Below are 57,170 nucleotides of genomic sequence, written 5' to 3'. Positions count from 1 at the left end.
CCGTCCGGTCTGTCGGCGCGCTGTCGACGGTGCCGTGAGTCCGGCGCCGACCGTGCGCGCGGTCAAGGGCCCGCCGCCGCAGAGGAGATGTCCCGTTCGCGGGTGTCAGCGGTCACTGGCTTCCTCCGGTTGCCGGTAGCGGGCCGCGAGTGCCGGACGGAAGCCGCCGTTGAGGACGGCCGTCTCCGCCGCCGCGAAGGCTTCCAGGACGGCGGCCTGGTCCTCCAGGCCCGGGATGCAGACGGTCTCCCCGAGACTCAGGCCGGTGAGACCGGCCTGGGCGACGTCCTCCGCCGTCATGGCGATGGGCGCGTCGAACCCGGCACCGTGGTTGAACTCGGTCGCGACCACACTCGGACAGAGGACCTGGGTGCGGATGTTCGTCCCGGCCAGTTCGACGGCGAGGGTCCTGGTGAAGGCCACGAGGGACGCCTTCGCCGCCGCGTACAGGGTGCGGTGCGGGATGCCTTCGTTGGTCTGGGCCGCGCTGAACGCCAGCAGGGACGCGACGGTGACGATCGTCCCCGCGTCGGCGGCGAGCATCCCGGGGAGCGCGGCGTGCACCAGCTGGATGTGTGCCACCCCGTTGAGGGTGAGCACGGGTGCGACGTCCTCCGGGGCGACATCCGCCAGCCTGGCGTAGCCGCCCGCGCCGGCGTTGCTGATGAGCAGTCTGACGTCTCCCTTGGCCAGACGGCCGGTCACCTTCGCGATGCCGTCCTGCGTGGAGAGGTCGGCTGCCAGTGACTCCACGGCGGCACCGGCTTGCCGCAGCTCGTCGGCGACGTCGGCCAGCGGTTCCGCGCGCAGGTCCACCAGGACGAAGTCGTGTGCGGAGGCCAGGCGTCGAGCGTATGCGCGGCCGATACCGGACGCGGCGCCTGTGATCAGGGCGAGGGCTCGTGTCATGCGCCGACTGTGTGCCCATGGGTTACCTGCTGTCAATAGCTTGACGTGAGTAAAGCCTGTTACTAGGAGAGGGTGTTCGACCAGACGGCCCTGGCGCCGGCGTCGCCGATCCGGTAGACGTCCACGACGGCCCCGGCCCCGACGATCACCGACAGGGTGACGGCGGCCGACACCAGGAACAGGCCCAGGGCCCACGGAGAGAGGCCCTGGCCCAGTTCCGCGTGGCGCCGCAGGAGCGGGGTGCTCGGTACGCGCCGCTCCAGCCACTCCCCGGCGTTGGTGGCCAGCGGAACGCTTCCGAAGGTCACCAGCCCCAGGGCGGGCAGCAGCAGGCCGAGCCGCCGGGCCGCTCTCGGCCAGAGGGCGCAGACCACCAGTGCCAGGGCGGTGAGCGGAACGAGGACGACGACGACATGCACGTACAGCACATGGGCCGGCAGGCCGTTGACGACGAAGGGATTCATCGGTGATCGACTCTCCTTGACGTGGGTGCGGGTGCGGGCGGCGACGGGGCATCGCCGGGGTCCCGGCTGGATGTGTCTCGATGTGCGGTGATCGCGGGGGGGGGCATGGCCCACGCGCAGGCGAGGACGGGGCGCCGGTGCGCCGGGCGGGCCCGAGCTGGGCGCCGACGGTGTCCGGGGCGCGCTCCGGGGGACCCCGGTTCGGCCGGACGGTATGGACGCCGGTCGGGCCGGACAATACCTTCGACGAAATTGCCAACAATCCGTGGGTGTGCCTGGGGGGGTGTGCCCGCGGGGTGGACGCCGCTCTCGGCGGGGCGTTATCGTCGGCCCCGCAGCTTGTGAAATGTACTTTCATTGAGCGAAAGTTGAGGCTGGGTATGGGATGGCTCGGCTTGGAAGGGAGTCGCGCCCTCGTCCTGGGCGCGGGAGGCCTGGGCGCCGCCTGTGCCGGAGGGCTGGCCGAGGCCGGCGCCCGGGTGGCGGTCGCCGACGTCGACGGCGCTCGGCTCGAAGCGCTGAAGGGCGATCCGGGCCTAGCGGAAGCGGATGTCCGGCTGCTGGTGGCCGATCTGACGAGGCCGCAGGCGTGTGAGGACACCGTCGCCGGCGCCGTGGACGAACTCGGCGGCCTCGACGTGCTGGTGCACGCGGTGGGGATGAACGACCGGCGCCCGGTGGTGGACACCCCCGACGAACTGTGGGAGCGCATTCTCACGCTCAACCTGTCGAGCGCGTTCTGGACCGGGCGCGCCGCCGGGCGCCGGATGCGGGCGGCCGGCCGGGGCCGCATGGTCTTCTTCTCGTCGGTCTCCTCGCTGCTGGCCCACCGCCATCACGGCCCCTATGCGGCGTCCAAGGGCGGACTCGACCAACTGGTGAAGGTGATGGCCCGGGAGTGGGCGGCCGACGGTGTGAACGTCAACGCCGTGGCCCCGGGCTACACGGAGACCGAGCTGACCCGCGAGTACCTGGCGAGGCCGGGCATGCGCGAGGAGATGACGGGCCTGGTCCCGGCCGGGCGGCTCGGCTTGCCGGACGACGTCGTCGGTGCCGTGCTGTTCCTGGCCTCGCGGCGGGCCGCCTACGTCACCGGACAGATCCTCTACGTGGACGGCGGTCGCACGCTCGTATGAGCCGGGGTGATCATTCGCCGCCGAGCAGGCGCGAGATCTCCTGGCAGGTCTCCCGCAGCGGCGGCAGCAGTTCGTCCACCAGCCGGGAAGGGGTGAACTCCATGGACGGTACGGCCACGTTGGCGGCGGCCACCATCGTCCCCCGGGCGTCGCGGACCGGGACGGCCACCGAGCGCAGCCCGTGCGAGAGTTCCTCGTCCTGCGCGGCCCAGCCCTGCTTGCGGATCCGGGCGAGCACGGGCCGCAGCCTGGCGAGCGAGGGAATGGCGTTGGGTCCCTGCGCGCCGCTGAACGAGGCCTTCGTCAGGCGCTGTTCGAGGGCCTCGCCGTCGAGGTCGCTCAACAGCATCTTGCCGATGGAGGTGTTCACCGCGGGCAGCCGGGAACCGACCTGGATGTTGGCGGTCACCAGGTCGTTGTTGCGCAGCCGCACCAGATAGGTCACCCGGTCCTCGGACAGCGTGCCCAGGTTGACCGTCTCGCCTGTCTTCTCCGCGAGCCTGCGCAGCGGGCCCTCGGCGAGCTGTACGAGGTCGAGTGAGCGCAGGGCGGCGAACCCGAGGGTGAGGACCTTGGACGCCGGCCGGTAGGTGCCGTCCGGGAGTTGCTCCAGGAATCCCTCGCCGACCAGGGTGGCGGCCATCCGGAACGCGGTGGGCAGCGGCACCCCCGTCTCGGCGGCCATGTCGGTGAGTTTCATCGACGTCCGCCGCTCGGAGAACAGGCCGAGCAGGCGCAGCCCCTTGGCCAGCGCCTCCACCTGGTATCCGCGCTTGGCGGGTTCCGGCTGCCGGTCGTCACCGGCGGCGTTGTGCGGCACTGGTCTCATCACTCTCTCGACGTATCGGCGGATGACCCGGCAGGGGCGGGCGTCCTCGGGACTTTCATTCTATGGAAGCAGGTGTCACATGCATACCGGAGGAGACGGGCCGGTGGCGACCCGACTGGCCGGGCTCAGGCCCGGTAAACTCACCGACGAGCAGGCCGAGGTCTACCGGGCCGTCACCGGCGGCCCGAGAGGCACCGGCCCGCGCCCGTTCCCGCTGGTGGACGAGGACGGCTGTCTGCGCGGGCCGTTCAACGCCATGCTGCTCAGTCCTCCGCTCGGTCTCGCCGTCCAGGCCGTCGGAGCGGCGGTGCGCTACGGCTCCGTGCTGGACGACCGGGTCCGTGAGGCGGCCGTCCTCGCGGTGGCCGCCCGCTGGGGGAGCGACTTCGAGCGGGAGGCCCACGAGGCCGTGGGGCGCGGCTGCGGCCTGAGCGAGCGCGACCTGGCCGCCCTTCGTGAAGGCGGCCTGCCCGAGCCGGTCGACGACGAGGAGGCGGCGGCCCTGCGGGTCGTGCACGCGCTCGTGCACGAGGCCGCGCTGAGTGGCCAGGAGTACGGCCGGGCCGTCGAGGCCCTCTCGGAGCGCGGCCTGTTCGAGCTCACGACGCTGGTCGGCTACTACGGCATGCTCGCCCTCCAGCTTCGAGTCTTCGCAGGTGAGAGGCCATCCACCAAGAGCGCGGACCGATCGACAACTCCTTGACGAAACGTTCGGGGCGGTCGATACTCGCCTACGATTCTCGTTTCGCGAAGTGTGCTTTCATCTGACGAAAATCCAGCAGGGAGGCATCCCATGAAACTGGTCACTTTCGACGACGGACGCGTCGGCAGACTGATCCTGGAGGAAGGCCTCGTCCTTCCCCTGGAAGTCGCCTCCACGCGGGAGTACTTCGAGCGGGACGGCCGGGTCGCGGAGACCGGCGAGCGACTGCGGCTCGACAACGTGCGGCAGCGCGCGCCGATCGTGCCGAAGAAGTTCTTCCACACCTCCGGCAACTTCCGGGAGCACGAGGACGAGTCGAAGAACGTCGACTGGTCGCACCCCATCCACAAGGGCATCGTCTTCTTCCAGAACGTCGACGCGATCGTCGGCCCCGACGAGCCGGTCGTCTACCCCGAACACCTCACCTCCGAGCTGGACTACGAGCTGGAGATCGCCGTCGTCATCGGCAGGCCCGGCAAGTTCTTCGGCGTGGACGACGCGCACGACCACATCGCCGGATACGTCGTCTTCAACGACATCACCGCCCGCGACATCCAGCGCCGCGAGATGGAGTCCGGGGTCTTCTCCTTCTGCAAGGCCATCGACACCTTCTGTCCGCTGGGCCCGTACATCGTCACCGCCGACGAGATCCCCGACGCCCAGAACCTCGACATGGAACTGCGGGTCAACGGCGTGGTCCGGCAGAAGTCGAACACCAACCGGATGTCCGTCTCCATCCCGCACCTGGTGGCGTACCACTCCCCGCAGGGCTACAGCGCCGGCGACCTGATCAGCACCGGCACGGTGCAGGGCGTGGCCGGCTTCAGCGGTGACCCCGACATGTACCTCAAGCCGGGCGATGTCATCGAGGCCGAGGTCGAACGCCTCGGCGTCCTGCGCACCCCGGTCATCGGCTGGGAAGAGGGTCACGGCACCCCCGTACCGCAGAAGGTGGACTGGTGAGGCTCGGCGTCCTGGACGGCCGGGCCGTCGTCGTCGGCGGCGACCGCGCCGCCGACGTGACCGTCGCCTCGCGGGGCCGGCTGCCGTCCGACCCGATGGCCCTGCTGGCGGACTGGCCGCGGGTGCGCGACTGGGCGGCCGAACTGCCGGGCGACGCCTACGACCTGACGGTCGACGTGTCCCTGCTCGGTGCTCCCGTCCCACGCCCCCGCCAGGTGTTCGCCGTCGCGCTCAACTACCCGCCGCACGCGGCGGAGGCGGGCTTCACCCCGCCCGCCGAGCCGCTGGTGTTCACCAAGTTCCCGTCCTGTGTCACCGGCCCGCACACCGAGGTGCGCCTGCCCGAGGGCAAGGTGGACTGGGAGGTCGAACTCGTCGCGGTCGTCGGACGCGAGACGTACCGGGTGAGCGAGGACCGTGCCTGGGAGGCGGTGGCCGGTCTGACCGTGGGCCAGGACCTCTCCGAACGCGTCATCCAACTCCGGGGCAAGCCCGCCCAGTTCAGCCTCGGCAAGTCCTTCCCCGGCTTCGGCCCGACCGGTCCGGTCCTGGTCACACCCGACGAACTCGACGACCCGGACGACCTGGAGATCAGCGGACTGCTCAACGGCGAGACCGTCCAGCACGACCGCACCAAGTCCATGATCTTCGCCGTACCCGAACTGATCGCCCGTCTCTCCGCCGTGCTCCCCCTGTTCCCGGGCGACCTGGTCTTCACCGGCACCCCGGCCGGGGTCGGCAACCGGATGGACCCGCCCCGCTACCTCACCGCCGCCGACGAACTCGTCAGCCGTATCCAGGGCATCGGCGAGATCAGCCAGCGGTTCACGGGCCCCACAGACATCTGACCCACGCAGACAAGGACCGCCATGTCCGAGAAGAACACGTCCGTACCCCGCCGCTTCGAGGGCCGTACCGTGCTGGTGACCGGGGCGGGCACCGGCTACGGCGCGGAGATCGCCGTACGTGCCGCACAGGAGGGCGCCCGGGTCGCCGTCCACTACCGCTCGTCCGCCGCCGGCGCCGACCGGACCGTCGCCCGCATCAAGGACGTCGGCGGCGAGGCGTTCACCGTGCGGGCCGACATCACCGTCCACCAGGACATCGTCCGCATGGCCGACGAGGTCTTCGCCCGTTCCGGCGGCCTGGACGTGCTGGTGAACAACGTCGGGGACATGGCGGGCGAGCAGACGTCGTGGCGTGACCTGACCGAGGAGGCCGTCGACCATGTCCTCGCCGTGGACATCAAGGGCACCCTGCTGTGCGTGCACGAGTTCGGCTCCCGGATGCTCGACCAGGGCCACGGCGCCATCGTCAACATCGGCTCCACCGTGATCGTCCGCGGCAGCGCCCGGGCTCCGCAGTACGCCGCCGCCAAGTACGGCATCCTCGGGATCACCAAGTCCTACGCCCAGGCGTTCGCCCCCACCGTGCGGGTCAACACCTTCGCGCCCGGCTTCATCGAGACCGAGACGCTGCTGGGCCGCGCGGACTGGAAGTCCGGCCGCCGCGAGGACATGATCTCCAAGACGCCGATGCGCCGCATCCCCGGTCCGGCCGAACTCGCGGGCACCGCCCTGTTCCTGGCCACCGACGACGCCTCCCACATGACCGGCGTCTACCTCAACGCGGACGGCGGCTTCAACATGCTCGGCGCCTGACGGGCCGTGCCGCCCGGGCCGCCGAGGAGACCGCGGGCCGGGCGGCACGGTACAGACCACATGGATCGGACCACACGGATCAGGCCACCCGATTCAGACCAGAACCGTCTCCAGCGCCTCCGGCGCGAACAGCTCGGCCGCCAGGAACGGCCGCCGGGCCAGGCCCTGTTCATGGGAGTAGCGGGTCAGTGTCTCGACGGCGGTGGTGTTGGCGTCGTCCAGGCCGTAGGTCCAGTAGTCCTCGCCCATCAACTCCCGGGTGTGCCGCACCTCCTCGGTGAGCCACGGCAGCATGTGCCGCAGCGCGGCGGTGTCGTCGATGTCGTGCAGAGCGTCCAGGCGGGCCTCCTCGAACGCCTTCCGCAGCGACATGGCGACCCAGGGGTGGGCCTCGTACACCTCGCGGCGCAGCACGACGGTGTGCATCACGGGGAAGACGCCCGTGCGACGGAAGTACTCCGCCTCGACCTCTCGGGGAGTCTCGAAGAGCCGGCGTACCGTCGGCGCGCCGTCCCGGAAGCAGCGCGGGACGCGTGGGGTGTACAGCGCGTCGATCTCGCCGCGTTCGAGCATGTCGGAGAGCGTGCGGTCCGGGGGGATCGACGTGATGTCGACGGACTCGGGCAGGTCGAGCCGTATCTTCTCCACGCGGCCGGGCTGGTGCAGTCCGCCGGTGCGGTAGCGCACCGAGTCGACCGGCACGCCGTGGTGTTCCGCCAGGATGCCCCGGATCCACACCGCGGCCGTGAGCTGGTATTCCGCGACGCCGACCGTACGGCCCACGAGATCCCCGGGCTTGTCGATCCCGGAGCCGGCATGCAGGTAGATGCCGTTGTGCCGGAACGACCGGGAGGGGAACACCGGAATCGCGACGAACCGACCTCGTGCCTCGGCATCCAGGGTGAGCAGGTAGCTCGACAGGGAGAGTTCGGCGGCGTCGAACTCCGCGAACCGCGCCATGCGGAAGAAGATCTCCTCCACCGGCAGGCGCAGACAGGTCAGCGAGACGCCCTCCGGGCGGACGGAGCCCTCGTGCAGGGCGCGGGTGCGGTCGTAGTCGCCGCAGGCGAGTGTCAGGGGGATGTCGGGCATCGTGTCTCCGGTTCAGGTGTGCTGTCCGCCCTGGGCCGGTGGCCGCGCGGGGCCGACTGCAAGGTCAGGCGGTGAGGGGATCGACGGGGGAGGAGGCCGACGGCGGCCGGGCGCCGTAGCGTCCGGCGACCTGCCCGGCCACCCGTACGGCGAGGCGGGCGAAAGCGGCCACGGGGCCGGGCCCGTGACCGCTGCCGCGCAGCAGGTACACCGTCATGTCGGGGATGTCGCGGACGGGTACGTAGGCCAGCTCGGGGCGCGCGTGGCTGAGCGCGGTGGTGGTCCCGGCGATACCCACGCCCAGTCCGGCCGAGCACATGTCCAGCACCTCCTCGACGCCACGGCGGACGGTCCTGATCCGTGGTTCCCGTCCGCTGGTCCGCGGCACCGCGAACCAGCGGCTGCGATGCGACACGTCGCTCTCGACGCCGAAGAACGTCTCGTCGTCGGTCTCGGCGATGTCGACCGCGGTGCGGCCGGCCAGGCGGTGGGTGGCGGCGACGGTCAGTACGCGGCCCTCGGACCACAGGGCCTCGATGCGGATGCCGTGCGGGGACGGCGGTTCCAGCTCCGGGACCAGGGCGGCGTCGACGGCCCCGGAGCGGACGGCGGCCAGGGCCTCGGCCAACGTCAGATGACGGATGTCCCAGCGGATGCGGGGGAGTTCACGGGAGGCCTCGGCGAGGATGGCCGAACAGACGGGGCTGCTGACCACGAGCCCGAGCCGCAGGGTCACCGCGCCCTCCCGCCGCTGCTCGCCCCAGGCGCGCACCGCGGCCATGGACGCGGTCACCTGGCGGGCCAGTGGCAGGAGTTCGGCCCCGGCATTCGTCAACTCGACGTGCCGGGAGGTGCGGTGGAAGAGCGGCGTGTCCAACCGGCGTTCCAAAGCAGTGATCTGCTGGCTCACCGACGGGACGGCGACATGCAGTCGCTCGGCGGCCCGGGCGAAGCGCAGCTCCTCGGCCACGGCGATGAAGCAGCGGAGCTGCTGGAGGGTCAGGTCCACAGCGTTCCTCACGGATTTTCGCTGTATGAAAGTTACTTCCGCAGTGTACAGGGCGGGTTCCGGTCCGGCCAGGTCTTCGGGCGTCACAGCAGGGGACAGCAAGGGCGTCAGAGCAGGAACGACACAAAGCGACCGTCCGGGTCCCAGTGGCCGCGGAGGACGTCGAGCCGGGACAGCGCGGCGGCGGAGAAGAACGCCTCCGGTCCGAACCCGCGGCTCGCCATGGACTCGCCGCTCAGCTGGCTGCCCATGGCGACCGGGTCCAGCCGCCGGGCGTGGCCGGTCACCCAGGCCTGCATCTCCGCGTCCCGTGCGGGGTCCTCCCATACCGAGTACAGCTCGATCAGGGTCTCGCCGAGCAGGGAGAACGCCATGTCCGGCAGCTCCGGGGTACCCGCCAGGTTCATCAAGTTGAGGTGCGACCTCGGCGTCGGAAGCGAGAGCAGGGCCCCGTCGAGGGCCGGTACCAGTTCGGCTGCCGGCGAGCTGGACATGATGTTGTCCTGCGCGTACCGATGTCCCTCCGGGTACAGGTCGTTCGGCAGGTCCCGCACGTTCTGGACGGCGACGCCGTCACGGCGCCAGATCGCCTCCGCGCCCACGGGACAGTCGGCGAAGGGCGCCAGTGCCTCGTCGGCCGCACGCTCCGAGTCGGCGAAGACGATCGCCAGCGACAGTGCCGTCGGCGCGTCCGGGGAGTGGTTCGCCTCCTGGGTGACGTAGCAGGCCTGGTCGGTGACGGGGGCGATCTCATGGCGGATCCCGTGCAGCCAGTGCAGCAACTCCCCGCGCACCGCGAGCGGGTAGGCGTGCAGGGTGGCCTTGATGACGGCGGGTCGCGGCTGAACCCGCAGGTGGAAGGCGGTGACGACACCGAAGAAACCTGGTCCCGCCCCACGGGCCGCCCAGTAGAGATCACGGTTGTGCGACGCGTCGGCACGGACGAGCCGCCCGTCCGCCGTCACCACGTCGACGGCCTGGACCAGGACGCAACCCGGACCGTAGGACCGCCAGTTCCAGCCCAGTCCGCCGCCGAGCAGAAAGCCGCCCACGGCCACCGTCGGGCAGTGACCGGTGGGAAAGAACAGCCCGTGCGGCTCCAGCGCCCGGTCCAGGTCGCCGCCGTGGACGCCGGGGCCGACGACCGCGGTCCGGGTCCGGGTGTCGATGCCGATGTCCCGCAGCCTTGAGACATCGACGAGGAGCGCGCCCTCACGCACACCGGCGGCCGAGTAACTGTGCCCGCCCGCGCGGACGGAGACCCGCAGTCCGCGCTCCTCGGCCAGCCGTACGGCCGCCGCCACGTCGGCCGCGTCCTCGGCCAGCACGATGCCGGCCGGGCGCCGGTCGGGTTTGCGGCCGTTCCAGACGGCGGCGCGGCGTGCCCGCTCGTAGCCCTCGTCATGGGACCACAGGAGTTTGCGTTCCAGCGTTGCGTCGAGTGACATCGGGGGATCCCTACTTCTCGATGGGCCGGTCGCCCCCGCCGCTGGTCCACACGATCGTGAGCCGGATACGGCTGAGCCGCCAGCCGTCCGCCTCGCGCCGGTACTCGCAGTCGTACCAGCCGCCTCCGTCGCCGTGTTCGTGCGGGGCCTTGGCGTCGTCGAGATGGATCCCGGTGTGGTACGAGCGGGACACCGCGGTGTCCCCGTCGACATCAATGGCGGGGTGAGCGGGGCAGTGCCAGGTGGCGGCGTAGCGGCCCATGGCGCCGAGGGCGGACCCGACGAAGGCCTCGCGTCCGGTCGCCAGGACCTGGTCCCCGAACGCGAAGACCACGTCCTCGGTCACCAGGGTCGGCAGCGCCTGCTCGTCACGGGCGTCCAGCGACCGGGAGAACGCCGTGATCAGGTCGCCGACCGCGGCCCGGTCGACGAGCCACCGCACCTGCTCTTCGAGTGAGGTGGGAACCTTCGGGACGGTGTTCGGCATCAGCATGAGGATCCTCGAGTGCGGATGAGATGGAAGGAGGGGGAGGGGGAGGGGGAGAAGGACGGGCGGAGTTCTGACCCGGGGTCAGACGGCGGTCGCGCCGCCGTCGACGAGGTACTCCGCGCCGGTGACCCAGGAGGCCTCGTCGCTGGCGAGGAACACGATGCAGGCGGCGACGTCCTCGGGCCTGCCGTACCTCTTGATCAGCAGGTGGCGCAGTACGTCGTCCTCGACGACGGTCGGGTCCCCGCTCTGCGGGGTGGCGACGAGCCCGGGGGAGACGGTGTTGACCCGGATGGCGTGCGCCGCCCCCTCGGCGGCGAGCTGCCGGGTCATGGCCACGACGCCGCCCTTGGCGGTGATGTGCGGCAGGGCCGGCATCTCGGGGAAGCCCATGTGCGCCACCGCCGAACCGATGTTGACCACCGAGCCGCCGCCGCGTTCGACCAGGTGCGGCCAGGCCGCCCGGGTCAGCAGGAAGACCAGGTCGAGTTCGCCGACGAGGGTGCGGTGCCACTGGCCGTCGAAGTCGGTGACCGCGAAGGGCGCGAACGGAGCGGGGCTGCCGGCGACGTTCGCCACGATGTCCAGGCCGCCGTGGCGTGCGACCGTCTCGCGCACGGCACGGTTCGCCTCGTCGGGCAGGGTGAGGTCGCAGGGGTGCACGCTGTCCAGGACCAGCCCCTGCGAGGCCGCGGTCTTGACCGTGTTCTCGGCGGCATCGGCGTCGAGGTCGCAGCCGACCACCGTCGCGCCCTGCCGTGCCATCGCGAGGGCCGTCGCCCGACCGATCCCCGACCCGGTGCCGGTGACCAGCGCCACCTTCCCGGTGAGATCCGCGAACCCGCTCACCGCGTCACCGTCGCTTGCTCGGCTTGCTCGGCTTGCTCGGCTTGCTCGGCGAACAGGCGGCTGAACGCGGCGAGCCGGGGCTGCTCCTCCAGTGGACCGGCGAACGGCGTGGGGGAGAGGTGCATGGCCGCGCCCTCCGGCCCGGTGAACCGCGGCCAGGACGGCAGCCCCTCGTGGCCGGGGTCGCCGGTGCGGGCGAACGTCAGCAGTGTGGTGGCGCACAGGTCGGCGACGGCGCGGTCCTCTTCGGTCCAGGGCCAGTCGGGCCGGGTGTCGAGGGTGTCGAAGAGGTAGAAGAGCTCGCTGCCGTGGAAGGCGCCGTAGCCGCCCGGGGGTGGCGGCTGGTGGAAGCGGGCGTCGGCAGGCAGCGCGAGCGGCTGTTCGTAGCGGGCCAGCCAGGTGGGCGCGGCGGCGGTCCTGGCGTGGCTGACCGCCCACTGCCAGGCCTGCCAGGCGAAGCCGCCCTCGGTGCGCAGCCGGTAGGCGGTCCGCTTGGCGTCCGCGTCGTCGGCCATGGGGTAGAGGCTGAGCAGTTCCGCCGCTCCGTCCGGGCCGAACTGGCGCCGCAGGTCCTCCGCCAGGGCCTGCCTGCTCCACAGGTGCGGCGCCGGGTAAGGGCCGGCCTCGTCGGCGTTGAATCCCGCGAGGAACGGGACGTCCGCCTGGTGCCCTGCCTCGAAGGCGGCCTGCGAGGTCTCGGGCAGGAAGTGCCCGTCGGCGATGATCTCCCAGAAGTTGCGCGGCCCGTAGAGCTGGTCGACCGGATGGTTGCGCATCCCCGCCAGGCCCTGGACACCGGCCTTCTCCAGTACCGCGCGGCTCTTGTCCTCCGCCTGCGCGAGCGTCTCCATCCCGTAGCCGTAGGCCTCGGCGGCGAAGCGGCCACCGCTGGAGCCGACCGCGCGGTGGAACAGTCCGCGCGCCTGCGGCGAGGCCATCAGCGACTGGACGTGGCCGGCGCCCGCGGACTGGCCCACGAGGGTGACGCAGTCGGGATCGCCGCCGAAGCGGGCGATGTTGCGCCGCACCCAGCCCAGTGCGGCGAGGAGATCCTGGCCGGCGTAGTTGCCCGAGGTGCCCTGCTCCGCGGTGAGGGCGGGGTGGGCCAGGAAGCCGAGCGGTCCGAGCCGGTAGTTCACCGTGACGACCACCGCACCGCGCCGGGCGAGGTTGTGTCCCCGGCTGACCGGATGGGATCCCGCGCCCACCCGGTTCCCGCCGCCGAAGACGTAGAAGATCACCGGCCTTCGCTCGTCCGGGTCCTCGGCGCACGTCCAGACATTGAGGTACAGACAGTCCTCGCTCACCCCGCACTCGGGCGGGTCGGCGAAGGAGAAGAGCGCCATGAGCCCGTCGCGCGGGACCATCGGCTGCATGCAGGCGGGTCCGAAGCGGTCGCACAGCAGCTCGCCCGTCCACTCGCGCACGGGTGCCGGTGGCCGCCACCGGAGTTCGCCGGTCGGCGGCGCGGCGAACGGGATCCCGCGGAAGACCGTACCCGCGCCGTTCTCGTCCGGCACTCCGCGCACCAGACCGCCGTCGACTCGGATCGCGTGCTCAAGCATCCTGGTACTCCTCGCTCAGACGGCGACGGGGACGGTGGAACCGGCCTTGACGAGACGGCCGTCCTGCATGATCACGGCGATCTTCTCCTTGTCCTGGAAGAGCCGGATGTCGCCGGTCGGATCGCCGTCGACGAGCAGCAGGTCGGCGAGGTAGCCCTCCCTGACCAGGCCGAGTTCATGGCCCATGCCCATCAGCCGGGCGCCCTGCATCGTCGCGGCGCTCAGCACCTCGGCCGGGGTGTAGCCGAGCAGGTCCACGAAGTGCTGGAGGTCGCGGGCCTCGGTGCCGTGCGGGTTGTGCGGGAAGCCGTAGTCCCCGCCGGGCAGCACCGGGATGCCGCGCGTGCGGATCTCCTGGTAGGTCTCGCAGATCGCGTCCAAGGCCTCCTGGGAGCCGCGGTCCCGGACCTGTTCGGGCGTGAATCCGCCTTCGTAGCAGTCCGCGTACAGAATTCCGACGGCCGGGGCGAGGAAAAGCCGGTCCTTCTTCTCCTCCAGCATGTCGATGGCTTCGGCGTCGGCGAAATTCGCGTGGTAGATGGCGTCGAAGTCGTTGCGGACGGCCTGTTTCACGGTTTCGGCGGTCATCGCGTGGCAGGCCAGTTTCAGCCCTTTCGCCTTGGCGGTGCGTGCGGCGGCTGCCACGGAATCGTCGCCGTAGTTGACGAGGTCCCAGTACTGCGGCTCCAGCGCGCTGCGGCCCGACAGGACCAGCTTGATGTTGTCGCAGCCCAACTCGGCCATCTCGCCGATCCATTCACTGAGCGCCGCCGGCCTGGTGTCATCGTCGTCGAACTCGATGAGCGTGCCGGGCTCCGTGGTCGCGGCCTTTTCGAAGGAGGCGGCCCGCAGCCGTGGGCCGGGCAGCCGGCCGGCGTCGATCTCGTGCTTGAGGTGCACTTCCACCTCGGCGTTCACCGACCCGCCGGAGAAGGCGCTGGTGAAGCCGGATTCCAGCAGCAGCCGTGCGTTGTTGGCCGCGGCGAAGGCGAGTTCACCGGGGGGCAGCATGAATCCGGAGGCCGGGCGTCCCACCCCGAACGGGAACGTCAGATGCGCGTGGGCGTCCACCATCCCCGGCATGAGCGTCCCGCCCCGGCCGTCCACCACCACGGCACCGGCCCGGGGCACGCTCTGCCCGCCCTGCGCCACCACCGCGATGCGCGTCCCGTCGACGCGCACCTCACCGGGCACCGGAGTACGGCCGGTGCCGTCGAACACGGAGACATTCACAAAGACGACGGAAGACACAGCAGAACCTCTTCACGTGCGGATGGGTTCGGGAAGTCGTGGCGCCGTTCGATGCCGCGCCCGCCACGCCAGGTAATTCAGCCCCTGCGTATGTCTCATCGTCAAGATGATGTGCCGCAGGCCATTGTTGGGAGTTCGGGCACGATTGTTAGGAGAAACCGAACGATGAATTCGTCGCCCGGTACCGGGCATCCGCCGTAGGAACTTTCACCGTCCGGTGGATTCCGGCGTCCGAAGGGCGGGCCCAGGATTCAGCGTCGGGCCTGGTCGGAGGGGGGTGACTCCAGGCTGTCCAGCAGGTCCCGCAGGGTTGTGCGCAGCGACTCCAGGGAGTCCGGGCCGATGAGTTCGGCCCAGCGGCGCTCGACCGCCTTGGAGGCGGCCTCGGCCACGGGGCGCACGGCCCGGCCGCGGTCGGTGAGGAAGAGCAGCCGGGCCCGCCGGTCCCCGGGGTCGGGCCGGCGCTCCACGTATCCGAGGCGCTCCAGTTCCTCGACGACCTGGCCGATCGCCTGCTTGCTGAGGTCCAGTCGCGCCGCCAGCGTGCTGACGGTGATGCCCTCCTCCGGCACGAACGGGATCACGTTGCCGTGCACCGGGCGGAAGTCGTCGAGCCCCGCGGTGTTGACCGCCGCCTGGATCTCCGTGGTGAGGCGGTTGTAGACCGCGCGGAGCATCAGGGCGATCGACGTCCGTGGCGGTTCCACCAGGGGCTCGGGCATGGCGGCACGCTATCGCATTCCTCCCGCGCCGAGAAGATAGACAAGTACTTGTCTAGTTCGTATGCTCCGCCTCACCCTGCAAAGGAGTAGAGCCGTGTCATACGACGTCGCTGTTGACATTGGCGGGACCTTCACCGACTGCGTCGTGGTCGACGGCGCGGGCACCCGGACCACCGCGAAGGCCCTCACGAGCTACGGAGCCCTGGCCGACGGGGTGCTCTCGGCACTCGACACCGCCGCGGCACACATCGGGATCCCCCGCGCGGAACTGCTGGCCGACACCGCGCGCTTCGTCCACGGAACCACCCAGGCCACCAATGCCATGGTCACCCGGCGCGGAGCGCGCACCGGGTTCATCACCACCAAGGGACACGAGGACACGCTGGTCATCGGGCGCGCCTACATCAAGGTGGCCGGCCTGTCCGAGCGCGAGGTGATCCATGCCAGCGCGCTGCACAAACCCGTACCACTCGTCCCCAGATCGCTGACCCGGGGCGTCACCGAACGCGTGGACCGCGAGGGCGAGGCCGTCGTGGCCCTGGACGAGACCGAGGCGCGCCGCGCGGTCGAGGAACTCGTCGACGCCGGCGTCGAGTCGATCGCCGTCTCGCTGCTGTGGTCGTTCCTGGACGCCACCCACGAGAAGCGGATCGGCGAGATCGTCCGCGCGCACGCCCCGCGGGTGATGCTGTCGCTGTCGCACGAGGTCGCGCCGGTGATCGGCGAGTACGAACGGGCCGCCACGACGGTGGTCGACGCCTATGTCGGCCCCAAGGTCGTCGGCTATCTGCGGGAGCTGGAGGACCGGCTGCGCGCGGACGGACTGAAGCACCCGCTGCTGGTGATGCAGGCGGGCGGTGGCCTCACCTCGGTGACCGAGGCCTGCGCCAGGCCCGTCGTGACCCTGGACTCCGGTCCCGCGGGCGGTGCGCTCGGCTGTCTGCATCTGGGCCGGCTGTACGGCGAGCAGAACCTGATCTGCAGTGACGTCGGCGGCACGACGTTCGACGTGTGCGTGATCCGGGACGGCGAACTGCCCCTGACGGAGGAGCCGGTCGTCGACCGGTACACCCTCAAACTGCCCAAGATCGATGTCGAGCCGATCGGCGCGGGCGGCGGCAGCATCGCCTGGATCGACGAGGGCGGTGTCCTCAACGTCGGTCCGCAGAGCGCCGGTTCGGATCCGGGCCCGGCGTGCTACGGACGCGGCGGCGACCGTCCCACGGTGACCGACGCCGACCTCGTGCTCGGCTACCTCGACCCCGCGTCCTTCCTGGACGGTCGGATGCCCCTCGACGTGGACCGGGCCCGCAAGGCACTGGCCACCGTGGGGGACCCGCTCGGCATGGAACCGGAGGAGGTGGCCGCCGGGATCTTCCGCATCGTCAACGCGCAGATGGCCGACCAGATCACCCGCGTCACCATCGCCCGCGGCCACGACCCGCGCGAGTGCGTCCTGGTCGCCTACGGCGGCGCGGCCCCCGCCCACGCCGCCTTCTACGGCGACGACATCGCCGTCAGGTCCGTCCTCATCCCGGCCGAGTCCACGGTCTTCTCCGCCGAGGGCATGCTGACCTGCGACATCACCCACTCCGCCACCCGGTCGAGGACCATCCACTGGCCCTTCGCCTGCGACGACCTGGAGCGACTCCAGGGCGACCTGCGGGAACTGGAGAGGCAGGTGTCCGCGCAGTTCGAGCGTGAGGGCACCGCCGTCGCGGACGTCGGCTTCCAGCGGTCCGTCGGCGTGCGCTACCGCAACCAGTTCATCTCCCTCGACGTCCCGCTGCCCGACGGCCCCTTCGGCACGGGGTGGGCCGAGCGGCTGTACGACGACTTCGCGCACGCCTACAGCTCCCTGTACGGCGCGGCGTCCGTCCTCACCGGCTCCCCGGTCGAGATCGACCAGCACCGGGTGGTCGGCGTCCGCCGGATCCCGCCGGTCGACTTCCCCGAACTGCCCCTGGGCGAACCGGACCCGGCCGCGGCCCGCACCGGACAGCGCCCGGCGCACTTCGACGGGCACGGCTACGTCCCGTCCGGGATCTTCGACGGCAGCCGGATCCGGCCCGGCCACCGGATCGACGGCCCCGCCGTCGTCCAGCGTCCCGGCGACAGCGTCGTGGTGCCCCCCGGCTGGCGCGCCGACGTCGACGCGCGCCGCAGCATCGTCCTCACCCGCGTGGAGGCCCGCGCATGACCACCGTCGACCCGATCACCTTCGAGGTGATCCGCCACCGCCTCTGGGCGATCAACGACGACCAGGCCCGGATGGCGTCGAGCCTGTCCGGCACCCCCATCGTCCACGAGGGCTACGACTTCAACGCCGCGCTCACGACCGGCGACGGCGGGGGCCTGTTCGTCGGCGCCTACGTCATGCACCACGCCACCGGCATCGACGACTTCGTCCGGCGGGTCATCGAGGAGTGGGGCCCGGACGGCGTGCACGAGGGAGACGTCTTCTTCACCAACGACCCGTGGTGGGGCGCGCTGCACCCCAACGACGCGGTCCTCGCCATGCCGGTCTTCGCCGACGGCAGGCTGGTCACCTGGTCGGGCATCGTCATGCACGAGAACGACGTGGGCGGCTCGGTGCCGGGCAGCATGGTCTCGACCGCCCGCGACCAGTTCTCCGAGGGCCCGCTGATCCCCGGTGTCAAGATCGGCGAGGGCTTCGCCCTGCGCCGCGACATCGAGAACATCTGGCTGCGCAACACGCGCACCCCGCACCTGAACAAGCTGAACCTGCGCGCCCGGCTCGCGGCCCTGCTGCTCACCCACCGGCGGGTGGGGGAACTCGTCGACCGCTATGGCCACGACACCCTCGTCGCCGTCGAGCAGCAGATCACCGAGCACGTCGAACGCGTCGTCCGCACGCGGCTGCGGGAGATCCCCGACGGAACCTGGACGGCGCGGACCTACCACGACCACGACGGGACCACCCCCACCCTGTATCCGGTCGTCTGCCGCATCGACAAGCGCGGCGAGTCGCTCACCGTGGACATGACGGGTACGGCCGGACAGGCCGCGGGGCCCGTCAACTGCGCCCGGCCGGCACTCGAAGGGGCCGTCCTCGGGGTCGTCCTGATGGAGCTGTGCCACGACCTGCCCTGGTCGGTCGCGGCACTGCGCCGCATCGTCACCATCGTCACCGAACCCGGCACCCTGGTCGACGCGCTGCCCCCGGCCGCCACCTCGATGGCGTCGATCATGGCCACCCTCACCGCGCAGGACGCCGTCGTGCACGCCATGGGCCAGATGATGCTCTGCTCGCCCCGCCACCGTGCCGAGGCACAGGCCACCTGGAGCCCCGGCATGATGGGCTGCTCCTTCGTCACACCCCCCGCGGGACCGGGCCGGGAGCCCGCCTTCGCGATCCTCGCCAACCACTTCGGCGGCGGAGGCGGCGCCCGGGTGCACGGCGACGGCATCGACACCGCGGGACCGTTCCACTCGACCAAGGCGCGGCTGCCCAGCATCGAGGTGCTCGAATCACGCGGCCAGGTCCTCCACCACTACCGTCGCGAACTGCGTGACAGCGGCGGTCCCGGACGGTACCGCGGGGGAGTGGGCATCGAGTACGCCGTCTCCGCCCACAAGACCGGGCGCCCCTCGACGGTCAGCACCATGTCGTCCGGGGTCATGGTGCCGGGGGGCCGCGGACTGGCCGGCGGCATGCCCGGCGGCCCGGCCGGCACGACGATTCTGCGCGGCACCGACATCCGCGCCCAGCTGGCCGCCGGCCGGCTGCCGTCGGGCACCGAGGACCTCACGGCCGAGCGGACCGACGTGCAACTGCCCAAGCAGCACTCCCCGATCACCGTGGACGACGTGCTCGTCGGACGGGTGCCCGGCGGCGCCGGCTACGGCGACCCGCTGCGCCGTGACCCGGCCCGGGTAGCCGTCGACGTGGCCGAGTCCCTGGTCTCCCGGGACACGGCCCGCAGGATCTACGGTGTCGTCCTGGACGAGCGGGGCGAGGTGGACGCCGCCGCCACCGCGGAACTGCGCCGGGAGCGCGCCGCCGGTCGCCGCCCGTCGCCCGTGGTCCCGGCGACCGCGGAGGGCGAAACCCGCTTCGCGGTCGCCGACGTCGTGGAGGTGGTCGCCGTCGCCGGGGCGGGATCCGTGCTGCGCTGCACGCTCTGCCACACCCGGCTCGGCGCCCGCACCGACAGCTATGCGGCCGGTGCCCAGGTGCGCGAGGTGGACTGGGCTGCCGCCGGACCGTACGGGGGCGGCTTCCACCCCGACTACGTCCTGCGCGAACTGTCCTGCCCCGGCTGCGGCACGGCCCTCTCCTACGAGGTCCAGCACCGCGACGACCCCGTGCCCACCGGCAGCCACCTGCACGGGGAGGAGCCGTGACCGGGGTCCGACCGCCGTACGCTCAGGCGGGTACCGGCGGCAGCAGCCGCGCCGCTGCCGTCAGTGTCCCGCGCAGCCACTGGTGTGCGGGGTCGTGCTGGTACATCGGGTGCCACCACATGGTCTCGATCAGCGGCACGGCGTCGAACGGACACGGCAGCACCCTGAGGTGCATCGTCTCCGCGAGGCGGTGCGCCAGCCGGGACTGCATGAGCGCGATCCGGTCGGTCCCGGCGACCAGCGGTGCCACGGCGAAGAAGCTGCCGACGACGATGTGCGTCCGCGGCCTGATGCCCAGCAGGTTCAGCTGCGCCGCCGGCGTGTGGTTGGCCGGCCGGTAGTAGGAGGACACCCACGGCAGTTCGGCCAGGTGCTCGACGGTCAGCTCGTCGCCGACGGCGGAGTTGTCGGCCGAGACCACACAGACCCAGCTGTCGTGGAACAGCTCGGTGTGGGGCAGGCCGGTGACGAAGCCCTGCGGCAGGATCACCCCGTCCACCGTGCGCAGCAGCTCGGTGACCTGGTCGATGGTGGTGGCGTTCGGGGGCTCCACCCGCAACTGGACGCCCGGCGCCTGCTCGGCGAGGCTCCTGGACAGCGCCTCGCCGAGCATCGTGACGGCGTAGTCGGACGTGATGAGGGTGAACTCCCGGTCGGAACGGGCCGGATCGAACCCGTGCACCGCGGTGAAGACCCGCTCGACCCCGGTCAGGGCGGCCGAGGTGCTCTCGGCGAGCCGACAGGCCAGCGGCGTCAGGTCGTAGTGGTTGCCGACGCGGGCGAGCAACTCGTCGCCGAAGTGCCGGCGCAGCCTGGCCAGCGCGGCGCTCACCGAGGGCTGACTGAGCCCCAGGCGCTCCGCGGCCCGCGTCACGTTGCGCTCGTGCAGCAGGGCGTCGAGCGCCAGCAGCAGATTGAGATCCAGACCGCCGAGACGGCCACGTCGGTCATGATTCACGGCGGCTCTCGCATCGTGAAAGCAACTTTCGTATCTGCCGGGAACCTAGAACATCCGCATCGCGAAGTCCATACGGAAGTCCGTACAAAGGTCCGGAGCCGCCCCGCGTGCAGGGTATAGGTCCCGCCTATACCCGCACCGAAGAACAACGATTTCCGATCTTGTCGCCCCGCTGCTGCACTGCAACCAGCGCGGTTAACACGACCGTCATCCGCTGTTCGATCGGAGCCGCCATGTCGGAATCAGCCCTCGTCCAGACCGGTGGAGACCGTGCCGCCCCGTCCCCGGACGCACGAACCGCCGGGTTTCCGCAGGCGGTGATCCTGCTGCTGGCCAGTTGCCTGTCCGTGCTCGCGGCGGTGCTGCTCACCCCCGTCCTGCCCAGGATGGAGGACGCCTTCGCGGGCACTTCCGGGGTCAAGGTGCTCGTGCCGGTCACCGTGACCGTCCCGGCCCTGATGATCGGCCTGCTCGCGCCCGTGGCGGGCAGCTTCGTCGACCGCGTCGACCGCAAACGCCTGCTCGTCGGCTCGCTGCTCCTCTACGCCGTCTTCGGCACCATGCCGCTGTGGCTCGACTCGCTGCCGCTCATCGTCGCCAGCCGGGCCGCCGTCGGCGTCACCGAGGCCGCCATCATGACCTGCTGCACCACGCTCATCGCGGACTACTTCAGCGGTGCGCAGCGGGCCAAGTACCTGGGCATGCAGGTCGTGTTCACCGAGATCTCGGCGGTCCTCTTCTTCGGCCTCGGCGGCGCACTGGGCAACGCGGGCTGGCGGGTCCCGTTCTGGCTCTACGCGGTCAGTCCCGTCTTCGCCGTCCTCGTCGCCGTCTTCGTCTGGCAGCCCCGGCCGTCGGCCGAGCGGCAGGTCAAGCTCCTGCCGATCCCGTGGCGGACCCTGGGCCTGCCGCGCGGCATCACCCTCTTCGGCGGCCTGGTGTTCTACGTGCCGGTCATCGAACTCTCCTTCGTCCTCAAGGACATCGGCATCGACTCGACCGGCACGGTCGGACTCGTCAGCGCGGTCGCCACGGCCGCCACCGCGGCCGGCGGGCTGTCCTTCGGCCGGATCTCCGCGCGCGGACCGCGGGTCCTGCTCACGACCGCGTTCACCCTGGCCGGTGCCGGACAGGTGATCCTGGCATTGGGCTCCTCCCTGCCCGTGGTGGTCATCGGCGACGTCATCGCAGGCGCCGGCAACGGCCTGCTGCTGCCCACCCTGCTGACCTGGGCCCTCTCCACGCTCCGCTACGAGGAACGCGGACGCGGCACCGGGCTGTGGACGGCCAGCTTCAGCTACGGGCAGTTCTTCTGCCCGCTGATCGTGCTCGGCCTCTCGGCCGCGCTCACCGGACTGTCCAGTGCCATCGTCCTGATCGGGGCGCTGGCACTCGTCGCCGCCACGGTCCTCGGGTTCACGCTGCGCCAGGGAGCCGTCCAGCTCTCCGAAGCCCACTGACCGAACCGACCGCCGCATACAGCAACGCGGCCGACGTCCCCCGGACGTCGGCCGCCGCTGTTGCCCGGCAGGCTCAGGCGCAGTGCGCCCGCACGGTGACCGGCAGCGAGGACAGGCCCCGGATCACGTTGTTCAGCCTGCGCACCGGTTCACCCGCCGGTTCGACGGACGACACCCGCCGCACGAGGGCGCCGAGGACGGCACGCGCCTCCAGCCGGGCCAGCCCCTGCCCCGCGCAGACGTGCACCCCGTAGCCGAAGCCGACGTGGTCGAGCGGGGTGCGGTGCATGTCGAACTCGTCGGCCCGCTCCCACTTGCGCTCGTCCCGGTTGGCCGACCCGAACGACAGCAGGACCTTCGCCCGGGCGGGCAGGCGCACACCGTCGACGTCCACCTCCTCGGTGGTCACGCGGAAGAACCCCTGGGCCGGGGACTCCAGGCGCAGGCACTCCTCGAACGCCCGCGCCACCAGGGCCCGTTCCGCCCTGACCTCCTGGAACAGCCCGGGGTTCCGCGCGAATACCTCGACGGTGTTCCCGATCGCGTTGATGGTGGTGTCCATGCCGGCGACCACGTAGGCGACGAGGAGCCGGACGACCTGGGCGGGTTCGATGTCGCCGCGTTCCCCGGCCCGGTGGACCGCGGCGGCCCAGCCGTCCGGCCGGACCTTGCCCGACGCCAGGGCCGTGGCGACGTACCGGAACAGCTCCCCGTTCAACGGCAGGGCGTCCCTGGCCCGTTGGTTCATCGGCCCGAGGACGTTGAACCCCGCGTCGGCGAGCGGCAGGAGCGTGTCGCGCGCGTCCTCCGGCAGGCCCAGCAGGTCGGCCACGACGGTCACGGGAAAGACCTCGGCGAGGTCCCGTACGGCGTCGAAGGTGCCCCGCTCCACGACCGACGCGACCAGCCGGTCGGCCTGCTCGGCGATGGCGGCCCGCAGGTCGGCCAGGGCCCTCGGGGCGAGCTTCTCGGCCAGCACGGCCCGCAGTTGGTCGTGCTGCGGGGGATCCGAGGCGAGCACGCTGCCTTCCATCAGGTCGTTCACGGAGTCGTCGTGGGCCACGGCACGCTCCGACGAGAACCGCCGGTGGTCGCCGAGCGCCGACCGCACGTGTTCGTAGCGGGGCAGGACCCAGGTGTCGTACGCCGTCAGGAACACGGCCGGTCCTTGTTCTCGCAGCTCACGGTAGGCGGGATAGGGGTCGATGAGGGTGTCGTCGGCGAAGAGGTCGACGGCGGACGACGGCGGGGAGGTGGGTGTCGAACGCATGGGGTTCTTCCCTCGCTTCCGTGCCCCGCGGAGGCTCTGGAAGGACGCCGGAGTCACCGGAGGCGGTGCGGCTGGAGCGACGACACAAACTACAAGATAGACAAGAACCTGTCTATTTCCCCGCCGTCACCTCTCACGGGCCGCCCCTCGGGGATGGGTGTTCAAATTTGAACTCATGGGGTAGCGTGAGCGTCGAGTTCAAATTTGAACTCACCGGCAACTCATCTTGCACAGAGGTCAGTGATCATGAACAGTTGGACCCGTACCGGCCTTGTCGCCGCCACCACTTCGCTGGTCGCGCTGTCGGCGCTCCCCGTCGCGCAGGCGAACCCCTCGGCCTCTGCCGTCGTCGCGGTGAGCCACGGCCATGGCGAGAGCACCCACAGCGCGGTGGCCGAGCGGCAGAAGCGGGCGGTACTCAACCTCCTCGCCGCCTATCACACCGGTGACCAGTCCGCCTTCGCTGTCATCAACGCCAAGAAGTTCATCCAGCACGACCCCCGGGTCGGCGACGGCCTGTCCGGCCTCAAGACGTGGCTGGCCTCGATCCCCAAGGGGCAGATCTCCGTCAAGCCGGTGCGCGTCCTCGTCGACGGGTCGTACGTCATGGTCCAGTCGGACACGAAGCTGCCCACCGGTCACACCACGTCCTGGGACGTCTTCCGCTTCGAACAGGGCAAGATCGTCGAGCACTGGAACACCCGCCAGCCCGCCGCCGGCCCGAACGGCGCGGGACACACGGAACTCTCCGGGCCGACCAAGGTGACCGACGAGAGCCGCACCAAGGCCAACAAGAGTCTCGCCTGGAAGGCCATGGCCACGGTCTTCATGGGGGGCGACTTCTCCCAGTACGGCGAGCCGATCTGGAAGGCGGACACCTACGCCCAGCACAGCGAGGGCATCCAGGCGGACGGCATCGCCGGCAGCAAGCCCCTGCTGAAGTCGCTCGTCGACTCCGGGACGCTGGTGTACGCCAAGATCGACAAGGTGCTCGGCGAGGGCAACTTCGTCCTCGTCGTCGGCCAGGGCAGCTACCAGGGCACCCCGTACTCCTTCTACGACTTCTTCCGGATGTCCAAGGGCCAGATCGTCGAGCACTGGGACGTCCTGGAGCCCCTGACCCCGGCGGACCAGGCGAAGAACGCCAACGGGCAGTTCAACTTCCCGCAGGACCCGCTGTCGCCCGCCGGGCACTGACGCACCGTCCACGGCCGCTGCCGGTCTCCCCGGCGGCGGTCGCCCGGGTTCCAGGGGGCGTCCGGGGGCCGGGCGCCCGGGCCGGGGCGGGCTCTCCGGTCTCGTTCCCGGCGATGTCCTGTGCGGCGGTTCGTGGCATCGTACGAGCCGCAAGACGGTTGTCCTGGAGGGGCGGACTGAGGTGAACGGTGCGGAAAGCCCGCGTCGGGCGCGGAGACCAGGCCCCGGCCGCCCTCGCAGCGAGGCCGTGGAACAGGCCGTCCTCCACGAGGTGCTGAGACTGCTGGCGGACGGTGTTCCGCTGGCCGAACTCTCCATCGAGCGCGTCGCCCGCGAGGCCGGGGTCGGCAAGGCGGCCGTCTACCGCCGCTGGAGCGGCAAGGAGGAGCTGGTCGCCGACGTCATCCGCGCCGCCGAGATCCCCCACCCGGACCTTCCCGGTACGTCGATGCGCGATGACCTCGTCGCACTGCTCGGGTCACTGCGCCGACGCGGCCTGGTCCCCCACTGGCCGGCGATCATGCACAACGTCCATGTCCGGATGGCGAACAGCCCTGTGGTCTGGGGCGCTTACCACGCAACCGTGGTGGCACCCCGGCGCGGCCTCGCGCTGGACATCCTGCGCCGCGGGCAGGCCGACGGCGAGCTGCGCGGCGACGTCGACCTGGAACTGGCCGTCGACATGGTCGTCGGCCCCCTGCTCACCCGCCTGCTCCTGAGTCCCGGCACCGGACTGAGCGAGGCGGACACCGAACTGTTCGTCGACGCCCTCCTCGAAGGACTGCGGCCGGTCGACTCCGGTCCTGCCCACTCGTGTTGACCGGGCGCGTAGCCGGCCGGTGTGCTCAGCCGTTGCCGGCCGTCTTGGTCACATGGTTGAGCAGCGCCCGCAGCTGTGCGGTCTCCTCCGGCCCCAGACCGTCGGTGACGAGACGCTCGATGTCGGCGATGACCACGTCGGCCGCGCGCAGCGCGTCGAGTCCGGCCGCGGTGAGGTGCAGTTCCTCCACATGCTGATGGCGCGGGTGCTCCCGCCGCTCCAGATAACCCCGGTGCTCCAGGCGGACCACCAGCGCCCCGACGGCCTGGCGGGTCACGTTGAGCCGCCGGGCGAGCTCGGAACGGGTCAGCCCCGGTTCGGAGTACACCGAGATCAGGAGCGTGTAATGGGCTGCTTCCATCCCGAGCGGACGCAGGCGCTGTTCCTTGAGGGCCGTCACTGCCAGCTCGGCACGGCGCAGCACCCAGATAACCCTGTCCAGCGCATGGGGCCCGGCGGGCTCCTCGTCGGTTCGCGTCACTGACGAAGGATAGGACACTTCAATTTCCTGTAAAGAACCATCCTCGTGTCAAGCTATTGACGCCAATAGCGCGCTTGATAGTCTGGCGCTCATCACGACCCCCTTCGAAAGCGTCGGTGCGAGTCGCACCCTCCTCCGTGGTCGACATCCCGTCCGCAGCCCGTCGTCGCGCCCTGCGCGCCGGTCCTGCGGACGACCGTAGGAAAGCAGGAGAAACAGTGGCCAACAGCACTCCCGTGACCACGCGTGACGGAGTCATCGGATACGACGGCACGGAGATCGTCACCATCGACCAGGCCACCGGCGCCGAGTTCGCGAAGTACGCCGTCGCGGGCAAGGAGGAGGCGGAGGCCGCCGTGGCCGCCGCCCGTTCCGTCACCGGAGCCTGGTGGGACCTCGGGTTCGAGGGGCGCGCGCGGCGACTGCGCGCCTGGCAGCGGGAGATCGCGCTGCGCGGTGAGGAGGCCGCCGCGCTCATCCACGCGGAGAACGGCAAGCCCCTCGACGAGGCCCGGGTCGAGGTGCTCGGCATCCTGGAGCAGCTGAACTACGCCGTCGAGAACGCCGAACGCGTCCTCGGCCGACGGGACGTCCCGAGCGGCCCGACGGCGTCCAACCAGGAGGCCTGGATCGAATACCAGCCCTACGGCGTCGCCGCCGTCATCGGTCCGTGGAACTTCCCCCTGAACACCCCGGGCGCGATCGTCGTCTCCGCGCTCGCGGCGGGCAACGCCGTCATCCTCAAGCCCAGCCATGTCACCCCGGGGGTCGCCGAGTGGCTCATCGGGACCTGGCGGCGCGCGGTCCCGGACCTGCCGGCCGTGCTTCAGCACCTCAACGGATACGGCGCCACCGGCCAGGCGCTCATCGCGGCCGGTCCTGACAAGGTCGCGTTCACCGGGAGCGTCGCCTCGGGGAAGGCGGTGGCCGCCCAGTGCGCGGGGACCCTGACCCCGGTGCTGCTGGAACTCGGCGGCAACGACGGCGTCATCGTGGCCGAGGACGCCGACCTCGACGAGGCCGCCGCGCATGTCGTGTGGGGCTCCCTGCAGAACACCGGGCACGGCTGCATCAGCCTCGAAGTGGCCTACGTCGTCGAGTCCGTCTACGACGAGTTCGTCGAGAAGGTCGCCGAACTCGCCCGGCAGGTACGCGCCGGCAGCGGCGACGACGCGCAGATCGGTCCCGTTCCGCTGCCCTCCCAGGTCCCCGTCATCCGGGAGCACATCGCGGACGCCCTCGAACACGGGGCGACGGCCGTGGTCGGCGGCCTGGAGGCGGTGGGGGAGCGCTATGTCTCGCCGACGATTCTGGCCGGGGTGCCCTTCGACGCCCTCGCGGCCAACGAGGAGACCTTCGGACCGACCCTGGCCATCACCAAGGTCGCCGACACGGACGAGGCGGTCTCCCGTATCAACGCCGGCCGGTACGGCCTGGGCAGTGCCGTCTTCAGCCGCGACCGCGGTGCGGACATCGCCCGTCGCCTCCACGTCGGGATGACCAGCATCAACGACGCCCTCGTGTTCTCGATGAACTCCGGGCTGCCCTTCGGTGGCCGCGGCGACAGCGGCTACGGACGCAAGCACGGCGACGAGGGTCTCCGCGAGTTCGGCTACCCGCACTCCTTCACCGCCAAGACCGGCCCCGCGCAGTTCTCCGCCTCGAAGTTCGGCAGGCCCGCGGGCGCGATGGCGGGAGCCCTCGCCGGGGTCCGCAAGAGGTTCCTGGCCGAGAGTGGCGAGCCGACCGACTGACCGGCTCGCGGTCACCGTGCAAGCCGGTCCGTCGCAGATCCAACTGGAGGCATTCGACATGCGTATCGTTGCAGTGGAAGAGGCTTTCTCGCTGCCCGGCTCCATCCGTGAGGAAGCGGAGTTCCACGAGCGTTCCCCGGCGCCGGAGTCGATCAGGGAGTGGTTCCGGCGGCTGCCGGACCTGGCCGGGCTGCGGCTCGCGGACATGGACGCCAACGGCGTCGACGTCCAGGTTCTCTCCTTCACCTCGCCCGGCGTGGAGGCCGTCAAGGACCCGGCTGAGGCGGTGGCCGCCGCGCGGCGGATCAACGACCACCTGGCCAAGGCGATCGCCGAGAACCCGACCCGGTTCGCGGGCTTCGCCGTCCTCCCGCTCCAGGACCCGCAGGCCGCGGTCGTCGAGCTGCGCCGGGCGGTGGAGGAACTCGGCTTCAAGGGCGTCCTGCACAACGACCATGTGCACGGGCACTACCTCGACGAGCCGCAGTTCAGGCCGGTATGGGCCGAGCTGGAGCGCCTGGGGGTGACGCTGTACCTGCATCCCGCCGTCATCGCGGCCGACAACTGGCGCGTGCTGGAGGGGTATCCCATGCTCAACGGACCGACCTGGGGGTGGACCGCGGCAACCGGCGCCCACGCGCTCCGGATCATCTACGGCGGTGTGTTCGACGAGTTCCCGGGCGCGTCGCTGACCCTGGGCCACATGGGGGAGCTGCTCCCCTTCCAGGCGTCCCGGCTCGACAGCCGCTCAGCCCAGGTCCCGCCCGCGCTCAAGCCGCAGCACCTGCCCTCGTACTACCTGCGCAACAACGTGTACGTGACCACCAGCGGGGTCTTCTCGCACGCCGCTCTGCTCGGGGCCGTCCACGCGGTCGGCATCGACCGGGTGCTGTTCGCCATCGACTACCCCTTCGAGTCCAGCGCCGAGGCCGTGGAGTTCCTGCGCACGGCACCGTACGCCCCCGCCGACCTCGAACGCATCGCACACGGCAACGCGGACCGGCTCCTCCGGCTGTGACCCTGATCTAGTGGGCAAGCCAGAGAATGTCTGCGTCCGAATACTTGACGGCAAGGTCCGGATGGTCCTTTTCGAGGTGTGACCGAGCCGCTGACACAAGGTCGTCGGAGGTGTCCGCCTGCAGGAACTCCCCGCAAGGACAATGAAGGCGGGTCTTTCTCGGTCTGTACGACGAGGTGACTGAACCGTCGGTCACGGCTGGGCTCCCAGCAGGACGGGGACCGAGATCATCCCGGCCACGTGGCTGGGGGTCCAGACGGACGGCGCATCTGGATCGAGTGTGAAGTCGGGCAGTTCTTCGAGGAGGGTTCTCACGACGGCTGCCAGTTCGACGCGTATCAGGTTCGCACCCAGGCAGCGGTGCGGACCGAAGCCGAGCGCGAAGGCTCTGTTGGGTGTCCGGGCCGGATCGAAGGCGTTGGGGTCGGGGAACTCGCGAGGGTCACGGTCGATCAGGGGCAGGTAGGGAAACACCTTTTCGCCGGCCCTGATATGGACGTCGCCGATCTTGGTATCGACAGTCGCCGTCCGCGCGGCGCCCGATGCGGTACTGAAGAAGCGCAGGCTTTCGTCGATGAACGTGTCGTAGAGATCTGGATCCTGGAGCAGCCTCCTGCGGAGCTCGGGGCGTTGGGCCAGCAGCCAACCGACGTCCGCAAGCAGAAGTGACGTATTTTCGATGGAGCCCAGTATGAATACGGCAAAGAAGTCGATGAGGTCGTCGTAGGTGAGGGACTCCCCGTCGACCACGCCGGAATTGATCAACTCCGACATGATGTTCTCGGTGGGATTCTGACGATGTTCCGCAAGCAGCTCGTCGAATCTGGACTTCATGTCTTCGAGGTCGGCCGAATTGTCTTCCCCGAGTGCACTGCTGTGCGTGATGGCATGGACCCACGCCCCGAACTTGTCTGCCTCCTCCAGCGGCAGGCCAGTCAGTCGTGCGACCACCGTGTGAGCGAAACGAGTGGCAAGGTCTGTGGCGAGGTCGGCACGCTCGCCGGACGAGAACCGGGAAATCAGGTGTCGCGCGTCGGTCGCGAACTCGTCGTACATCTGCGCGACGGTCGAAGAGGAGAAGGCCTCGTGCACCAGCCGTCGGTACTTCATGTGCCGTGCACCGTCGTATCCGGTCAGCATCTGAGGGCGCCCCGATGGCATCACCCATGGTGGGACGATCGGCACCTCGCCGTTCTCGAACGTTCGAGGGTCACGGAAGACCGCTCTGGCCTCTTCCCATCCGGTGATCAACCAGTAGCCGCCGTAGCTCTCGCACCAGCCGACCCATCGATCTTCCGCTGCTACCGCATCGCGAAAGTAATTCAGGAACGCGAAAGGCGTGCCGTCAGGGCCGAGGGGGACGTTGTAATGGTCGAAGTTCCGGTAGAAGTCATCGGCGGTGGTGGGTCGTGTCGAGGTGTCGTTCACTTTTCTCTCCTTCTCCGTGTTTGTTGTCAGAGTTCGATTCGAACGCGAGACGTGCCGGCTGCCGCTCGGGAAACGCAGAGCAGGATGCGCGAATTCTGTGCCTTTTCCTCGGGGCTCAGGACGACGTCGCGATGGTCTATCTCACCGGACAGCACGGGTGTCTCACAGGTCCCGCAGGTGCCCTCCCTGCACGACGAAAGCACAAATACTCCCGCGTCGTCCACGACGTCCAGAGCGGTTCTTCCGGCAGGAACTGTCAGCGTGATCCCGGTGTCGACGAGTTCGAGCTCGAAAGGTCGATCCTCCTCCTGGGGGACGGTATCTCCATGAAAGTGTTCGATGTGCACCTTTCGCCCTGCTTTCTCGGCGGCGGTCGTCACGCCATCGATGTACGAGGCCGGTCCGCAGCAGTACACCTCGGCGCGCGGATGTGCAGAGATCGCACGTGCACAATCCATGCGTGTCCTGCCGAGGGTCTCGTGTATCGAGACCCTCTCTTTGTATCGGCCCTGAAGGGCGGACGCGTAGACCATGCTTTCCGCTGACTTTCCGGTGTACACGAGATTCCAAGGGCGCCGTTGCCGCTCCGCTTCCTCGATCATTGACAAGAAGGGAGTTATGCCTATGCCGCCGGCGAGGAAGAGGTACTCCGGGGCCTCTTCGAGGGGAAAGAGGCTGCGAGGCTCGGTGGCTTCGACGACGTCCCCCACGGCGAGTTCGTCGTGAATATAAGCCGAGCCGCCCCTGCTGCCGGTCTCTCGCAGCACTGCGACGCACCATTCACCTTGAACTGGGGACGGTACAACCGAGTACTGGCGAGAGATCCCGTTCCGCAAGGTGACCTCGACATGTGCGCCCGGTTCCACCGGCGGCAGTTCCCCGGTTTCCGAAGCCAGGTGGAGCTCGACAACGTCTGGTGTGAGTGCTGCCTTTTCGGTGACGCGCAACCTGATTTTTTCGACGACTTGGCCCACTTCGTGCCAGCCTTCCTGGTGTTGATCCTGCGAGATCGGTCAATCCACACTGGCGCTGTCCGCCGTGGTCGATGAGCACCTCGGCTCGTCCGTCGATCTCCACCACTGGTGACCCGCTGACACTGTCAACGCGGCCGATTTGAATTGCTTTCAGCCGGTAGTGACGAACTCAGCCCCGACGGCCGATGCGTAGAGGCCGGATGCGGCATAACGCGTGCGACCCGTCGTCGGTGAGAGGCTCGATCGCCGGGTTGTCACGCAAACGCCGACGTTGGTCCGACTGCCGGGGCCGGAATCCCGGCAGCCCCTCCACGACCGCAGTGCGGCCCCCGTGCGGAAACGCAGTGGCGCCGCCCCATGCCGGAGCGCGATCCATGAAGGCCCGCGCACTGTCGTCGGTGCGAGCGTGAAGCTCGTTGTGGACCGGATCCACCGCGGACGGCGGCGGGTGGGGAGGTGACGTCATCGTTCACTCCTTGCGATGACGAGATCGTACATGATTTCAGATATAGTGTCCACGGTCACTTCTCTGCGGAGCAGACAAGCTGACGAGCGCGCCCGACCTCCCCAGTGGCTGCGCCCACCTCTTGCCCCTCGCGTGCGCGCTCCGACGTATCGGCGACGGCATCCACCGGCCGTTCCTTGCCGGGGTTCGCGCGAACCGGCGCGGTCGGGCCTTCTCGGTCGCGAAGCGGAGGAGTCGCGGCGTCACGGGCCGCTGTGGCCCCTCGTCGGCCGCGAAATGGAATAAGAAATCATGCACACAATGATATACGATTGCCTGTCCAGTGGGTTACGCTCCCCTCCAGCCCAGGACGCGTGTGATCGGGCTCACGCACCATGGAGGTCAGGCAATGAACATCCCACCCCGTCGGCTGCTCGCTCTGGCAGGAGCCGGCCTCGCCTTCTCGCTCGCCGCGTGTACCACCTCGACCGGTGCCGGCAGCGACGGCTCCGCGTCGGCCGCGGCATCCGACTACAAGCTTCCGGCTGCCGCGCAGACCGTGCTCGACAAGGCGGTGAAGGCCCCCACCTGGACTCCTCCCAAGACGTCGCCCAAGGCGGCGAAGGGCAAGTTCGTGGTCAGCATTCCCTGTGCCGAGGCGGCCGTCGGATGCGCCAGACCGGGAGACGCCTTCCTCCAGGCGGCCAAGGCCCTCGGCTGGCGCACCCAGCTGATCGACCCCGCCGGTGACCCGAAGAAGACGCAGGCGGCGCTGAAGCAGGCCCTGCAACTCGGCGCCAACGGAGTGTGGATGCCCGGCGGCACCGTCGAGGCCGTCGGCACCGACCTGCTCAAGCAGATGCGCAAGGCCGGCGTGGCCATGTTCACGCTCGGCGGTCGCTCGCAGCCGCTCGGCCCGTCCGCCTGGAGCGGCATCATGAACAACGACTACGGGCTGACCTCTCCGGCTCTCGCCGCCTACGTGGCCAAGGACAGCGGCGGCAAGGCCAAGGTCCTGATGGTCAACGACTCGGAGTTCCCCGATGTCGCCAACGGCGTGAAGGTCTTCGAGAGCAAGATCGGCGAGTACTGCCCCGGCTGCAGGATCTCCCAGCGGCTGGACTTCTCGATCACCGACATCTCGACGACCCTCCCCTCCCGGGTGAAGGCGATCCTCCAGGCCCACCCCGACATCAACTACATCTACGCCCCCTACGACTTCGCGGCCACGCAGATGTCGACGGCTCTCGCCCAGGCAGGTCTGGCCGGCAAGGTGAAGCTGGTCGGGGCCGACGGCAACCCGCAGAACATCCAGGCGATCAAGGACGGCACCCAGACGGTGTCCTACGCCCGTCCCTCGGAACTCATGGGCTGGGTCGTGGCCGATCAGATGAACCGTATCTTCAACGGCCGGCCGACCATCGACGACGCTGCCGGGTTCCAGACCGAGGACTACCCCACCCAGCTGCTCGACAAGTCGAACCTGCCGGCCGACGTCGCCAAGCCCTGGGACGCGGGGGTCGACTACCAGTCCGCCTACAAGAAGCTCTGGGGCGTCGGCTGAGCCGCCGAGGCTTCCGGCCCCGGGCGGGGATCGAGTGTTCGCCACGGCGATCCCCGCCCGGCTTCCAACCTCCCGTTCGCCGATGTCACATGGGAAGGCAACCGATGTCGGAATCCAGTCCGGTCGGCGGCGCGTCGCGTGCCGAGCCCGTCTTCGGCGGTCTCGTCGTCGAAGACCTGTCCAAGACGTTCACCGGAACCAAAGCGCTCGACGGGGTGACGGCCCACTTCCCGGCGGGCCGGATCACCGCGCTCCTCGGCCAGAACGGCTCGGGCAAGTCGACGCTGATCAAGATACTCGCCGGGTTCTACCACCCGGATGCCGGCGGCCGGATCACCGTCGCGGGCCGCGAGGTCCCGACCCCGGTCGCGCCCAGGCGGGCACATGACGCCGGACTCCGTTTCATCCACCAGGACCTGGGGCTGGTGGAGAGCCTCACGGTCGAGGACAACTTCTCGTTCGTGAACGGTTTCGGCACCGGCCTGGTCGGGTCGATCCGCCACAAGGACCTCCGCCGGCGGGTCCAGCGGTCCCTGGACGACTTCGGCGTCGAGGTCTCCCCGCGCGCGCTCGTCTCCACGCTCTCGCCCACCCAGCGCACCATGGTGGCGATCGCCCGGGCCTTCGCGGACGACGGGTCCGGGAGCCCGATCGCCGATCGCGTGCTCATCCTCGACGAGCCGACCGCCTCGCTGCCCGCAGGCGAGGTCCACACCGTCTTCCGGGCCCTGCGCCAGGCGCGCGACGCCGGCGCGACCGTCGTGTTCGTCAGCCACCGCATCGACGAGGTGCGGGAACTGGCCGACCGGCTGGTCGTCCTGCGCGACGGCAAACTCACCGCCGACCGCGATCTGGGCGGGCTCGGTGTCCGGGACATCGTCAGCCTGATCCTCGGCCGCGAGTTCACCCGGGTGCGGGCGGAGCGCCGCGAGGTGTCCGGCGACATCGTGCTGCAGTGCCTCGGACTGCAGGGGCGGCGGCTTCAGGGCATCGACCTCTCCGTACGCAGGGGCGAGATCGTCGGTGTCACGGGCCTGCTCGGGTGCGGTCGCAGCGAGCTGACCCGACTGGTCACCGGCGCTCAGACCGCGTCGTCGGGGAGGGTGCTCCTGGACGGAGCCGCGATGTCCTTCCGTTCCCCGAAGGACGCGATCAAGGCCGGTGTCGCCTCCGTCCCGCAGAACCGGCGTGCCGACGGCTGCATCCCCGCCATGAATCTGCGCCAGAACATCACGCTGAGCGATCTCGGGCCGTTCTGGCGGGGTGGCCGCCTGCGGCAGAAGGAGGAACGCACGGCCGCCCGCTCCGCCGTAGAGAGCTTCGGCATCAGGCCCGGGGTCACCGAGAAACCCCTGTCGAAGTTCAGCGGCGGGAACCAGCAGAAGGCCGTGGTGGCGAAGTGGACGCGTATCGCCCCCAGGGTTCTCGTCCTCGACGAACCCACCCAGGGCGTCGACATCGGCGCCAAGCAGGAGATCGCGCAGATCGTCACCCGGCTCGCCGACGACGGCGTGGCCGTCCTCGTCGCCTCCAGCGACTTCGAGGAGCTCGTCAACCTGTGCGACCGCGTCCTCGTGCTCAACCGAGGACGCCTCGTGGCCGACGTCCCGCGCGAAGAACTCACGGAATCACATCTGACCGTACTGTCCACAGGAGAGGGAACCGAGCGATGAGCGACACCAAGCGGGACCAGGACCCGGCTCCGCCGATCGAGCAGACGTCCGTGGTCGTCGTCGAAGAGGCCGGCACCGCACCGGCCGGGGTGGCCGCCGCCGGTGCGGTGCCGGCCCCGCCGGCCGGGCGCGGTTCGTCGCTCACCGACCTTCTCGCCAACTACGGCGTCTTCCTCTTCCTGGTGCTGCTCAGCGTCGGCTTCAGCATCGCGCAGCCGGACCAGTTCCCCACCACCGAGAACCTGCGCGTGCTGCTGGGGGACAACGCGGTACCGGGACTGCTGGCCCTGGCCGTGGTCATTCCGCTGGCGGCGGGCGAGTTCGACCTCTCCGTCGGCGCCACGCTCGGCTTCACCTCGATCCTCACCGCCCAACTGACCATCCACGGCACACCCGTCGGCCTGGCCATCCTGCTGGCCGTGCTCGTCGGGGCGGTGGTGGGCGCCGTCAACGCCGTGCTGGTCGTCGGCATCGGCGTCAACGCCTTCATCGCCACCCTGGCGACGGCCACCGTGCTCTCCGGACTCAATCTGCTGGTCACCGGCGGACGAACGCTGTTCGAGGGCATACCCGACGGCCTCAAGGAGATCGCGAACAGCAAGATCCTGGGCATCGACCTCACGGTGTACTACTTCCTGATCGGGGCGCTGGTCCTCTGGTACCTGCTCGAACACACCCCGTTCGGGCGGCTGTTGAGAGCGACGGGCATGGGCCGGGAAGCGGCCCGCCTCACCGGTGTGCGCACCTCGTCCTTCCTGGCCGGCAGCTTCGTCATCGCCGGCGCCATCGCCGGCCTGTGCGGAGCACTGCAACTGGCCCGCGTCGGATCGGCGACCGCGTCCATGGGACCGGAGTTCCTGCTCCCGGCGTACGCGGCGGCCTTCCTCGGCTCCACCACCATCAAGCGCGGCCAGTTCAACATCTGGGGCGCCGTGGTGGGCACCTTCCTGCTCGCGGTGGGGATCACCGGCCTCACCTTCGCGGGCGCCCCCTTCTGGGTGCCGAACGTCTTCAACGGCGGCGCCCTCATCATCGCGGTCTCCGTGGCCGTTCTGGTCGGACGCCGGGCCGGCGACACGACGTAGACCACACCCCAGCCCGCCGCTTCACACCCCCGTTTCCGCAGGAGAGACAGCAATGAGTGCATCGACCGACCAGGGAAAGACACTCCGGCTCGTCTGGCCCCAGTGGCAGGGCGCCGCCCCGGACGTGGTCGCCCTGCTCACCCCCGAGCTGCCGCTGCCGTCCGCCCAGCTGGGGTACCACCTCGGGAGCAGGATGCTCCAGTGGCTGGCCCCTGCCGCGGACGGCCCCGAAGTGGTCGTACCCGTACCCACCGAGCGCGAGGGCCTGACCTCCACCGACGGGGTGTTCGCCCGTGAGGTCGTCCTGGAGCAGCTCACATCGGCGCTCGCAGCCATCGCGGCGGAGGCCCCGGACCGCATCGTGACGCTCGGCGGCGAGTGCTCGGTGAGCGTGGCGCCCTTCGGCTACCTGGCGGCCAGGTACGGCGACGACCTGGCCGTCGTATGGCTGGACGCCCACCCGGACACGGGCATGCCCGAGAGCCGGTACGACGGCTACCACGCGATGGCCGTCTCCCACATCCTCGGCCACGGCGACAAGGAGTTCGTCGAAGCCCTCCCGGCCACCGTGGCCCCGTCCCGGCTCGCCCTGGCGGGACTCCATGTGTGGGAGGACGACCAGGAACCCTTCACGACGGGATGGGGCCTGACCACGTTCGCTCCCGCGGACCTGGAGCACGACTCGCGGCCGCTGCTGGAGTGGCTGCGGGCGACCGGCTGCTCCAAGGTCGCCCTGCACCTCGACGTCGACAGCGTCGACAGCAACGACATCGTGCTGGGGCTCGGCATGGAACCGGACGGACTGAGCCGGGACGCCGTCCTGCGGACCATCAACGACGTCGCCGGCGTGGCGGACGTCGTCGGTATCACCGTCGCGGAGTACCTGCCCCGCCAAGTCATCGCGATGCGGGAGCTGTTGAGCAGGCTGCCCCTGCTGGGCCACCGAGCGGACCCCGCCAAGTGAGGAAAGAGAACATGCCGAGCGGAATCCCCACGGCCCGCGGAGTGGACCACGTGGGCATCACCGTGCCCGACCTCGGTCAGGCGGTCGACTACTTCGTGTCCGTCCTCGGCGCGCGCGAGGTCTACCGGGGACCGGTGATCGAGGACGCGACGGGGAGCTATCTCGCCGACCATCTCGACGTCCACCCACGGGCCCGGCTGCAGGTGGCGATGACACGGTGGGGGCGGCAGCAGAACGTCGAGCTGCTCGAATACCGGGCTCCGGGCGGGCGGAGCGAGATGCCGGGCAACGCCGACGTCGGTTCCGTCCACCTCTCCATCGACGTCGAGGACATCCAGGCGGCCTGGGAGTACCTCGCGGACGACCCCCGCAACCGCATGATCGGCGACGGCCCGCAGACCATCCGCGACGGCGTGAACGACGACATGACGTGGTTCTACTTCCGCACCCCCTGGGGGATGGTCATCGAGTGCTCGTCGCGGACGGCACAGGCCCCGGCCGACTGGCCCTGTGCCCTCCACCGTCCCACCGGACCCTGGCACGACGAGCCCGCCGAGGACACGGCCGCTCCGTACCCGCCGTCCTCCGGCTGACCGCAGGTCCCGCCCTCCCGACCACCGCGGGCCCGCCCCGCCGACCGAAGGACCCAAGTGACCCAGACGATATCCACGCCCACCGACGTCGACCTGGCGGACCTGCTCGACGACCTGGCCCCCGACCGGGGCATCTGGATCGACGGCCGGGGCCGCGCCGCCGGCGACGGAGCGGCCTTCCACGTCGAGGACCCTGCCACCCTCGACACGATCGCGCCGGTCGCCGACGGTGGCCCGGCGGAGGCCGCGGCGGCGGTCGACGCCGCGGCCACCGCCTTCCCCGGCTGGGCGGCGACTCCCGCGCGCGGGCGCTCGGAGGTGCTGCGCCGCGCGTTCGAGCTGATGATCGCGGACCGGGAGCGCCTGGCCGCCCTGATCTCCTGGGAGAACGGCAAGGCACTCGACGACGCCCGCGCCGAGGTGACCTACGCGGCGGAGTTCTTCCGCTGGTTCGCCGAGGAGGCCGTGCGCACCGAGGGCGAGTACGGTGCCGCACCGAACGGAGGCGCGCGGACCGTCGTCACCCATCGCCCGGTCGGTGTCGCCGCTCTGGTGACACCCTGGAACTTCCCCGCGGCGATGGCCACGCGCAAGATCGGCCCCGCCCTGGCGGCCGGCTGCACGGTGGTTCTCAAGCCCGCCAGGGAGACCCCGCTCACCGCGCTGGCGATCGCCCGGATCCTGCAGGCGGCCGGACTCCCCAGGGGCGTGGTCAACGTCGTGCCGACCACCAGGTCGGCCGAGACCGTGACGACCTGGCTCGACGACCCCCGGGTCCGGAAGATCTCCTTCACCGGGTCGACATCGGTCGGCCGTACGCTGCTGAAGCAGGCCGCGAACCGGATCGTGAACTCCTCGATGGAGCTCGGCGGCAACGCGCCCTTCGTCGTCACCGAGGACGCTGACCTCGGCAAGGCCGTGGCCGGCGCGATGATCGCCAAGTTCCGCAACGCCGGGCAGGCCTGCACCGCAGCCAACCGGTTCTACGTGCACGCCGATGTGGTGGACGAGTTCGTCGCGCTCTTCGGAGCCTCGATCGAGGCGCTCCGCGTCGGACCGGCCTTCGCCGAGGACACCCAGCTCGGCCCCCTGGTGAACCGCAAGGCCGTCGCCGACGTGACACGCCTGGTGGACGAGGCGGTCGCCGCGGGTGCCCGCACGACCCACCGGGGGACCGCGCCGGCCGTCGGGCACTTCTACCCGCCCACCCTGCTCACCCACGTGGCCCCCGACGCGGCGATCCTGGGCGAGGAGGTCTTCGGTCCGGTCGCTCCCGTCGTGGTCTGGAGCGACGAGGCGGAACTGCTGCGCTGGGTCAACAGCACCCCGTACGGACTGGCCGCGTACGTCTACGCCGGAGACCTCCAGCGTGCGCTGCGCCTGGGCGAGGCGATCGAGGCCGGCATGGTCGGCGTCAACCGCGGCATCGTCTCCGACCCCTCGGCGCCGTTCGGCGGAGTCAAGGAGAGCGGACTGGGCCGCGAGGGCGGCCGGGCGGGGATCCGTGAGTTCCAGGAGACCCAGTACCTCAGCGTCGACTGGCCGTAGCCGCCGATCCGGACACCCACCCGTACACCGCACCCGTACACCGGCCCGCACACCACTGAAAGGGATCACGCCATGACATCGCTGACCGGCAAGGTCGCCGTCATCACCGGGGGAGGCCGCGGCCAGGGGCGCTCGCACGCCGTGGCCCTCGCACGGCAGGGGGCCTCGGTGGCCGTCTGCGACATCGACGGGCAGTACCCGACCATCCCGTACGACATGACGCGGGACCGTGACCTGGCGGAGACGGCGGAGCTGGTCAAGGAGGCCGGCGGAGAGTGCCTGACCTTCACCGCCGACGTCCGGGACCCCCGCCAGGTGGACGACTTCGTCGCCGCCACCGTCGAGCGCTTCGGGCGGGTGGACATCCTCAGCGCCAACGCGGGCGTGTGGGCCTTCTCCACCGTCGCCGAGACCAGCGACGAGCTGTGGCGGGACACCCTCGACACCAACCTCTCCGGTGTCTTCCACGCCATGCGGGCGGTCGCGCCGCACATGATCGCCCAGCAGAGCGGCCGTATCGTCGCGACCTCCTCCATGTGTGGCCGCAGGGGCACTCCGAACATCGGCGCCTACACCGCGAGCAAGTGGGGGGTGATCGGTCTGGTGAAGGCCGCCTCCGTGGAACTCGGCCAGTACGGCGTCACCGTCAACGCGATCTGTCCGTCGTACGTCGACACACCGATGATCAACTTCGACGGCTACCACCGGATGTTCCGCCCCGACCTCGACGAACCGACCCATGAGACCTCGGAACAGGTCGTCCGCACCCAGCACACGCTGCCCGTCGGGTCGTTTCCCGCGCGGTACGTCACCGACGCGCTGCTCTACCTCGTCTCCGACGGCGCGGCCATGATCTCCGGCACCGCGCTGGACGTCACCGCCGGCATGAGCGCGCAGTGGAGCGCCTGACCGCCTGAGCCCGGACAGGAGTCCGAACATGCATACGATCATCTTCGCCACCCGGCGGAAGCCGGGACTGACCCGCGAACAGTTCGCCGAGCACTACCGCTCGGTCCACGCCCCGCTGGCGCGCAGGCTGCCCGGCCTCGTCGAGTACCGACAGACCCTGCTGCGCGACGACTACCGGTGGGAGGGACAGAAGTGCGGTTACGACGCCGTTTCCGTCTACGTCTTCGAGAGCGACGAGGCCGCCGAAGCGGCGTGGGCGTCACCCGAGGGCGTGGCCCTGAACGAGGACACCCTCCTCTTCATCGACTGGGACACCGTCATCTCCTACCCCGGCACCACCACGGACGTCCACCGCCCCTGAGACAGGCTCACCCACCCAGCCCCACCCCCGGAGACCGCTCATGCACGACCAGAACACCGCATCGGACTCGGGCAGAGCCCGCGTCGAAGCACACTCGACCGACTACATCCCCGAGACCGAGCGCCATGGGACCGTCTGGCAGCAGGCGCCCTTCTGGTTCATGATCAACGGGAACGTCACCACCGCGCTCACCGGTGTGGTGGGGGCCAGCCTGGGCCTGAGCATCGTCTGGTGCCTCGTGGCCATCGTGACGGGCGGCCTCTTCGGCACCTTCTTCACCGCCTTCCACGCCGCGCAGGGCCCGCAGCTGGGTCTTCCGCAGATGATCCAGTCCCGGGTCCAGTTCGGCAGCCGGGGACTGGTCGTCCCGCTCGCCGTGGTGGTCTTCGTCCAGTGCGGCTTCGGCGTCTTCTTCATCATCCTCGGGGCGAACTCGCTGTCGGGCATCACGGCCCCGCACAACGGGTTCTACGAGCCGCTCCTCTGTGTCGTCGCCGCCGTCATCGCCATCGTCGGACACGACCTGGTGCACCGCGTCCAGCGCTGGCTGTCGATCCTGGTCCTCGTCAGCCTCGCGCTGGTGACGGTGGCCGTGCTCGCCGAGGTCGACCTGTCGGGCCTGATGTCCGCCGGAGGCTTCCAGTGGACGGCCTTCCTGGCCCAGTTCGGGGCCTCGGCCGCCTACCAGATCGCACTCGCCCCGATGGTCTCCGACTACACCCGGTACCTGCCGAGGAAGACCGGGACCCGGCGCGTGGTGGGCATGGTGTTCCTGGGCTCGCTGGCCTCGGCGACCTGGCTCGAACTGCTGGGCGCCGTGGTGACGACGGCACGGCCGGGCGCCGACACGGTGTCGGCCATCCAGCACTACGGGGACTCGTTCCTCAGCGGGCTGGGCTGGATCACCCTGGCCGTGACGGTGCTGTCGATGATCGGCGTCCTGCCGACGACGTTCTACAGTGCCGCGATCAACGCGCTGAGCGCCTTCGACGCGTTCCGCACGGTCCGCCCGTCGGCCCGGTCACGGGTCGTGGTGGTCATCCTTCTGGTGGCGCTGACCTACGTCGCCACCGCCGCCATTCCCGACCACTACCTGGGCAGTTTCTCCAGCTTCCTGGCCCTGCTGTCCTATCTGCTGATCCCGTGGACCGCGGTGAACCTCGTCGACTTCTACCTGATCCGGCACAGCTCGTACGCCATCGCCGAGATCCTCGCCCCTGGCGGCGGCGTGTACGGCCGCTGGGGCGGCCGGGGGCTGATCTCCTACACCGCCGGCCTCGCGGCCATGGTCCCGTTCTTCTCGACCAGCCTGTACACCGGTCCCCTCGCGCACGCTCTCGACGGCGCGGACATCTCACCGCTGGTCGGGCTGCCCGTCGCCACGCTGTGCTACTGGCTGCTGATGCGCGGCGCCGATCTGACGGCGGAGCGCACGGCGATAGCCGTCGACAAGGACCGGCTGCTGACCCTCCGGTCCGGCGCGGCCTCCGCCGGCAGCTCACTGGCGCAACCCTCCTGAGCGGGATCCGGAGCGGCCGTCGAGGGGTGTCCCGACGGCCGCTCCGGCGTGCCGCCATCTCGCGGGGCAGGCCCGCTCCGCAGTTGATAACGAGCGAGCCGGGCAGCACGCTGTGTCCTATGGACGCGCTTGGCTCCGGCCCGCGTGACGAGGACCGACGGCCCGAGGAGGGGCGGTCCGCCGCGCGCGTCGTCGTCGACGCGCGGGGCCACATCGTCGAGTGGGACGCCGCAGCCGAGCGGCTGTCCGGCTACGGTCCGGCGGAGGCGCTGGGACGGGCCGCGGCGGAACTCCTGGCCGCCGGGACCCTCCGGGCACCGGGAGCGGAGGGCTGGCAGGGCGTCTTCCCCGTCCGTCATCGGGACGGCCGGTGTGTTCGCCTCTCGGGCACCGTCCGAAGCGTGGTGGGCGGCGGTCACGAGTGGCTGCTGACGGATGCCGAGACCGAGTCGCCCGCCCGCGGCCCGGAGGTCCGTGCACTGTCCGACTGGGCGCTGTCCATGGCCCCGGTGGCTCTGACGATCTACGACCGCGACCTGCGCTGCGTGCGCCAGAACGCCGCCATGCGCCGTCTGACGGGAGTGTCCGACGAAGACCGCGTCGGCCGTTCCCTCGACGCGGTGCTCAGCGGCCCGGACGTGGCCGACTGCGAGACCCGGATGCGCCGGGTGGTGGAGACGGGGCGCCCGGAGGACGACTTCCAGGTGCGCGGCCGGGTCCCCGCCGACCCCGGGCACGACCGCGTCTTCTCGGCCTCCGTGTCACCGGTGCGCAGACGCGACGGCTACGTCGTGGGCATCTGCACCACGGTCGTCGACATCACGGAACACCATCGGCACCGCGAGCAGCTGGCCCTGCTCAACAAGGCCAGTACGTACATCGGCAGCACCCTCGACGTGACCCGTACCGCGCAGGAACTGATCGAACTGGCGGTGCCCCGGCTGGCCGACTTCGCGACCGTGGATCTGCTGGACACGCTCCTCAAAGGCGACGAACCGGTACCGGGGCCGGTCACGGGCGACGCCGTGCTGCGGCGCGTGGCCGTGCAGTCGGTGCTCGCCGGGGCTCCCGAATCGGTGACGAAGGTCGGCGACGTGGACGTCTACCCCGAGACCTCGCCGCCCGGCCGGTGCCTGGCCACGGGCAGGTCCGTGCTCAACCGGGACGCGGACGCGGCGGTCGCCCGCTGGATGCGGGCGGACCCCTCCCGCCGGGCCAAGGTGCGTACCTACGGGTTCCACTCCTGGCTGCACGTGCCGGTGACGGCGCGGGGCAGGACCCTGGGAGTGGTGTTCTTCGGGCGGTGGCAGCGCGACGAGCCCTTCGACGAAGCCGACGTCACCCTGGCCGAGGAGCTGGTGGCGCGGGCCGCCGTCTGCCTGGACAACGCCAGACGCTTCACCCGGGAGCGGTCGGAGGCGCTCGCCCTGCAGCGCAGTCTTTTGCCGCGGGAACTGCCCGAGCTGTCGGCCCTGGAGGCCGCCTCCCGGTACCTCCCCGCGCAGCCGAGGCTGGGGGTCGGCGGCGACTGGTTCGACGTGATCCCGCTGTCCGGGGCCCGGGTCGCCCTCGTGGTCGGCGACGTGGTGGGACACGGCGTCCAGGCGGCTGCCGCCATGGGCCGGCTACGCACGGCCGTGCGCTCGCTCGCCGATGTCGACCTCGCCCCGGACGAGCTGCTCACCCACCTCGACGACCTGGTCATCCGGCTCGCGGCGGAGTCCGAGGCGCACGAGGGGACGGGCGGCCCGACCGGCGAGACCGGCGCCACCTGCCTCTACGCCGTCTACGACCCGGTCAGCGGTCGTTGCTCCCTCGCGACCGCCGGCCACCCCGCTCCCCTCGTGGTCGACCGGCAGGGCAGGACCGAGTTCCTGGAGCTGCCGGCCGGACCACCGCTGGGACTGGGCGGGCTGCCCTTCGAGGCCGCCGACGTGGAGGTCCCGCAGGACGCCCTGCTCGCCTTCTACACGGACGGGCTCGTGCAGTCCCGCGAACGGACCATGGACAGCGGCCTGGAGGCGCTCGCCCGTGCCCTGGCCACCCCGGCCGGCTCACTGGAGTCCCTCTGCGACCGCGCCGTCGGTGACGTGGTGTCGGGCCGCCCCGACGACGACGCCGCGCTGCTGCTGGTCCGGCCGCGGCGGCTGCCCGCCGACAAGGTCGTCTCCTGGGAGCTGCCCGCGGATCCCGCCGTGGTGGCGACGGTGCGCGCGGACGCCGTGCGGCAGCTGATGGCATGGGGGCTGGAGGAGTGCGGTTTCGTCACCGAGCTCGTCGTCAGCGAGCTGGTCACGAACGCCATCCGCTACGGTGCCCCGCCCATCCGGCTACGGCTGATCCATGACCGCACGCTGATCTGCGAGGTCGCCGACGGCAGCAGCACCGCACCGCACCTGCGCAGGGCGCGGGTCTTCGACGAGGGCGGCCGTGGTCTGATGCTGGTCGCCCAGCTCACGGACCGCTGGGGCAGCCGCCAGCAGACCCGCGGCAAGGTCATCTGGTGTGAGCAGGCGCTGCCCCGGGCGGACGCGGCACCGACCGTGTGACTCCCGGCCGCCGGCCCCGGGTCAGACGCCGGTGCCGGATCCGGAGCCCGTGTCGTGGGCGGCCTGGGATTCGAGGAACGCCCGCAGCGTGCCGAGCTTGTGCTCCCGGGTCGCCACCTCGATCTCGAGCGCCGGGGCGCCCGCCTCCAGCAGATCCAGGATGTGGTCGTGCTCCGCGACCGACTCACGGGCCCTGAGCGGCACGAAGACGAAGGTGGAACTACGGATCATGCTCATCCGCTCCGTGTCCCGTTCCACCAGCTCCCGCAGATGCGGATTGGGGCACCGGGCGCACAGCAACGCGTGGAAGCGCTGGTTGGTCCTGGTGAAGCCCAGCGGGTCGAAGTCCTCCAGGTGGCGCCGGAGTTCGTCGTTGAGCTGCCGTCCCTGCGCGATGTCGTCAGGTGTGAGCAGGGGCGCGGCCAGCGAGGTGGCGGCGCCCTCCAGGTAGGCGAGGGTCTGCATCACGTGGGTGTACTGGGCGGAGTCGATGCCCACCACTTCGGCGCCCACGTTGCGTTCGAAGCGCACATAACCCTGGGCTTCGAGACGGCGGACGGCCTCCCGCACGGGGACCGCGCTGATCCCGAACTCCTTGGCGAGCTGGCCGAGGACAAGGCGGTGACCGGAGACGTAGACACCGTTGACGATCCGCTCCCGGAGCACCCGATACGCGGACTCGGACTTCGAAATGGGCTCCGTGCCGCTGGTCTTCGCCGCCATGCTCCCGCCCTCGCCGGCCGACGCCGGCTTCGACTCTCGCGTTCCCGTCCCGGGTCCTGTTGTTGCAAATGATATACGGCGGTGCCCCGTGGTTCGGCGCGAACCGGGAACCGCCGGCCCGGTCGGGGACCGGGCCGGCGGACAGCGAGGGAGCGGCGTGTCAGCGCCCCGGCCACTTGGCGGTGGCGCCCAGGTCGAGAGGGATCGCCGCGCCGGTGAGGGCCCGGCCTTCGTCGGAGCAGAGCCACAGCACCGCGGACGTCACGTCGTCGGACTCCACCCAGGGCGTGTCGAGGATGTGGTACGACGAGAAGGCCTCACGGGCGTCCTCCTCACCGGGGTCCGGCAGGTCCGGCCGGAAGACCTTGAAGGTGTTCTCGTTGAGGATCATCGGCGTGGCCACGTTGGTGGGGTTCACGCTGTTGACCCGGATGCCGTAGGGGCCGAGCTCGTTGGCCAGGGACCGCATGATGCCGTTCACGCCGTGCTTGGTGGCGGCGTAGTGGGCGAGCCCGGGCATCCCCATCAGGCCGGCGATCGACCCCGTGAAGACGATCGACCCGCCCTGCCCCCGCTCGATCATCGACGGGATCGCCGCGCGCAGCGTGCGCCACACCCCCGTGAGGTTGATCCCGATCATCTCGTCCCAGACCTCGTCCGGGAGTTCCCAGAACCGGCCGAGAGTCGTGATGCCGGCGTTGGGCAGCACGATGTCGATGTGCCCGAACTCCTCCAGGGCCTCGGCCACGACCCGGTCGACGGCCTGCTGGTCGCGCACGTCCCCCTGGCGCGCGATGATCTTGCCGCCCTCGGCCTCCACCAGCCGTACGGTCTCGTCGAGATCCTCCTTCCCGGGTGAGGGATAGCGGACCGTACCGATGGTGTCGGCCCGGTCGAGGCCGACGATGGCGGCGCCCTCGCGGGCGAACCGGACCGCGTGGTTGCGGCCCTGCCCGCGCGCGATGCCCGTGATGAAGACGACTTTTCCGTCGAATCGGCCCATGCCGGCCACAGTCCTCTCATGGGAGGGGCCCGTCCCGGGCCCCGGCTGACGTGCGGGGGTGTCAGGCGGCCGGTTCGAGCCCGAAGTCCACGACGACCTGGCCGGTGCCGGTGCTCGGGAAGTAGTCGCAGAGCTGCTCCCCGCGACCGCGGTAGGCGGAGCCGCCGAGCAGGCCGAAGAGCATGCCGGTGTCCGCCATCGCGCCCTCGCCGCTGCACCGCCGGTTGTAGTCGGGCAGCATGCTGAGGAATTCCTCGGTGCGTCCCTCGCGCCACATGTCGAGAACCGCGTGGTCCATCCTGGCGTTGAAATCGGCGCTGATGCGGTCGAGGTACTGGCTGGTGAGCGCGTTGGTGGGGAACTGGTGCGACAGCGAGCCGCTGGCCAGGAAGGCCACCCTGCGGCCGCTGCGCCGGGCGGCCCGGGCGATGGCCTCGCCCACCCGCAGGTTCTCCTCGATGGTCGAGTACATGTTGCAGCCGATGGGCAGCACCCGGATCCTCGGCTCGTCGCTGTTCATGATGTGCATCGGCACCAAGGTGCCGTACTCAAGGCCAAGCTCGGGGATGTCGTGGACCAGCGCCTTCTGGCCGCCGGCCGTGATCTCCTCCCCGATGAGCTCCGCCAGTTCCGGGTCACCGGGATACGAGTAGTGCAGTCCCCGGATGAAGTGCGGCAGCTCGTGCGAGGCGTACACCCCGGAGTGCACGGCCTTCGCGTTGAGATGGAAGCCGGAGCTGTTGAGCCAGTGGGTGTCGGCGATGACGTAGGTGTCCACCTGCCGCTCCCGGGCCCGGCGGCCCACCTCGGCCAGCGCCTGCTCGGCGGGCCGCCGGATGCCGTGGTGCTTCCCCTCCTGGAGGGAGAGCCAGATGGAGGGCACGTGTGTGATCTTCGAGGCGAGGACGATCTCACCCATGTTCCGCTCCGTTCACTCGGCGGGGCCGGCCCCGAAACGGGGGACGGGAAGGGTGCGCAGGGCGACGTGGACGATGTGCGACTCGGTGTAGAAGTCGATGCTGTGCCGGCCGCCCTCGCGGCCGATGCCGCTCGCCTTCACACCGCCGAAGGGAGTGCGCAGGTCCCGGACGTTCTGGGAGTTGATCCACAGCATTCCGGACTCGATCTCCCGGGACAAGGTGTTGGCCCGGTCCAGGTTGTTCGTCCAGATGTAGGCGGCCAGGCCGTAGGCGGTGTCGTTGGCCAGCTCGACGGCCTCCTCGTCCGTGTCGAACGGGGTGATGCACAGCACCGGGCCGAAGATCTCCTCCTGGAAGATCCGGTGGGCCGGCTTCACGTCGGCGAAGACCGTGGCGTTCAGGAAGTTCCCCTCGGGCAGCCCCTCCGGGCGGGTGCCGCCGGCCACCAGCCGGGCGCCCTCGGCCGAGCCGATCTCGACGTACTCGCGCACCCGTGCGTAGTGCTCGGGGTGGATGAGCGCCCCCAGCTCGGTCCTCGGGTCGCCGGGCAGGCCGATGCGGACGTTGCGGGCACGCTCCGCGACCCGGGCGACGACCTCGTCGTAGACCGGACGCTCGACCAGCAGCCGGGAGCCCGCGGTGCAGCGTTCGCCGTTGAGGCTGAAGATCTGGAAGACGGCGGCGTCCACCGCGGCGTCCAGGTCGGCGTCGGCGAAGACCACGCAGGGCGACTTGCCGCCCAGCTCCATGGAGAGGGTCTTGAGGTTCTTGGCCGAGTTCTCGGCGATGATCCGGCCCGTCGTGGTCTCGCCGGTGAACGAGATCAGCGGGACCTGCGGGTGGTCGACGAGCGCCGCCCCGGCCTCCTCGCCGATGCCGTGGACGATGTTGAAGACGCCGGCCGGGACCCCCGCCTGCTCCATGATCTCCGGCAGCAGGCTCGCCGACAGCGGCGACCACTCGGCTGGCTTGAGCACCAGCGTGCAGCCCGAGGCCAGCGCGGGCGCCAGCTTCCAGCTCTCCAGCATGAACGGGGTGTTCCAGGGCGTGATGAGGCCCGCGACGCCGATCGGCTTGCGGATCACGTGGTTGTACTGCTCCTCGCCGACCTGGAAGGCCTCCTCGGTGCCGGAGACGATCACGTCGGCGAAGAAGCGGAAGTTCTCCGCGGCGCGGTGGGCCTGGCCCCGGGCCTGGGTGATCGGGAGGCCGGTGTCGTAGGCCTCCAGCTCGGCGAGCCGCTCGTCGGCCGCCTCGATGCCCTCGGCGATCCGGTAGAGGATCCGGGAACGCTCCCGCGGCTTGAGCTTCGGCCACGGGCCCTCGGTGAAGGCGCGCCGGGCCGCCTCGACGGCGCGGTCGATGTCGGCGGCCTGACCGGCCGCGCACACCGTGTACGGCTCGTTGGTCACCGGGTCGAGCACCGGGAAGGTCTCACCGCCCAGGCTCGGTACCCGCTCGCCGCCGATGTAGTGCGTGAGCAGCTCGGGCAGCTCCGCGGGGCGCGAGGCGAGCTCGGGTGTCGTGGTGGTACTGGTCATCGGGCTGCGACCTCCAGGGGAGCCGGAACCAGGTCACGTGCCTGGTCCAGCAGGGACAGGATCTTCTGCCGGCCGGGCTCGGTCGGCGGGACGAGGGGCGCCCGGACCGCACCGGACGGCAGGATGCCCAGCTCTTCGAGCACCCACTTCGCGGGCGCCGGGTTGGTCTCCACGAACAGCAGCTCCACCAGCGGGTGCAGCCGGTAGTGCAGCTCGGTCGCCTCTTCGTGGCGGCCGGCCGTGTAGTGGTCGTACATCTGGGCCACGGCGCCGGGGGCGAGGTTGGACAGGGCGCTGATGAAGCCCGTCCCGCCCAGGGCGAGCAGCGGCAGGCACAGCAGCTCGATGCCGGACCACATCAGGAAGTCACGGCCGCATCGGTGGTAGACGTGGGAGAAGTGCTCGAAGTCCTTGGTGGTCTCCTTGATGCCCACGATGTTGTCGTGGTCCCTGCGGAGCCGGTACACGGTCTCGGGGTCGATCTCCACCGCGGTGCGGACCGGCACGTTGTAGACCACGATCGGCAGGTCCGGGTACTCCTTGGCGATCCGGGAGTACCACTGGTAGAGCGCCTCCTGCGTGGGGCGCGCGTAGTACGGCGTGACGACGAGGGCGGCGTCGGCGCCCAGGTCGCGTGCCACGCCCGTCAGGACGAGGGTCTCGTCGAGCTTCAGGGAGCCGGTGCCCGGCAGGAAGGGCACCCGGTCCGCGGTCTCCTCGGCGACCACGCGCATCGCGGCGACGCGCTCCTCGACGGTCTGGACGCCCGGCTCACCGGTGGACCCGCCGATGGACAGGCCGTGGGATCCGCCCGCGAGCTGCCAGCGGCAGAAGGAGCGCAGACCGTCGAGGTCGACGTCCAGTTCGGGGGTGAAGGGCGTCACCAGAGCGGTGAACGCGCCGCGCAGGCGCGCGGGATCAGAACGGAACTTCATCAGGCGACCTCCAGGTCATGTATGAAATCATATATGATTTATGAGCTGGAGGTCCAGCTCTTGTCCGGCACGTTCTCCGGCACGAGTGGGTCAGACCGCCCAGCCGTACTGCAGGGGCCACGCCGGCTCGACACCGAGTTCCACCGCCGCGCGCCGTACCCAGTCGGCGTCGCGCAGGAGTTCCCGCCCGAGCAGTACGGCGTCCGCCGTTCCGGAGGCCACGATCCGCTCGGCCTGGGCCGGCTCGGTGATCTCGCCGACCGTCGCGACGGGCACCCCGGTGGCGCGCTTGACCTGTTCGGCGAACGGCACCTGGTAACCCGGCCCGGTGCGGATCACCGCGTCGGGCACGAGGCCGCCCGTGGAGACGTCCACCAGGTCGACACCCCGGGCGGCGAGTTCCTTGGTCAGGGTGATCGTGTCCTCGACCGTCCAGCCGGTCCGCTCGTCCTCGGGATTCTCCGTCAGCCAGTCGGTGGCCGACGTCCGGAAGAAGACGGGGAGCCCGTCGGGCCACACGCCCCGCACCGCCTCGACGATCTCCAGCGCCAGCCGGGCGCGGCCGGCGAAGCCGCCGCCGTAGCCGTCGGTACGGCGGTTGGTGTGCGGGGACAGGAACGAGTGGACCAGGTACCCGTGGGCGCCGTGCACCTCGACCACCTTGAAGCCGGCCGCCAGGGCGCGCCGCGCCGCCGCCGCGAAGTCCGCGACGATGCCGCGGATCTGCTCGGCGGTCAGCTCCGCCGGCACGGGGTAGCCGGGGGCCACGGCCTCGGCCGTCGGCCCCACGACCGGCCAGCCCCCCTCGTGCGGCGGCACCGGCCGGGCCCCGAGCCACTGCGCGTCCGTCGACGCCTTCCGCCCGGCGTGCCCCAGCTGCACACCGGGGACCGTGCCCTGGTCGGCGAGGAAGTGGTTGACGCGGGAGAACATCTCCACCTGACGGTCGTTCCACAGCCCGAGGTCCGTGGTGCTGATGCGGGCCTCGGGGCTGACCGCGGTGGACTCGACCATGATGAGGCCGACACCGCCGAGCGACCGGGCGGCGAGATGGGCGAAGTGCCAGTCGGTGGGGACCCCGGCGTCGGGGCCGTCGCTCGCCGCCGAGTACTGGCACATCGGCGACATCCAGGCGCGGTTGGGGATGCTGAGAGACCTCAGCGTCAGGGGTTCGAACAGGGAGGACACAGTGCGGGCTTCCTTGGGTGCGGGGTGGGAGAGGGGCGGGCGACGACGCGGTTCAGAACCCGTTGTCCAGCTGGAGCGTCTTCTCGGCGATCCGCCATCCGTCGGGAGTCGCCACGACCTTGTCGAGGTACCAGCCCGCGGTCACGACCCGGGTGGTTCCCTCCGCGCTGGCGAGCACGGTCACGTAGGAGCGCACGGTCGCCGCCTCGGGGGAGTGCTCCAGGAACATGAAGTTGCTGATCACATGGCGGCGCTGGTCGGTCTGGGACTCCTTGAACTGCCGGATCTGGCCGACGATTTCGTCCCGGCCGACCCGCGGACCGACCGTCCGCTCCTGCCCGACGTGCATCGTGTAGCGGGCGTCCTTGGTGAAGACGGACCCCAGCTCGTCGAAGAGACGCTCGTCGTGCAGCCAGCCGTAGCGGCTCAGCAGGTCCTGGATCTCGTGCCTGTCGTTCATCGGTGGGCTTCTCCCCGGGTGTCAGAAGGGACGGTCCAGGCCGTCGTAGATGTACTGGATGAGCCAGCGGCCGTCCCGCTTCACGAGGTCGAACCGGTAGATGCCGGTCGTCACCAGGGAGGTCTCCGCGGCGGACGCGCACAGCGCGAACGGCGCGATGACCTCGCAGCTGTCGTCGGTCAGCTTCTGGACGATGGGGTTGGTCATGAGATGGCGTCGCTGGTCGGTCTGGATCTCCCAGATCCCGCACAGCCATGACACGACCTTCTCCCGGCCCTCCTCCCGGAAGTCGCTGTGTCCGGAGACGCTGCCGGCGAAGACGGCGTCCTCGGTGAAGACGTCCTCCAGCACGTCACGCCGGCGTTCGTCGTAGGCCAGGCCGTACCGGTACAGGGTCTCGACCACCATGATCCGGTCGACGGCCCGCTCCAGAGTGGTGGGCACCGCCTGCACCCTGCCCAGCTCCAGCTCGCCGGTGCCGTGGGCCCAGGCCGGCGCACAGTCGCCGAAGGTGTTTCCGTTGTCGGACACAAGAAGTCTCCTTTGCCTTCTTCGTCTTCCGTCTTCTTCGTCTTCTTCCGCGTCAGTTGCCGCGCTTCTCGAATTCCCGCAGGGTCCTGAGTTTGTGCTCCCTGGCCGCCATCTCGACGGTGAGTGCGGGAGCACCCTCCTCGATCAGCCGTATGAGGTTCTCGTGTTCCTCCACCGAGGTCAGGGCCCGTCCGGGCAGGAGACTGAACGTCGACCGGCGGATGACGCCGAGGCGTTCCCACTCCCGGTGCACCAGGGTGCTGAGATGCGCGTTCGGGCAGCGGTTGCAGAGCAGTTCGTGGAACTCCTGGTTGAGCCGGGTGAAGCTGACCGGGTCGAAGTCCTCCATGGTGCGCCGCAGCCGCTCGTTGAGGTCCCGGGCGGCGGCGATGTCGTCCTGGCCGAGCACGGGTGCCGCGAGCGAGGTGGCCACCCCTTCGAGGAAGGCCAGTGTCTGCATCACCTGGACGTACTCGGCCGGGTCGATCGTGGCGATCCGCACACCGGTGTTGCGCTGGTGGATGACATGGCCCTCCGCTTCAAGGCGGCGGATGGCCTCCCGTACCGGTACCGGGCTGACGCCGTAGTCCCGTGCGACCTGATCGAGTACCAGCCGGTGTCCCGGAAGGTACTGGCCTTCGCGGATCTGGGTCTTCAGGCCCTCGTACACCCGATCGGTCTTCGACATGGGCCTGCCGTCCTGCGGTCCCCCCTGTGCTTTCACGTTGGTGTCCATTCCCCGGTCAGCTCTGCGCCACCGCCGGGCGCGGTTCGCCGGCCGCACACCATGCCTCGTAGCGTCCTGCCCACTCGGCGTTCATCGGGTAGAGGCCGTCGACGCCCTCGCCGTCGGCCACCTGCTGGGCGATGAAGCGTTCCTGCCGCTCCTGCTCGACGGCGTCCCGTACGACCTCGTCGACCAGCGCGGGAGGAATGACGAGAACCCCGTCGGCGTCACCGACCACGACGTCGCCCGGGCGCACCAGGGTCCCGCCGCAGGCGATCGCGACGTCGCCCTCCCAGGGGACGTGCCGGCGGCCCAGCACCGCGGGGTGTCCCCCCGCGTGATAGGTCGGGATGTCCAGCTCCGCCACCGCGGCCAGGTCCCGCACGCCGCCGTCGGTGACGATGCCCTCGGCTCCCCGGAGCTGGGCACGGAGCGCGAGGATGTCGCCGATGGTCCCCGACGTGGCGTCCCGCCGGGCCTCGATCACCAGGACCTCGCCCGGCTGGATGCGTTCGACCGTCGCCTTCTGGGCGTTCAGGCCACCGCCGAACTCCTTGAACAGGTCCTCGCGCAGGGGCAGATAGCGCAGGGTCCGGGCGGTGCCCACCATCCGCCGGGAGGGGCGGGTCGAGGAGAGACCGTCGACGGAGACCTGGTTGAGGCCGCGCTTGCGCAGTTGGGAGCTGAGCGTGGCCGTGGACACGCTCAGCAGCAGCTCCCGCTGCTCCGGCGAGAGCGTGTCGGCCGGTGCCGCCGGCCCGCCGAGCGCGTCCGCCCGTACCTTCTCGTCACGGCGGGGCATCGCGCCGATCGGGCTGAGCGGCCGGTCGTCCTCGACCACCGTGTTGCCGAGCCGTCCGGTGGTCAGGGTGCCCGCGCTCACCTCGATCTCGACGGTGTCGCCCGGCAGCACGACGGTGGAACCGGCGGGTGTCCCGGTCAGGATGACGTCCCCCTCTTCGAGGGTCATCAGCCGGGAGAGGTCCGCGACCAGGTGGGGCAGGCTGAACAGCCAGTCGTCGGAGCCGGCCCGCTGCACCGGACTGCCGTTGACCCATGCGCGCAGTTCCAGCTCGGCGGGGTCGACGGCGCGGGCATCCAGCAGGGCGGGGCCGAGCGGGGTGTATCCGTCGATGCCCTTGGAGCGGACGTTCGACCCGCGGTCCGCGTAGCGCAGGTCGTAGACCCCGGCGTCGTTGGCGGCCGTGACCCAGCGGACGTGGTCCCAGGCGTCCTCGACGGCGATGCGGCGTCCCGGCTTCCCGATGACGAGCGCGATCTCCGCCTCGAAGGCGAGCAGTTCGCAGCCGGCCGGCCGGAGCAGGGGATCGCCGTCACCGGCGAGCGTCGAGGGCGGCTTGAGGAAGTAGGAGGGGTACGCAGGAGTTCTGCCCCGTTCCTCGGCGCGGCTGCGGTAGTTGAGATGGACCGCGAGAACCTTTGAGGGGGCCACGTCGAGTGGGTGGGTCATGGCATCACTCCTATCGTTGATGAAATCGTATATGACTTGCGGAGTGATTACCAGGAGCCGAGCGCTGGACGAATCGAGGGCGGAGGGCCCTGACGGACCGGCCCGCAATCACGGACGCCCAGACGCCCGCACCGTAGGCGAGGTCGTCGAGGCGTCGGGCGATGCCGTAACGCACCGGGTCGAGACCTGCCTTGTCCTTCCGGTACTCGAGGGCGATGTCGGTGAGCGCCGCCACGGCCGTGGCCCTGCGGACGCGGCTCGACACCGCGCACCCGAGCGCCGTGACGGGCCACCAGTGCCGGGTCAGCAGAGCGGAGGTCTGGCTCAGCGCGCCGACGGCCCCGTTGGCCGTGAGCCGGAGCGCCGAGCGGTAAGGGTGGCCGGTCCCGTCGAGCTTGCGCGCGATGCGCACCGAGGCGCCTGCGCAGAGCAGTCCGGCGACGGGCAGCGACCACCGCCGCTGGGCGAGGAGCGTGCCGGCCAGCGCCGCGCTCCACGGTGCGAACAGGGCGGGGGCGATGAACTCGGGATGGCGCCGGGCGAGCGGGGCGGCCCCGGTCCCGTACGCGGCCTTCCGCAGGAACCAGTCGTCGACCCGGACACGGTGTTCATGGGCGGCCTCCGCGGCCGGCTCGTACCGTACCCGCAGGCCGTTCTCGATGAGCCGCCAGCACAGGTCGACGTCCTCGCCGATGCGCAGTGCGTCGTCGAAGCCGTCCTTCAGCACGTCCGCCCGGGCGACGACACATGCCGTGCTGGCCCAGGAGACAGGCGTACCCGGGCGTACGGCAGCGGGGTGGCGGCCGAGGTCGAGCGAGGAACGGGCCTCTTCGTAGCGTCCGATCCAGGTCGGACGGCCGGCGCCGGCCAGCCCGGTGATCCGGGGTGTGACCATGGCGACCCGGGGGTCGGCGAAGTGCCTGAGCAACGTGCGGACGGCGTCAGGAGCCACGACCACGTCGGAGTCGGCGAAGACGACGAAGGGGGTGGTGACGAGGCGGAGACCCGCGTTACGGGCTCCCGCGGGGCCGACGTTGGTCGTCAGCCGGACCAGCCGGGCCCCGTGCCGTGCCGCGACCTCCGCGACCGGCTCGGGGTGGTACGAGGCGTCGTCGACGACGATCACGGGCTGGTCCGTTCCGACGCCGGCCAGGAGGCGGTCCAGCTGGTGCGCGCGGTCCCGGACGGGTACGACGACGGTGTAGCGCGGGTCGGGGCACGGGGGCAGCGCGCCGACGACGGGATTGGCCATGCCCGCCTCCAGCAGACGGTCCGCCAGCAGAGCGCTCGCCGCGTCGGTCACCCGCAGGGTCCTGCCCGCCAGCAGGGCACGGGCGCGTGGAGTCAGGCGCAGCAGACGGGTCGGGAAACCGCCGAGGAGGGCCCGGCCGTCGTCGAGGACCCGGGTGTGCCGGTCGAGGGCGACCGTGAATCCGTGCGGGAGTGACATCAGCGCTCGACCTCGCTCTCGGCTGTGCTCTCGGCCGCGGGACCGCTCGTGCCCGAGGATCTGGCCCCGGGCACGACGAGATGTCCACGAGCGTCGGTGATCCCCGAACCGATACGGCGGACCGTGAGCGACACCATCGACGCGAGGAGCCGGCGGCCCTCCTCGGCCGAGGCGCCGGTCGGATCGCCCAGAACACCGGAGGGCGAGACGGCACGGACCCCGTGGGCGACGAGCTCCGGCAGGAGAGCGGTGACGGGCCTGACGTCACCGACGACGGCCGCGTCCGTCCGTACGTCCTTCGGCGCCAGATGCAGCATCAGCGAGGTCTCCGTGCGGCCGGCGTGCGCGTCCGCGCCCGGTACGGCGCAGCCGGTCCAGGCCACGTCGTGGCCCTCGGCGCGCATCCGCGGCACGGCTGTGGCCAGGGTGGGGGCGTTCCCGCCGTGGCCGCTGACGAGGACGACGGACCCGGCCCACAGCGACAGGGAACGCACCAGCTCCACGATCACCGAGGCGAGCGCCTCGTGTCCGATGGAGACGGTGCCCGGAAAGTGCGCGTGTTCCCCACTGGCGCCGTACGGCAGCGCCGGGGCGACCAGGGGGGAGCCGGGCAGTTCGTTCGCCGTCCCCACGGCGACGGACCGGGCGATGACAGTGTCGGTGTCGAGGGGCAGATGGGGACCGTGCTGTTCCGTCGAGCCGATCGGCACGAGGACCAGGGGCCTCGGCGGGACATCGGGCCACACGCTGCGCGCCAGATCCTGAGAGGCTGCCCGGGCCGTGGTCACAGGGCGCCGAGCGTTCTGGTGAACCCGGCCGGGATCACCAGGTCGTCCGGCGACAGTTCGTGCACGGACGAATGACCCAGACCGAGGACGGCGGAGTCGAGGCCGCCGCGCATGATGTCCAGGACGTTCTCGACTCCGGCCTGCCCGTTGGCCGCGAGGCCCCACAGGTAGGCGCGGCCGATCAGGACGGCGCGGGCGCCGAGGGCGAGTGCCTTGGCCACGTCGCCGCCGCGGCGGACGCCGCCGTCGAGCAGGACCTCGACCTCGTGGCCGACGGCCTCCGCCACCGACGGGAGGATGCGGATGGTGGCGGGGGTGGTGTCGAGGTTGTTGCCGCCGTGGTTGGACACCGACAGGGCGGTGACCCCCGCGTCGACGGCCCGCTTCGCGTCGTCGACCCGGCTGACGCCCTTGAGGAGGAAGGGCCCGCCCCACTCCTCGCGCAGCCACTTGACGTCGTCCCAGGTGGGGGGTGTGGTCTGCATCCACTCGTAGTAGGCGCCGAAGAACGTGGGCGCCGGGCCCCCGCCCGCGGGCTTCAGGTTGGGGGCCGTCAGGTCCGGGATCCGGCCCGACTTCGCGAACTGCCACAGCCAGCCCGGCCGGGTGACGACGTTCGGGGCGAGCTTGGCCATCGCCTTCAGGTCGATCTTCTCCGGGATGGCGGGGCTGCCCCAGTCCCGGCCGTGGGAGAAGGACCAGTCCAGGGTGACGATGAGCGCCTTGGCGCCGGCGGCCCTGGCGCGGTCCATGCGCTGGACCATGGTGTCGCGGGTCCCGCTCCAGTAGAGCTGGAAGAACGTGTTCGGATTCGCGTCCGAGACCTCTTCGATCGGCTTGCTGGCGAAGGAGCTCAGGCCCATGATCACACCCCGGTTGGCGGCGGCGCGGGCCACGGCCACCTCGCCCTCCGGGTGCACCGCCTGCACACCGGTGGGCGAGATCAGGACGGGCAGCGCCGTCTCCACACCCATCACGGTCGTCGACAGGTCCCGCTCGGCGTGATGTCCGACGACGCGGGGAGCGAAGCCCAGTTCGGCGAACGCGCCGGTGTTGTCGTCGATGGTGCGACCGCGCTCGGAGCCGGCGACGAGCGCGCCGTAGACCGTGCTCGGCAGGTGCTTCTCGGCCCGGCGCTGTGCTTCGGCGACTGTTTCGAACCAGGGGTTTCTAGGCATGTGTCGCGCCCTTTCCGGTGGGTGTCGGGTCCAGCCCGGCCAGCGGGCTCTCGGCGCAGGCGTTCACCGGGGGGCGGCGGGTGAGTACCAGGTCCACGGGGCCCCGTGAGTGGTCGCCGGAGGGTTTGGGGAGCCGGGCCGGGTCACGCCGGGCGAGGAGCTGTTCGCCGTGGCCCTGGACGCATTCGGGGTCGGGGCCGTCCAGGGGCAGGCCGGTGAAGAACTT

Annotated in this window: 51 protein-coding genes and 1 pseudogene; 22 read left to right on the top strand and 30 right to left on the bottom strand. The window is 70.5% G+C overall.

The window, feature by feature from the left end:
- Positions 1-105: 105 nt before the first annotated feature.
- Both AB0D74_RS21800 and AB0D74_RS21795 read right to left on the bottom strand, forming a co-directional pair.
- Complete coding sequence (locus tag AB0D74_RS21800; RefSeq protein WP_362589246.1) at positions 106-909, bottom strand: SDR family NAD(P)-dependent oxidoreductase; 804 nt, start codon at positions 907-909, stop codon at positions 106-108.
- Positions 910-971: 62 nt separating this feature from the next.
- Complete coding sequence (locus tag AB0D74_RS21795; protein WP_362589243.1) at positions 972-1,373, bottom strand: hypothetical protein; 402 nt, start codon at positions 1,371-1,373, stop codon at positions 972-974.
- Positions 1,374-1,753: 380 nt separating this feature from the next.
- On the opposite strand from AB0D74_RS21795, the gene AB0D74_RS21790 reads away from it, so the two are divergent.
- Positions 1,754-2,509: an SDR family oxidoreductase gene (locus AB0D74_RS21790; RefSeq protein ID WP_362589240.1), complete on the top strand. Its 756-nt coding sequence runs from the start codon at positions 1,754-1,756 to the stop codon at positions 2,507-2,509.
- A 10-nt stretch (positions 2,510-2,519) separates the two neighbouring features.
- Here the strand turns inward: AB0D74_RS21790 and AB0D74_RS21785 are convergent, their stop codons facing one another.
- On the bottom strand, positions 2,520-3,338 hold the full coding sequence (locus AB0D74_RS21785; RefSeq protein WP_362589237.1) for an IclR family transcriptional regulator: 819 nt from the start codon (positions 3,336-3,338) through the stop codon (positions 2,520-2,522).
- Between the two features lie 103 nt (positions 3,339-3,441).
- On the opposite strand from AB0D74_RS21785, the gene AB0D74_RS21780 reads away from it, so the two are divergent.
- From AB0D74_RS21780 to AB0D74_RS21765, 4 genes are all read left to right on the top strand, one after another.
- Complete coding sequence (locus tag AB0D74_RS21780) at positions 3,442-4,041, top strand: carboxymuconolactone decarboxylase family protein (RefSeq protein ID WP_362589235.1); 600 nt, start codon at positions 3,442-3,444, stop codon at positions 4,039-4,041.
- A gap of 90 nt (positions 4,042-4,131) precedes the next feature.
- A complete protein-coding gene (locus tag AB0D74_RS21775; RefSeq protein ID WP_362589232.1) occupies positions 4,132-5,004 on the top strand; it encodes a fumarylacetoacetate hydrolase family protein in 873 nt (290 codons plus the stop codon).
- Entirely contained in the window at positions 5,001-5,852 is an 852-nt protein-coding gene (locus tag AB0D74_RS21770) for a fumarylacetoacetate hydrolase family protein (protein ID WP_362589229.1), read from the top strand. The genes AB0D74_RS21775 and AB0D74_RS21770 overlap by 4 nt, the downstream gene beginning before the upstream one ends.
- A 21-nt stretch (positions 5,853-5,873) precedes the next feature.
- On the top strand, positions 5,874-6,665 hold the full coding sequence (locus AB0D74_RS21765; protein ID WP_362589226.1) for an SDR family oxidoreductase: 792 nt from the start codon (positions 5,874-5,876) through the stop codon (positions 6,663-6,665).
- Between the two features lie 93 nt (positions 6,666-6,758).
- On the opposite strand, the gene AB0D74_RS21760 is transcribed toward AB0D74_RS21765, so the two are convergent.
- The 8 genes from AB0D74_RS21760 to AB0D74_RS21725 all read right to left on the bottom strand — a co-directional run bounded on the left by AB0D74_RS21760 (position 6,759) and on the right by AB0D74_RS21725 (position 15,091).
- Positions 6,759-7,757, bottom strand: a complete 999-nt coding sequence (locus tag AB0D74_RS21760; RefSeq protein WP_362589223.1) for an ABC transporter substrate-binding protein — start codon at positions 7,755-7,757, stop codon at positions 6,759-6,761.
- Positions 7,758-7,821: 64 nt separating this feature from the next.
- On the bottom strand, positions 7,822-8,778 hold the full coding sequence (locus tag AB0D74_RS21755) for a LysR family transcriptional regulator (protein ID WP_362589221.1): 957 nt from the start codon (positions 8,776-8,778) through the stop codon (positions 7,822-7,824).
- A 95-nt stretch (positions 8,779-8,873) separates the two neighbouring features.
- Positions 8,874-10,214 carry an FAD-binding oxidoreductase gene (locus tag AB0D74_RS21750; RefSeq protein ID WP_362589218.1) on the bottom strand — a complete coding sequence of 447 codons (1,341 nt, stop codon included), beginning with the start codon at positions 10,212-10,214 and terminating at the stop codon, positions 8,874-8,876.
- A 10-nt stretch (positions 10,215-10,224) separates the two neighbouring features.
- Positions 10,225-10,701, bottom strand: a complete 477-nt coding sequence (locus AB0D74_RS21745; protein WP_362589215.1) for a nuclear transport factor 2 family protein — start codon at positions 10,699-10,701, stop codon at positions 10,225-10,227.
- Positions 10,702-10,785: 84 nt separating this feature from the next.
- Positions 10,786-11,553 carry an SDR family oxidoreductase gene (locus AB0D74_RS21740; protein WP_362589212.1) on the bottom strand — a complete coding sequence of 256 codons (768 nt, stop codon included), beginning with the start codon at positions 11,551-11,553 and terminating at the stop codon, positions 10,786-10,788.
- On the bottom strand, positions 11,550-13,118 hold the full coding sequence (locus tag AB0D74_RS21735; protein WP_362589209.1) for a carboxylesterase family protein: 1,569 nt from the start codon (positions 13,116-13,118) through the stop codon (positions 11,550-11,552). The genes AB0D74_RS21740 and AB0D74_RS21735 overlap by 4 nt, the downstream gene beginning before the upstream one ends.
- A 15-nt stretch (positions 13,119-13,133) precedes the next feature.
- Entirely contained in the window at positions 13,134-14,351 is a 1,218-nt protein-coding gene (locus tag AB0D74_RS21730; RefSeq protein WP_362589206.1) for an amidohydrolase family protein, read from the bottom strand.
- Between the two features lie 269 nt (positions 14,352-14,620).
- Positions 14,621-15,091 carry a MarR family transcriptional regulator gene (locus tag AB0D74_RS21725; protein WP_362589203.1) on the bottom strand — a complete coding sequence of 157 codons (471 nt, stop codon included), beginning with the start codon at positions 15,089-15,091 and terminating at the stop codon, positions 14,621-14,623.
- A gap of 94 nt (positions 15,092-15,185) precedes the next feature.
- Between AB0D74_RS21725 and AB0D74_RS21720 the strand changes: the two genes are divergently transcribed.
- Positions 15,186-17,291 carry a hydantoinase/oxoprolinase family protein gene (locus AB0D74_RS21720; RefSeq protein ID WP_362589200.1) on the top strand — a complete coding sequence of 702 codons (2,106 nt, stop codon included), beginning with the start codon at positions 15,186-15,188 and terminating at the stop codon, positions 17,289-17,291.
- A complete protein-coding gene (locus AB0D74_RS21715) occupies positions 17,288-19,459 on the top strand; it encodes a hydantoinase B/oxoprolinase family protein (RefSeq protein WP_362589197.1) in 2,172 nt (723 codons plus the stop codon). Before AB0D74_RS21720 ends, AB0D74_RS21715 begins: the two co-directional genes overlap by 4 nt.
- A 22-nt stretch (positions 19,460-19,481) precedes the next feature.
- Here the strand turns inward: AB0D74_RS21715 and AB0D74_RS21710 are convergent, their stop codons facing one another.
- A complete protein-coding gene (locus tag AB0D74_RS21710) occupies positions 19,482-20,417 on the bottom strand; it encodes a LysR family transcriptional regulator (protein WP_362589194.1) in 936 nt (311 codons plus the stop codon).
- A gap of 233 nt (positions 20,418-20,650) precedes the next feature.
- Between AB0D74_RS21710 and AB0D74_RS21705 the strand changes: the two genes are divergently transcribed.
- The gene (locus tag AB0D74_RS21705; protein ID WP_362589191.1) at positions 20,651-21,877 is read left to right on the top strand and encodes an MFS transporter; all 1,227 of its coding nucleotides are present in this window, start codon (positions 20,651-20,653) and stop codon (positions 21,875-21,877) included.
- Positions 21,878-21,950: 73 nt separating this feature from the next.
- Here AB0D74_RS21705 and AB0D74_RS21700 read toward each other — a convergent pair whose 3' ends face one another.
- On the bottom strand, positions 21,951-23,147 hold the full coding sequence (locus AB0D74_RS21700; protein WP_362589188.1) for a cytochrome P450: 1,197 nt from the start codon (positions 23,145-23,147) through the stop codon (positions 21,951-21,953).
- 246 nt (positions 23,148-23,393) lie between these two features.
- Between AB0D74_RS21700 and AB0D74_RS21695 the strand changes: the two genes are divergently transcribed.
- Both AB0D74_RS21695 and AB0D74_RS21690 read left to right on the top strand, forming a co-directional pair.
- The gene (locus AB0D74_RS21695; RefSeq protein ID WP_362589185.1) at positions 23,394-24,344 is read left to right on the top strand and encodes a nuclear transport factor 2 family protein; all 951 of its coding nucleotides are present in this window, start codon (positions 23,394-23,396) and stop codon (positions 24,342-24,344) included.
- 247 nt (positions 24,345-24,591) lie between these two features.
- Positions 24,592-25,164: a TetR/AcrR family transcriptional regulator gene (locus AB0D74_RS21690; RefSeq protein WP_362589182.1), complete on the top strand. Its 573-nt coding sequence runs from the start codon at positions 24,592-24,594 to the stop codon at positions 25,162-25,164.
- Between the two features lie 25 nt (positions 25,165-25,189).
- Here the strand turns inward: AB0D74_RS21690 and AB0D74_RS21685 are convergent, their stop codons facing one another.
- Complete coding sequence (locus AB0D74_RS21685) at positions 25,190-25,645, bottom strand: MarR family transcriptional regulator (RefSeq protein WP_362589179.1); 456 nt, start codon at positions 25,643-25,645, stop codon at positions 25,190-25,192.
- Positions 25,646-25,863: 218 nt separating this feature from the next.
- On the opposite strand from AB0D74_RS21685, the gene AB0D74_RS21680 reads away from it, so the two are divergent.
- Both AB0D74_RS21680 and AB0D74_RS21675 read left to right on the top strand, forming a co-directional pair.
- On the top strand, positions 25,864-27,399 hold the full coding sequence (locus AB0D74_RS21680) for an aldehyde dehydrogenase family protein (protein ID WP_362589176.1): 1,536 nt from the start codon (positions 25,864-25,866) through the stop codon (positions 27,397-27,399).
- A gap of 58 nt (positions 27,400-27,457) precedes the next feature.
- Positions 27,458-28,417, top strand: a complete 960-nt coding sequence (locus AB0D74_RS21675) for an amidohydrolase family protein (RefSeq protein ID WP_362589173.1) — start codon at positions 27,458-27,460, stop codon at positions 28,415-28,417.
- A gap of 192 nt (positions 28,418-28,609) precedes the next feature.
- Here AB0D74_RS21675 and AB0D74_RS21670 read toward each other — a convergent pair whose 3' ends face one another.
- Both AB0D74_RS21670 and AB0D74_RS21665 read right to left on the bottom strand, forming a co-directional pair.
- Positions 28,610-29,845 carry a cytochrome P450 gene (locus AB0D74_RS21670; protein ID WP_362589170.1) on the bottom strand — a complete coding sequence of 412 codons (1,236 nt, stop codon included), beginning with the start codon at positions 29,843-29,845 and terminating at the stop codon, positions 28,610-28,612.
- A 26-nt stretch (positions 29,846-29,871) separates the two neighbouring features.
- Positions 29,872-30,612: a PDR/VanB family oxidoreductase gene (locus tag AB0D74_RS21665; RefSeq protein ID WP_362589167.1), complete on the bottom strand. Its 741-nt coding sequence runs from the start codon at positions 30,610-30,612 to the stop codon at positions 29,872-29,874.
- Positions 30,613-31,673: 1,061 nt separating this feature from the next.
- On the opposite strand from AB0D74_RS21665, the gene AB0D74_RS21660 reads away from it, so the two are divergent.
- The 10 genes from AB0D74_RS21660 to AB0D74_RS21615 all read left to right on the top strand — a co-directional run bounded on the left by AB0D74_RS21660 (position 31,674) and on the right by AB0D74_RS21615 (position 44,029).
- A complete protein-coding gene (locus AB0D74_RS21660) occupies positions 31,674-32,828 on the top strand; it encodes a substrate-binding domain-containing protein (RefSeq protein ID WP_362589164.1) in 1,155 nt (384 codons plus the stop codon).
- Between the two features lie 104 nt (positions 32,829-32,932).
- Positions 32,933-34,501, top strand: a complete 1,569-nt coding sequence (locus tag AB0D74_RS21655) for a sugar ABC transporter ATP-binding protein (protein ID WP_362589161.1) — start codon at positions 32,933-32,935, stop codon at positions 34,499-34,501.
- The gene (locus tag AB0D74_RS21650; protein ID WP_362589158.1) at positions 34,498-35,586 is read left to right on the top strand and encodes an ABC transporter permease; all 1,089 of its coding nucleotides are present in this window, start codon (positions 34,498-34,500) and stop codon (positions 35,584-35,586) included. The genes AB0D74_RS21655 and AB0D74_RS21650 overlap by 4 nt, the downstream gene beginning before the upstream one ends.
- Positions 35,587-35,638: 52 nt before the next feature.
- Positions 35,639-36,550: an arginase family protein gene (locus tag AB0D74_RS21645; protein ID WP_362589155.1), complete on the top strand. Its 912-nt coding sequence runs from the start codon at positions 35,639-35,641 to the stop codon at positions 36,548-36,550.
- Positions 36,551-36,561: 11 nt separating this feature from the next.
- Positions 36,562-37,143, top strand: coding sequence for a VOC family protein (locus AB0D74_RS21640; RefSeq protein WP_362589152.1), 582 nt, complete (start codon positions 36,562-36,564; stop codon positions 37,141-37,143).
- A gap of 57 nt (positions 37,144-37,200) precedes the next feature.
- Positions 37,201-38,691: an NAD-dependent succinate-semialdehyde dehydrogenase gene (locus tag AB0D74_RS21635; RefSeq protein ID WP_362589148.1), complete on the top strand. Its 1,491-nt coding sequence runs from the start codon at positions 37,201-37,203 to the stop codon at positions 38,689-38,691.
- A 72-nt stretch (positions 38,692-38,763) separates the two neighbouring features.
- Complete coding sequence (locus AB0D74_RS21630) at positions 38,764-39,600, top strand: mycofactocin-coupled SDR family oxidoreductase (RefSeq protein ID WP_362589145.1); 837 nt, start codon at positions 38,764-38,766, stop codon at positions 39,598-39,600.
- Between the two features lie 28 nt (positions 39,601-39,628).
- Positions 39,629-39,961: an EthD family reductase gene (locus AB0D74_RS21625; protein ID WP_362589142.1), complete on the top strand. Its 333-nt coding sequence runs from the start codon at positions 39,629-39,631 to the stop codon at positions 39,959-39,961.
- 40 nt (positions 39,962-40,001) lie between these two features.
- The gene (locus AB0D74_RS21620; RefSeq protein WP_362589139.1) at positions 40,002-41,480 is read left to right on the top strand and encodes a cytosine permease; all 1,479 of its coding nucleotides are present in this window, start codon (positions 40,002-40,004) and stop codon (positions 41,478-41,480) included.
- A 119-nt stretch (positions 41,481-41,599) separates the two neighbouring features.
- Positions 41,600-44,029, top strand: a complete 2,430-nt coding sequence (locus AB0D74_RS21615; protein WP_362589136.1) for a SpoIIE family protein phosphatase — start codon at positions 41,600-41,602, stop codon at positions 44,027-44,029.
- A gap of 21 nt (positions 44,030-44,050) precedes the next feature.
- On the opposite strand, the gene AB0D74_RS21610 is transcribed toward AB0D74_RS21615, so the two are convergent.
- The 14 genes and pseudogenes from AB0D74_RS21610 to AB0D74_RS21545 form a co-directional block, all read right to left on the bottom strand.
- Positions 44,051-44,752, bottom strand: a complete 702-nt coding sequence (locus AB0D74_RS21610) for a GntR family transcriptional regulator (protein ID WP_362589134.1) — start codon at positions 44,750-44,752, stop codon at positions 44,051-44,053.
- 160 nt (positions 44,753-44,912) lie between these two features.
- A complete protein-coding gene (locus AB0D74_RS21605; protein WP_362589132.1) occupies positions 44,913-45,755 on the bottom strand; it encodes a mycofactocin-coupled SDR family oxidoreductase in 843 nt (280 codons plus the stop codon).
- 61 nt (positions 45,756-45,816) lie between these two features.
- On the bottom strand, positions 45,817-46,674 hold the full coding sequence (hpaD, locus tag AB0D74_RS21600; RefSeq protein WP_362589129.1) for a 3,4-dihydroxyphenylacetate 2,3-dioxygenase: 858 nt from the start codon (positions 46,672-46,674) through the stop codon (positions 45,817-45,819).
- Positions 46,675-46,686: 12 nt separating this feature from the next.
- Positions 46,687-48,216: a 5-carboxymethyl-2-hydroxymuconate semialdehyde dehydrogenase gene (gene hpaE, locus AB0D74_RS21595; RefSeq protein WP_362589126.1), complete on the bottom strand. Its 1,530-nt coding sequence runs from the start codon at positions 48,214-48,216 to the stop codon at positions 46,687-46,689.
- Positions 48,213-49,151 (bottom strand): 4-hydroxy-tetrahydrodipicolinate synthase, encoded by a 939-nt coding sequence (gene dapA, locus AB0D74_RS21590; RefSeq protein WP_362589123.1) that lies wholly within the window; start codon positions 49,149-49,151, stop codon positions 48,213-48,215. The genes hpaE and dapA overlap by 4 nt, the downstream gene beginning before the upstream one ends.
- A 90-nt stretch (positions 49,152-49,241) precedes the next feature.
- On the bottom strand, positions 49,242-50,339 hold the full coding sequence (locus tag AB0D74_RS21585) for an NADH:flavin oxidoreductase/NADH oxidase (RefSeq protein WP_362589121.1): 1,098 nt from the start codon (positions 50,337-50,339) through the stop codon (positions 49,242-49,244).
- A gap of 52 nt (positions 50,340-50,391) precedes the next feature.
- Positions 50,392-50,799 (bottom strand): nuclear transport factor 2 family protein, encoded by a 408-nt coding sequence (locus AB0D74_RS21580; RefSeq protein WP_362589118.1) that lies wholly within the window; start codon positions 50,797-50,799, stop codon positions 50,392-50,394.
- A 21-nt stretch (positions 50,800-50,820) separates the two neighbouring features.
- Positions 50,821-51,330 (bottom strand): nuclear transport factor 2 family protein, encoded by a 510-nt coding sequence (locus tag AB0D74_RS21575; RefSeq protein ID WP_362589115.1) that lies wholly within the window; start codon positions 51,328-51,330, stop codon positions 50,821-50,823.
- Positions 51,331-51,382: 52 nt separating this feature from the next.
- On the bottom strand, positions 51,383-52,018 hold the full coding sequence (locus AB0D74_RS21570) for a GntR family transcriptional regulator (protein WP_362589112.1): 636 nt from the start codon (positions 52,016-52,018) through the stop codon (positions 51,383-51,385).
- 55 nt (positions 52,019-52,073) lie between these two features.
- Positions 52,074-53,528, bottom strand: coding sequence for a fumarylacetoacetate hydrolase family protein (locus tag AB0D74_RS21565; protein ID WP_362589110.1), 1,455 nt, complete (start codon positions 53,526-53,528; stop codon positions 52,074-52,076).
- A gap of 10 nt (positions 53,529-53,538) precedes the next feature.
- Complete coding sequence (mftF, locus tag AB0D74_RS21560) at positions 53,539-54,978, bottom strand: mycofactocin biosynthesis glycosyltransferase MftF (protein WP_362589107.1); 1,440 nt, start codon at positions 54,976-54,978, stop codon at positions 53,539-53,541.
- Positions 54,978-55,724 carry a mycofactocin biosynthesis peptidyl-dipeptidase MftE gene (gene mftE, locus AB0D74_RS21555; RefSeq protein WP_362589104.1) on the bottom strand — a complete coding sequence of 249 codons (747 nt, stop codon included), beginning with the start codon at positions 55,722-55,724 and terminating at the stop codon, positions 54,978-54,980. Before mftE ends, mftF begins: the two co-directional genes overlap by 1 nt.
- Positions 55,725-55,762: 38 nt before the next feature.
- Positions 55,763-56,944, bottom strand: coding sequence for a pre-mycofactocin synthase MftD (mftD, locus tag AB0D74_RS21550; protein WP_362589101.1), 1,182 nt, complete (start codon positions 56,942-56,944; stop codon positions 55,763-55,765).
- A pseudogene (locus AB0D74_RS21545) lies at positions 56,937-57,170 on the bottom strand (mycofactocin radical SAM maturase); the annotation flags it as partial. The gene mftD and the pseudogene AB0D74_RS21545, both read right to left, overlap by 8 nt.

It is taken from the genome of Streptomyces sp. NPDC048278 (genome assembly GCF_040652195.1).
GTDB lineage: Bacteria > Actinomycetota > Actinomycetes > Streptomycetales > Streptomycetaceae > Streptomyces.
This window is presented reverse-complemented; position numbering and strand designations above follow the sequence as displayed.

Excerpts from the sequence above, each read along its gene's own strand:
- AB0D74_RS21565 (WP_362589110.1), bottom strand. The coding sequence starts at position 53,528 with ATGACCCACCCACTCGACGTGGCCCCCTCAAAGGTTCTCGCGGTCCAT.
- AB0D74_RS21725 (WP_362589203.1), bottom strand. The coding sequence starts at position 15,091 with ATGCCCGAGCCCCTGGTGGAACCGCCACGGACGTCGATCGCCCTGATG.
- AB0D74_RS21695 (WP_362589185.1), top strand. The coding sequence starts at position 23,394 with ATGAACAGTTGGACCCGTACCGGCCTTGTCGCCGCCACCACTTCGCTG.
- AB0D74_RS21580 (WP_362589118.1), bottom strand. The coding sequence starts at position 50,799 with ATGAACGACAGGCACGAGATCCAGGACCTGCTGAGCCGCTACGGCTGG.
- AB0D74_RS21735 (WP_362589209.1), bottom strand. The coding sequence starts at position 13,118 with ATGCTTGAGCACGCGATCCGAGTCGACGGCGGTCTGGTGCGCGGAGTG.
- AB0D74_RS21625 (WP_362589142.1), top strand. The coding sequence starts at position 39,629 with ATGCATACGATCATCTTCGCCACCCGGCGGAAGCCGGGACTGACCCGC.
- AB0D74_RS21760 (WP_362589223.1), bottom strand. The coding sequence starts at position 7,757 with ATGCCCGACATCCCCCTGACACTCGCCTGCGGCGACTACGACCGCACC.
- AB0D74_RS21570 (WP_362589112.1), bottom strand. The coding sequence starts at position 52,018 with ATGTCGAAGACCGATCGGGTGTACGAGGGCCTGAAGACCCAGATCCGC.
- dapA (WP_362589123.1), bottom strand. The coding sequence starts at position 49,151 with ATGAAGTTCCGTTCTGATCCCGCGCGCCTGCGCGGCGCGTTCACCGCT.
- AB0D74_RS21620 (WP_362589139.1), top strand. The coding sequence starts at position 40,002 with ATGCACGACCAGAACACCGCATCGGACTCGGGCAGAGCCCGCGTCGAA.
- AB0D74_RS21645 (WP_362589155.1), top strand. The coding sequence starts at position 35,639 with ATGAGTGCATCGACCGACCAGGGAAAGACACTCCGGCTCGTCTGGCCC.
- AB0D74_RS21715 (WP_362589197.1), top strand. The coding sequence starts at position 17,288 with ATGACCACCGTCGACCCGATCACCTTCGAGGTGATCCGCCACCGCCTC.
- AB0D74_RS21640 (WP_362589152.1), top strand. The coding sequence starts at position 36,562 with ATGCCGAGCGGAATCCCCACGGCCCGCGGAGTGGACCACGTGGGCATC.
- AB0D74_RS21655 (WP_362589161.1), top strand. The coding sequence starts at position 32,933 with ATGTCGGAATCCAGTCCGGTCGGCGGCGCGTCGCGTGCCGAGCCCGTC.
- mftF (WP_362589107.1), bottom strand. The coding sequence starts at position 54,978 with ATGTCACTCCCGCACGGATTCACGGTCGCCCTCGACCGGCACACCCGG.
- AB0D74_RS21700 (WP_362589188.1), bottom strand. The coding sequence starts at position 23,147 with ATGCGTTCGACACCCACCTCCCCGCCGTCGTCCGCCGTCGACCTCTTC.
- AB0D74_RS21785 (WP_362589237.1), bottom strand. The coding sequence starts at position 3,338 with ATGAGACCAGTGCCGCACAACGCCGCCGGTGACGACCGGCAGCCGGAA.
- AB0D74_RS21765 (WP_362589226.1), top strand. The coding sequence starts at position 5,874 with ATGTCCGAGAAGAACACGTCCGTACCCCGCCGCTTCGAGGGCCGTACC.
- AB0D74_RS21650 (WP_362589158.1), top strand. The coding sequence starts at position 34,498 with ATGAGCGACACCAAGCGGGACCAGGACCCGGCTCCGCCGATCGAGCAG.
- AB0D74_RS21630 (WP_362589145.1), top strand. The coding sequence starts at position 38,764 with ATGACATCGCTGACCGGCAAGGTCGCCGTCATCACCGGGGGAGGCCGC.
- AB0D74_RS21750 (WP_362589218.1), bottom strand. The coding sequence starts at position 10,214 with ATGTCACTCGACGCAACGCTGGAACGCAAACTCCTGTGGTCCCATGAC.
- AB0D74_RS21675 (WP_362589173.1), top strand. The coding sequence starts at position 27,458 with ATGCGTATCGTTGCAGTGGAAGAGGCTTTCTCGCTGCCCGGCTCCATC.
- AB0D74_RS21745 (WP_362589215.1), bottom strand. The coding sequence starts at position 10,701 with ATGCCGAACACCGTCCCGAAGGTTCCCACCTCACTCGAAGAGCAGGTG.
- AB0D74_RS21775 (WP_362589232.1), top strand. The coding sequence starts at position 4,132 with ATGAAACTGGTCACTTTCGACGACGGACGCGTCGGCAGACTGATCCTG.
- AB0D74_RS21790 (WP_362589240.1), top strand. The coding sequence starts at position 1,754 with ATGGGATGGCTCGGCTTGGAAGGGAGTCGCGCCCTCGTCCTGGGCGCG.
- AB0D74_RS21605 (WP_362589132.1), bottom strand. The coding sequence starts at position 45,755 with ATGGGCCGATTCGACGGAAAAGTCGTCTTCATCACGGGCATCGCGCGC.
- hpaD (WP_362589129.1), bottom strand. The coding sequence starts at position 46,674 with ATGGGTGAGATCGTCCTCGCCTCGAAGATCACACACGTGCCCTCCATC.
- mftD (WP_362589101.1), bottom strand. The coding sequence starts at position 56,944 with ATGCCTAGAAACCCCTGGTTCGAAACAGTCGCCGAAGCACAGCGCCGG.
- AB0D74_RS21615 (WP_362589136.1), top strand. The coding sequence starts at position 41,600 with ATGGACGCGCTTGGCTCCGGCCCGCGTGACGAGGACCGACGGCCCGAG.
- AB0D74_RS21795 (WP_362589243.1), bottom strand. The coding sequence starts at position 1,373 with ATGAATCCCTTCGTCGTCAACGGCCTGCCGGCCCATGTGCTGTACGTG.
- AB0D74_RS21610 (WP_362589134.1), bottom strand. The coding sequence starts at position 44,752 with ATGGCGGCGAAGACCAGCGGCACGGAGCCCATTTCGAAGTCCGAGTCC.
- AB0D74_RS21660 (WP_362589164.1), top strand. The coding sequence starts at position 31,674 with ATGAACATCCCACCCCGTCGGCTGCTCGCTCTGGCAGGAGCCGGCCTC.
- hpaE (WP_362589126.1), bottom strand. The coding sequence starts at position 48,216 with ATGACCAGTACCACCACGACACCCGAGCTCGCCTCGCGCCCCGCGGAG.
- AB0D74_RS21800 (WP_362589246.1), bottom strand. The coding sequence starts at position 909 with ATGACACGAGCCCTCGCCCTGATCACAGGCGCCGCGTCCGGTATCGGC.
- AB0D74_RS21705 (WP_362589191.1), top strand. The coding sequence starts at position 20,651 with ATGTCGGAATCAGCCCTCGTCCAGACCGGTGGAGACCGTGCCGCCCCG.